Origin of the sequence: Paenibacillus oenotherae (assembly GCF_019443105.1) — a bacterium.
In the GTDB taxonomy this organism is placed as follows: domain Bacteria; phylum Bacillota; class Bacilli; order Paenibacillales; family Paenibacillaceae; genus Paenibacillus_Z; species Paenibacillus_Z oenotherae.
On the sequence record NZ_JAHZIJ010000016.1, the window covers coordinates 1 to 57,671 of the forward strand.

Genomic DNA, 57,671 nt, shown 5'->3' on the forward strand with positions numbered 1-57,671 from the left:
AGAAAAAATTGTATACTTGGACACCATCGCCTACAACGAACGTTTTGAGAACCGTGTCATCCCAGGTTTTGGCGATCCCGTTGTCAAACAAAAACTTAATGAGATGTTTGAAAAGCGCTATTCCTCGGATTCTGTTCAGTCGGATCCTCGGATCGAAAGTTAAAACAATGTGGTGGGGGGCGGAGTCCTCCGCCCCCCACCAACACTTACCCGATGGGTATATCTACAAGCTTACACAAACTTCTTGACGCTACCCCGTTAATAGGAAATGAAGGCAAAATACCTGCACTCTGGCAGGCATTTTGCCTTCATGGGGTCAGAAATGAGAAAAAAAACTGCCGTTTTGCATGTTTCGCCTAGCTCGCATTTCGCTTCTCGCTTTTCACATCTTGCATGTCTCGGCGTTTGAATGACGGACCGTCCTCTGGCGAGGAGTACGTCAACAGTCTGATGATCGAGTGGGAGCTGAGATTTCCAACAAGGACTCGCGGGGCAGCCCCTTTTTGACTATGGGTGGCGGTGCGATCCTCGGGGACTGTGCCGATTATAAAAAAACAAGCCGTCATTGCATGAGCTGCAAGACGGCACGGGAGCATTGCATCGGATTATATTGCTCGTTGCGCTTGGAGAGCAGGTCGCGTCTATGCTGGAAGGAGGTGTAAGGCTCTTGTATAAGCGAGAACCACTTGTCAATCGTTTCTGTAGAAACAAGCATCTCGCCAAAGCCGCTCTCCACAAAATATTCGCAGTTGACTTCCTCCTGGCCAGGAATCGGCTCGTAGAAGAGCATCGGAATTCCTTTGCTAAGCCCTTCTGTACAGGTCATACCGCCAGGCTTGGTGATCAGCAGGTCGGAGACGTCCATCAGCTTGCTGACCTCACGGGTGAATCCCAGCACTTTAATGTTGGGATGCTGGTACTGCGGGTCGGACAGCATCTTCTCTCTTGCCTTGTCGTTGCTTCCAACACAGTAGATCAGCTGTATGGAGTCCCGCCACTTCGTCATATATTTAAGCAGGTTGTCACTGTACATAATTCCCCAGCCGCCGCCCATGATAAGGACGGTCGGAAGAGGCTTCAGATCAAATTGGAGGCGAATTTCCGTCTTCTCATTGATGCGCCAGAAGTTTGGATGAACGGGAATTCCGGTTACCTCAATCCGGCTGGAAGGAATGCCGCGCTCCATCAGCTTCTTCTGAACGAGAGGAGTCGAGACCAGGTATTTGGTCACCTCAGGACTAGTCCAGGTGCCATGCGCATCGTAATCAGTAATGAGGGTATATAAGGGCACGTCAAGACCAAGCCGCTTTAACCTGGACACTACCGCATTCGGTACGGGATGTGTGCATACGATGAGATCGGGCTTAAGCTGGGAAATGACTTGTGCCGTATGGGTGTAGAATATTCGATGAAGAGCAAGTTGAGTGAATCGATTCAACGATTTCTTGTACTGTCTCCTGTAGACGATTCCGACGAGCTTAGGCTGTTTGCTGACAGTCTTCTTATAGGCGGAGACAATCAATGGACCGATAACTGGATTGAGGAAATTACCCAGTTCAATAACCCGCGTAACAATATTAGGATTCAGTTCTCTAAGTCCGACGGCAAGCGCATACGCAGCTTGGGTATGTCCGGAACCGAAACCTTCAGAGAGCAGAAGCACTCTTTTTTTACGCATCTTCTCACCTACTTTTTCTAATTACCATTTTACGATGCAACCAGACCTGAATACAAGAGATGAAATTAGGTTTGCTTGCTATTGGAGCATTAATTTATGTTAAAATTTAATGAGCAGATGAATTCTTATCGGTAAGCAGTTGGCGAGCCACTTGAGAAGCCAGCTATCCATATATGACGATTGGGGACGTGAAAAAGATGCAAAGAGACGAAAAATTTGTGCCTGAAGCCGGAGCTATTGTGGTCATTGGGGTCAAATCAGGCGAATACATAGGCGAGGTGGTGGAAGCCGGAATACCCCGGTCACTCGTAAAGGTGCTTGCGGTATTGAAGCATCCTGAGCAAGGAGACCTGCACAATCCGTATAATCCCGATGTGCCGATGTTTCATGAGCGGCGGGCGCTGAGCTATACAGAGAAGACGAATGTGCTGCGGGATGATATGCGGCCCTATTATGGCAATGTGCCGGAATACAAGGAATCGCTGCAGCGAGCGGTCGCTGCGGAATTGGAATCGCTGGACCGCTTGAAGCGCTGGGCGGAGCGTGGTCTGCAGCAGCTGGAAGGGCTTGCTCAAGAATACGGCAAGTAGGAGAGGCGGCTATACGGATGAATAGAATAAGCTTGACGATGGCCAGAGATATTTATAAAGCTGCACATATCGGGGGGACGTCCGGCGCTTCTGCGAAGGAAGCAGCTGGCGGACATTTTGACAAATATTTATTAATGGCGAATCCCCGGCTGCTTGGCAGTATCTCGGCAGAGCTTGCGACACGCATTCCGGTTGGAAGCGAGGTGCTCGCCGGTATTGAACTTGGCGGAATCCCGATCGTAACGGTGCTGTCGATGGAGACGAATATTCCGGCTGCTTTCATACGCAAGAAGGCAAGCGGCATTAATAAGCTGACGGAAGGCACAGCCATTCATGGCAAACGTGTATGCGTCGTTCATGATGTGGTTGTAACGGGCAGCCACATTGTACGCAGCGTGAATGATTTGCGGGAGGCTGGTGCAGTCGTCAATGATGTGATCTGTATTATTGAGAGCAATCCGGAGGCGCGTGCCAATCTTCAGGCTGCGGGGCTGCGGTTCCATGCACTGTTCACGCTGGAGCAGCTTGTGCTGGCAGGAGAATCCGAATAGGGGGAGAGACTGAGCGTGGTGGAGCAATCGAAAAAAACGGTTGATCGCAAAAGCCTGATCGTTGAGGCGGCTGCGCAGTCGTTCGCGATGTTTGGCTATAAGGCGACAACGATGGATCTTGTTTCCAGAATCGCTACAGTCGGCAAGGGAACGATTTACACTTTTTTTGATACAAAGGAGGAGTTGTTCGGCGCAATAATGGACCAGCTCGTAGCGGAGCTGAGAGCTCTGGCTGAGCGGACACTTGACCGCAGCAAGCCTTTCTTCGACAATCTGGCATCCATTCTGCACGAACTGCTTCAGTTCCGCGAGAAGCATGAGCTGATCGTCAAGCTGTCCCAGGAGGTGCGGGATATCGGCACACCAATGGCGAAGGAAGGGATGGAAAGGCTGGAAGGGGCAATTATCGGATTTATTCAGCAGGAAGTCGAGCATGCTATTGAAAAGGGCGAGTTAAGAGCGGTTGACCCTGCTCTGACCGCATTTCTTATGCTGCGGATGTATGTGGCGCTGGCTGCCGAATGGAGCCAGCGTCATGAGCCGTTAAGCAGAGAGGAAATCGCCGATTATTTCGTCAAGGTGATGAAGTCGGGCGTGGGGTGACTTGTGGCGCTGGGGGAATGGATACAGAGACCGTAAACGGTAAACCATAAACCGTAAACGTCGAACATGCCTGCAAAACAGCAGCCTTTCTCACGTCCCGGACTGTTCGAAGTTGAAATGCCTGCCAAAGTGAAGGCATTTCGTCGTATATGATCTCAATCGACCAATTCTATCTCATATTCCTGCATTATCGCAGGGATTGTATCACCTACAGCTTCTTTTAATCGGAATTCCTGCGCTTACGCAGGCTTCGCTCTCACCTTCTCATACTGCCTGGGCCATGCAGCCCAATCTGCTGACTTTCTTATGGGGCCTATTCTACAAGTTGAGTACACCACTGCAAATATACATAGCCAGAAAAAAAGTCCGGCGGGCCTTCTCAACCGCCGGACTTTCTTCCTGACTTACGCAGGTTCCTTCGCCCCTGCCGAGATGAAGCCATCGCTGGCTGTATGTTACTTGTTAATGAATACCGTTGTAATGGTTTTGCGGTACTCGACTTGGTAGCCCAGACCTTTGGACAATGCCGCAAGCGGCAGATAGGTGACGGAGGTCTGTCCTGACTTCTCAAGATAAGCCGGCATCGCAAGCGGAAGCTCCTGGCCATTGACCTTCATGGACTTGGCGCCGATACGGAAGGCGACTTCCTTATTGCCCGCTTTAATCGTAGCCGTCTGCGTCTTGCCGTCCCATTGCAAGGATGCATTCATTGCATTGGCAATATCACGCATCGGCAGGAAGGTGGTGTTGTTCTTCAGCACCGGCTTGTTGCCGCCGGAGAGCTGCTTGCCATTGATGATGACGCGAAGCGGTTCGCCTGCGGCCAGCACGGCAGGTTCGCGGTATTCGCCCCAGATCGTCTCGGCGAATGCGCGGCCCATGACCTGATAACCGGCTTGCTTGGGATGGATATCGCCCTTGATGATGTCCGTATATTGCAGCTCCTTGCCGGCGAAGGGCTCCGAGATATTCACGGTGTCAATTGCGACGCCCTCATTCCGGAGCGTGGCTGCGAGTGTTTCGACCGCATTCCTCAGCTTGGCTACTCCGCCAAGCAGCACCGCATACTGCTCCTCTGTCACCGCTTTGTTGACTGCCGATGGCTTGGGAACAGGGAGATACTGATCCGAGATGACAATGCGGGCCTTGGGATTAATGGCGATGATCGAGCGCAGCGAGGCTTGGAGCGATGTCTCGTAAGCGGCAAGAACATCGTCGAAGCGGGCTGCAAGCTGTTCGGTTGTCAGCGGATTCTGCCTGACCTCTTCAATAATAGGCGTAAAATCATTGCCGCCGATTGTCATAATGACAAGATTGGCTCCCTCGATTGCTGTCTTCAGCGCAGCGGTTTTGGCAATTGTCGCAGACGCGCGGGGGTAGCTGGAGAGATTGTTCTGCGCTTCCTCGGCGGTTATTGCATTACCCTGCGCCGCCGCATTCAGCCAAGCGCTAAGCCCTACAGATTTCAAGCCAAGCATCCCGAAATTCTGGATCGATACTCTGCCGTGGTACAGCGCCTGCTCATAGACCCGGTCTACATAACCGTAAGGCACAGCGCTCTCCGTCATGCCATGCTCATAGCCCGCAGTCAGAGAATCGCCTACGGCGACAATATTAAGCGCGCTGGCCGCCTCCGCTACAGCGGCTGCTGCTGCGTAGGGGCTCGCGTTCTGTTGTGATGCTGCATGAATGATGGCATTATTCCAGTTGACTGTTCCGACAAGCAGCGCGGCTGTAAGAACAGCGGCTGCAGCTCTTTTTTTCCTTAACTTTCTATACAACGAGCACACATCCTTTTGATATAGTTATAAGGCAAGTATGACAAAATCCGTTAAAGAACTCTTATCACAACCATAAAAATATTAAATTGATATCGTTATGGGGTGATGTTAAAATAATATAATAACGAAAGTGCGACTGTATGCAGTTTTACCACTGGATGCTGAAGATAATGGCATGCTGCTGTGCCGTGAACAGCGTCTTTTTGTCAGTGGACACTTGTTCATTATTCGACGGTTTGTTATATTGTAACCTTCTGTTGCTTTCTATTTTAAGCGATAATGCGTCGAAAATGAAGCCGGATCTTATGAATGTTATTTATTCAAAAATTTATGGATAGAAGGGTGTACGCAATGAAAGTAAATCGTTTGGGTTTGCCGCCGAAGCAAGGCCTCTACGATCCGCAGTTTGAGAAAGACGCTTGCGGTATGGGCTTTGTAGCTAACATCAAAGGAATCAGATCACACACCATCATTCAGCAAGCACTGACGGTTCTTGAGAACATGGAGCACCGCGGTGGCCAGGGAAGCGAGCCGAATACAGGCGACGGCGCAGGCATCATGCTGCAAATTCCGCACGGCTTCTTCGTTCGTGAGTTGAAGGGTCTTGGCATCGACTTGCCGGCAAATGGAGAATATGCGGTAGGCATGTTGTTCTTGTCGCAAGATGAGGAGATTCGCGCGAGCCATGAGCGTCAATTGGAGGACATCATTCGTGAGGAAGGCCAGACACTGCTTGGCTGGCGCACGGTTCCGACGAATGATGCGAAGCTGGGCGATTCCGCCAAAGCAGTTAAGCCATATGTTCGCCAAGTGTTCATTGGCAAGAATGCAGGTCTGAAGGACGAACTGTCATTCGAGCGCAAAATTTATGTGATCCGCAAACGCGCAGAGCAAGCGATCCGCTACTCTGGCAAAGAAGGCGCGGACACCTTCTATTTCTCCAGCATGTCCAGCAAGAAGATCGTTTACAAAGGCATGCTTACGACAGAGCAGGTTCGTTCTTTCTATGTGGATATGAACGACGAAGCGATGGAGACGGCAATTGCACTTGTGCACTCGCGGTTCTCGACGAACACATTCCCGAGCTGGGAACGCGCGCATCCTTACCGCTATCTGATTCATAACGGCGAGATCAATACGCTTCGCGGCAATGTCAACTGGATGCATGCCCGCCAAACGATGTGCGAGAGCGAATTGTTCGGTGCAGACATGGACAAAATCAAGCCGATCATCAATCCGGACGGCTCCGATACAGCTATGTTCGACAACACGCTTGAATTTCTGTACCTGTCAGGACGCTCCCTGCCTTATGTGGCCATGATGATGGTTCCTGAGCCATGGTCCAACCATGAGAGCATGAATGATGACAGAAAAGCATTCTACGAATACCATAGCTGCCTGATGGAGCCATGGGATGGACCTGCCGCTATGGCATTCTCCGATGGCACGCAGATTGGCGCCATTCTCGACCGCAACGGTCTTCGTCCAGCGCGTTACTATGTCACGAAGGACGATGTGATCATACTGGGATCGGAGGCAGGCACAGTTCCTGTCGATCCGGAGAACATTCTATACAAGGACCGTCTTCGCCCAGGCCGCATGCTGCTTGTGGATACGAAGGAAGGCCGGATTGTATCCGACGAAGAGGTCAAAGCTGCAATTGCGGCGGAGAACCCTTACCGCGAGTGGCTTGACGAGCATCTTGTCGGGTTGGATGATCTGCCTGAAGCTCCCGAGCTTCCGGAGCCGGATCATAGTACGGTTCAGCAGCGCCAGCAAGCCTTCGGCTATACGTTCGAGGAATTGCGCAAGGTGCTTGAGCCGATGGCTGGAAGCGGCGTAGAACCAATCGCTTCGATGGGCTACGATGCTCCGCTTGCTATTCTGTCCGAGCGTCCGCAGCGTCTGTTCAATTATTTCAAGCAAATGTTCGCGCAAGTAACGAATCCGCCTATTGATGCGATTCGTGAAGAGATTATTACAGCGACAGGCACAACAATCGGACCTGAGCGCAATCTGCTCAATCCGGAGCCTGAGAGCTGCCGCCATATCCGCCTGGCTTCGCCAGTGCTCTCCAACGAGGAGTTCGCCAAGCTGCGCCATGTGCGCCGTCCGGGCTTCAAGTCGATTACAATTCCAACGATCTTCACCGCGTCTGAAGGCGAGAGCGGCATTCGTGCGGCAATTGCCCAAATGTGTGAAGCGGCAGATCGTGTTATAAGCAAAGGCCATAACATTCTGATTCTCTCCGACCGCGGCATTGACCGTGAGAATGCAGCAATTCCGTCTCTTCTGGCGGTATCGTCGCTTCATCACCATCTGATTCGCGAAGGTACACGCACGAAGGTCAGCATTCTGCTGGAGTCCGGCGAACCGCGCGAGGTGCATCACTTTGCACTGCTGCTCGGTTACGGAGTGAGCGCAGTTAATCCATACCTGGCGTTCGAGACGCTTGATGATATGATTCGCCAAGGCATGCTTAGAGGCGTTACGCACGAGAAGGCAGTTAAGAACTTTATTAAAGCAGCGACCAAGGGCATCGTGAAGATTCTGTCCAAGATGGGCATCTCGACGATTCAATCGTATCGCGGCGCACAAATTTTCGAAGCGGTAGGCCTTCATGAAGCACTTGTAGACGAGTACTTCACTTGGACGCCATCCCGCATCGGCGGTATTGGTCTGGATGTCATTGCATCGGAAGCGCTCTTCTATCACAACCGTGCCTTCACAGAGCAGGAGGGCGGAGAGAAGGAGCTTGATTCCGGCGGTGAATACCAATGGCGCAAAGACGGCGAAGACCACCTGTTCAGTCCGCAAACGATTCACACGCTGCAGATGGCTTCCCGCAATAATGATTACAAGCTGTACAAGAAGTTCTCTGAGCTCGTACAGGGTGAAGATAAGAAATTCCTGACGCTTCGTTCACTGCTTGACTTCAATTACGATGCCGAGCCGGTACCGTTGGATGAAGTTGAATCTGTAGAGTCGATCGTCAAACGGTTCAAGACTGGCGCGATGTCATACGGCTCTATAAGCAAGGAAGCGCATGAAGCGCTGGCAATTGCAATGAACCGCATTGGCGGCAAATCCAATACGGGCGAGGGCGGAGAGGATCCGGCGCGCTTCATTCCGGATGAGAACGGCGACTCCCGCCGCAGTGCGATCAAGCAGGTTGCCTCTGGCCGTTTCGGTGTAACGAGCAACTATCTGGTTAACGCTGACGAGATTCAGATCAAGATGGCGCAGGGCGCTAAGCCGGGCGAAGGCGGCCAGCTGCCAGGACGCAAAGTATATCCTTGGGTTGCTGAGGTTCGCGGATCAACGCCGGGTGTCGGACTGATCTCGCCTCCGCCGCATCATGATATTTATTCCATCGAGGACTTGGCTGAGCTGATCCACGATCTGAAGAATGCGAACCCGCGCGCACGTATTAATGTTAAGCTCGTGTCTGAGGTCGGCGTCGGCACAATTGCTGCCGGTGTTGCCAAAGGCCGCGCGGATATTATCCTCGTGAGCGGTTATGACGGGGGAACAGGAGCATCGCCGCTGGCGTCTATACGTCACGCAGGTATGCCTTGGGAGCTTGGATTGGCTGAGACGCACCAGACCCTCATGCTGAACAATCTTCGTGACCGCGTTGTAGTAGAGACTGATGGCAAAATCATGAACGGACGCGACTTGGCTATTGCAGCCCTGCTCGGTGCCGAGGAATATGGCTTCTCCACAGCTCCACTAATTGTTCTTGGCTGTATTATGATGCGTGTATGTCATTTGGATACCTGTCCGGTTGGTGTCGCCACCCAGAATCCGGAGCTTCGCCAGAAATTCATGGGTGATCCAAGCCATGTAGCGAATTATATGCTGTTCATCGCACGCGAGCTTCGCGAAATTATGGCACAGCTCGGTTTCCGTACCATTACAGAGATGGTGGGACGTGTAGACCGTCTGGAAACGAAGACGCTGATTAATCATTATAAATTGAAGGGTCTCGATCTGACTCCTCTGCTGCACCTTCCCGAGCTGCCGCAAGACGCAGCCCGCTATTGTGTGCAGGAGCAGAACCACCTGCTGGAAGAATCGCTTGATATGCAGAAGCTGCTTCCGCTTGCAGCCCCTGCGCTTGAGAGCGGGGAGCAGGTTCGTGCAACATTGCCGATCTGCAATACGAACCGGGTAGTCGGTACGATTGTCGGCAGCGAGGTTACTCGGAAGTATGGCGCTCAAGGGCTGCCGGATGATACGATCTCGTTCCATTTCGTTGGATCGGCCGGACAGAGCTTTGGTGCATTCGTACCGAAGGGGATTACATTGTCGTTGGAAGGCGATTCTAATGACTACGTGGGCAAAGGGCTCTCGGGCGGCAAGGTTATTGTAGCGCCATCGCCTAAAGCGACCTTTATTGCGGAAGAGAACGTTATTATCGGGAATACAGCGTTCTATGGCGCGACTAACGGTGAAGCTTATGTTCGCGGTATCGCAGGCGAGCGCTTCGCAGTTCGTAACTCCGGTGTGAAGGTCGTTGTAGAAGGTGTCGGCGATCATGGCTGTGAGTATATGACAGGCGGGCGAGTCGTTGTCCTTGGCGGCACGGGACGCAACTTCGCGGCAGGTATGTCCGGCGGTGTGGCCTATGTGCTTGACGAGAAGGGCGATTTCTTCAAACAGTGCAATCTGGAGATGGTACTGCTGGAGCGCCTGGAGAATCCGAAGGAAGTAGAAGAGCTTCGCGACATGATTAGCCGTCATGTTCAATATACGGGCAGTGCGGTCGGCGATCGCGTTCTGTCGGATTGGGATGCGGCATTGCCGAAGTTTATCAAGGTTATTCCTAAGGATTACAAGCGGATGCTGGAGCAGATCGAGAAGGTAGAGCAGACCGGTCTGACTGGCGATGCAGCGCTTCTCGCGGCATTCGAAGCGAATATGAAAGAATTGGCGCGTGCAGGCGGCAACTAATATTACGTATGAAACAAGCCGGTCAAGAGATCTTTCTCTTGGCCGGCTTTTTGTCGTGGTTTATAGGGATCTATGAGGTAGTTCCAGCAATTATTAAAAAATTCTCATGTCCTATAATGTAAAGCCTTACATTCTAATCTATCGGTTATTTCGACAAAAGGAGCTAAAAAATATCGCGATTCGACATCCATATACCGACACCTTCTTTTGGACACGTTAGCTATAATTACATTGTTCTTAATAAGAAGGGAGAGGGAAATCGTCAATGATGCTGACTGTTGAGAAAACAGAAAGTAAGCCATTAATGGAGATAGATATTCGCATATTGCTGGAGCAGATGTGTATTCCTAAGGAAAGATGGCCACAAGAATGGACCTCGCCAGAGCAAGTGGAATCCACGTAACGAGCGGAGGAAGCAAGTGCTCCAACAAGATGCCTGCAAACGCAATGAATGCTTTCATTAGACCGACAGATTCTTTAAAGCTTCTTGACTATAATAGCGAAACCATGCTGTTCTAGAAAAACAAGAGAGATTAGGAGTCGGAGTGTTTATGAAATCAAATAATCCCAATAAGAAAGAAGAGTCAACGATGCCTTCACGTGAATCTATTCCTGTAGAGCTGGAAGTTACTGTAATTCTGAATCAGCTAGGCATTGAACGTTCAGATTGGTCACAGAAGATTCTTCATTTAAATAATAGGACACAAAATAAAACAAAACCATAGCATGCCAATAAGGCGTACTATGGTTTTGTTCTATAGGTAGAGTTATAACTAGTTCATCATTCTCTCCGCCCGGACGAATGCGATGAATCGACGGGCTTCATCTACGGATAACTTGCGGCCATCTATAGTAAGTGCGAACTTCTGCAGCAATTCCTCGTCCGCCAACTCCAATTGATCTACAAATTCGCGGATAGGATCGTCCAGCGTTGCGTGAGGAGTGTTTGTTCGCCCAACAAGGTAGTCGACAGATACATGGAACAAATCGGCAAATTTCGATAACGTATCGGTGTCCGGTTCTCTGCGGTTCTTCTCATAATGAGACAGAGCAGCGCGCGAAATCCCAAGAAACCCAGCTGTCTGTTCTTGAGTCCACCCCCGATCCTCCCTCAATTTAGCAATACGGTTACCAATATTCATAATACTCCTCCTTACTAACTATACCAACATATTAATACGAAACGCTTACAAATGCATGTTATGAAACAAAATGTCGCAATCTTGAAAAAACCATGAAAAAGGTATTGACATGTTACGTTCTGTATCGTAAAGTTAACGGTGTAATAGATACAAATTGTATCATATTCAATGAATAATAGTTTTCCCAATCTATCTTGTTCCTATACAACATTCATACAAATTATTACACATTATGAGGAATGAATCATTAGAGCGATGCAAAAATTGAGCGGATTCAATTATTTTCTTCAATTATTCCGCTGCATTAAAGCAATAAATCACAACTGCTGATGATATGCATGGTGTTGAGTGATGAATAAGCACACTGCTGCTGCAAAAATTCTGAGTTATCTTGAGCAATGCTGATGAATCATTTGTGAGAGCCAAGAGCCGCCCGCTGACAAGCAAGTACTGGGGAACGAGCGGCATTGATTCGGAAATCATGGTAATGGAGGATACAACATGGAACTCAAGCAGTATTGGGCAATTGTAAGAAAACGAATATGGCTGATCGTATTGCTTATGGTCGTGAGCGGTATGTTAACCGGCTATTACTCTTATCAGTCGAATGTGAAGCTGTACACGGCCTCTGCGAAGCTGATGGTGAACCAGAATGCCAGTGAAGAAACGAAGACCAGTCTCGATGTCTCTTCCATTAATATGAATCTTCAATTGATTAAAACCTACGTAGAAATTATTCGAACACCACGGATTATGAGCAAAGTCATTCAGGAGTTTCCTGAATTAGATATGACGGTGAATGAACTGGTCAGAAAGGTTAATGTTACGACAGTCAATGGCACACAGGTCATGTCATTGACTGTAACGGATCTGAAGTACAGCAGAGCAGCCCATGTCGTAAATGCGGTAGCTAAGGTCTTCCAGGCAGAGATCCCCAAGCTGATGAAATTGGACAACATTATTATTCTGAATGAAGCTGATCCGTTCAATACACCTGCACCAATGACCTCAAGACCGAACTTGAATATTGCCATCAGTCTCCTGTTATCGTTCATGATCGGCTTAGGCCTGGTATTCCTGCTGGAGTATCTGGACGATTCGATCAAGACAGAGGAAGATGTCAAAGCATTGTTCGGAGTGCCACCCCTGTCTCTTATTCCTCGTACGAGAGTCTCTGCAAGAACAAGCGGTAAAGAGAAGCAAGCGACAATGAATGTGAAAAGAGGTGAGAGCAATGTCACGCTCGACACATAGAAATCAGCTGATTACGATGATCAGTCCGACATCGCCGGCTTCTGAGGCTTATAAAATTCTCCGAACGAATATCGAAATCTCCAATATTGAGCAAGACCTGCAAACCATTATGGTCACCTCTACCAAGAAGAGTGAGGGGAAAAGCAGTGTAGCGGCGAACCTCGCTGTCGCCTATGCCCAGTCCAATAAGAAGGTGCTGCTGATCGACGCGGATATGCGCAATCCTGCGCAGCATCATATCTTCAACCTTTCTAACCGGATTGGTCTAAGCTCGCTGCTGAATCAGAAGTTCGAATGGAGCGATGCGGCCATTGCCTCGCCCGTTGAGAACCTCACTATCATTACAGCCGGATCGGCACCTCATAATCCGTCAGAGATGCTCGCATCGAAGTTTATGATTCACATGCTGGAGGAATTGAAGGAGCGGTTTGAAGTCATTATTATCGATACGCCGCCATTCTTGTCTGTCGCCGATGCGCAGATTGTTGCCTCGAAGTGCGATGGCGTCATTCTGGTGATCGATTCGGGAGAGGTCAATAAGGATGTGGCCCAGAAGGCGAAGGAGAATCTGGAGTTTGTGAAGGCGAAGCTCATTGGTGTCGTCTTGAACAATGTCAATCGCAGAGATGCCAGCGGCTACTATTAATTGAACATCAATCATAAAGATACAGGTAATGTCTCCTGCACCTATATCACTGGAGGCACTCGGTCACGCTGTGGGTCTTGGTGCCTTAGACGTCAATCGTCAAGGGTGTGATGTGAGGAAGGGTTGAATGCCCGTTCATCTAAAAGTCCAAGCTATGCGCCCTTACTATTCCCGACTACTAAGAGTGCGTAGCTTGTACTTTTGCTTCCAAGAATGGCATCTAAAAATATAAAGAGGGATAGGTGAGTGAGATGACTAAGGTGAGGAAAGCAATTATACCGGCTGCCGGTCTTGGCACAAGGTTTTTGCCTGCTACTAAAGCTATGCCGAAGGAAATGCTTCCTATTGTTGACAAGCCGACCATTCAATACATTGTAGAGGAAGCGATCCAATCGGGTATCGAAGACATCATAATCGTCACGGGGAAGGGCAAGCGTGCAATTGAAGATCATTTCGACAGCGCCTTCGAACTGGAACATTCGCTGCTGGAGAAGGGGAAATTTGATCTGCTGGAGGAAGTGAGACGATCCGCCAATGTTGATATTCACTATATTCGCCAGAAGGAGGCCAAGGGTCTCGGTCACGCTGTATGGTGCGCGAGGAACTTCATTGGCGATGAACCGTTCGCTGTGCTGCTTGGCGACGATATCGTGTGGGGGGAAACGCCGTGCACGAAGCAGCTAATCCAGCAATATGAGCGGACAGGCAAATCGGTCATTGGCGTTCAGCCGGTCGCAGTGGATTTGACATCCCGATACGGCATTGTTGATCCGCGTCTCTCTGAGGGACGGCTAGTAGAAGTAGAGAGCTTCGTCGAGAAGCCGCCTCAAGGACAAGCTCCTTCCAATCTCGCTATTATGGGACGTTATGTGCTGACACCGGAAATATTCGATTTTCTCGATCGTCAGGAGATCGGTGCAGGAGGAGAAATACAGTTGACGGATGCGATTCAGGCGCTGAATGTAGCGCAGGGGGTATATGCTTATAATTTCGAAGGCATCCGCTATGATGTCGGAGAGAAGCTCGGCTTTATTCTGACTACACTTGATTTTGCACTCCAGAGGAATGAGCTGAGGCATCAGCTCTTGACATCACTCGAGGAAATTGTGGAGCGAGAACGATCAACCTATTTGCTAGCAAGAGGTGAATAACTATGGCGCCTCTGAACAGGAATGAACCTGAGATAGCGACGATTAATTCGGCTGGGTATTATGCGAAGGTCAGGCCAAAAACCGGACGAAGAAGGTTTGTCTATTTGGCGAGCAAACGGTTTATCGACATTACGGCTTCTGCTATAGGCTTGCTGCTGCTGTCACCGCTTTTTGTCATCCTTGCTATCGTCATTAAGCTGGAGGATCCGAAAGGCTCTGTTTTCTTCAGTCAAGTAAGGGTCGGGAGAAATGAGCGGCCGTTCCGGATGTATAAATTCCGCACGATGGTCTCGAATGCCGAGGATCTGCTTCATGAACTGCTGGACAAGAACGAAATATCCGGCGCGATGTTCAAGATGAAGGAAGACCCCCGGATTACTAGAATCGGCAAGTTTATTCGGAAAACAAGCATTGACGAATTGCCGCAGCTGGTCAATGTGTTCCGGGGCGAAATGTCCCTGGTAGGCCCCCGGCCGCCGCTGCCAAGAGAAGTATCGGAGTATTCGGAGTATGACAAGCTGAGGCTCATCGTAACACCAGGCTGCACAGGCTTATGGCAGGTCAGCGGCCGCAATGAGCTGAGCTTTGCCGAGATGGTGGATCTGGATCTGGAATATATTAACCGCAGAAGCCTGTGGCTTGATATTAGCATTATGCTGCGGACGGTCAGAGTGATGTTGGGGTCGAAGGATGCTTTCTAATTATGTGATGCAGGGGTGCTGTGATGGATCTTAATGCAAAAATATATGTCGCTGGCCATAGAGGACTTGTCGGCTCGGCTATTCTCCGGGCGCTTGAGGAGAAGGGATATCGCAATCTGGTTCTCCGGACCAGCTCGGAGCTGGATTTAAGGGACCGGGAGCAGGTGCAGCAATTGTTCGCAGAAGAGGGCATCGACTACGTATTTCTGGCTGCAGCCAAGGTCGGCGGCATCGTGGCCAATAATGATTACCCTGCTGATTTCATCCGGGATAATCTGATGATTCAAGCCAATGTAATTGATGCGGCTCACCGTTATGAGGTCAAGAAGCTTCTATTCCTGGGCTCGACTTGCATCTATCCCAAGCTTGCTCCTCAGCCGCTCAAGGAGGAATATCTGCTTACGGGCGAGCTGGAGCCGACGAATATCGCTTATGCGGTCGCCAAGATCGCCGGCATTACGATGTGCCAGTCGTATAACCGCCAGTTCGGAACACGCTTCATCTCGGCGATGCCGACAAATATGTACGGGCCCAATGACAACTTCGATCCTGTCACCTCGCATGTGCTGCCAGCTCTTGTTCGCAAGTTCCATGAGGCGAAGGCCAGCGGAGCGGCTGAGGTGAAAATATGGGGAACAGGCACGCCGCGCAGAGAGTTTCTGCACTCGGATGATCTGGCAGAGGCATGTATTTTCTTAATGAAGTTCTATGAGGGTAATGACATTGTCAATGTAGGTGTCGGAGAGGATATTACGATCAAAGAACTGGCAGGGCTGATCCAATCCATAGTCGGCTATGAAGGCAGCCTCGTGTTCGACTCATCTGTTCCAGATGGAACGCCGCGCAAGCTGGTGGATGTGAGCAAAATTCACGCGCTGGGCTGGCAGGCCAAAATAAAGCTTGAGGACGGCCTGCACGCCGTGTATGAATCATTCCGGGAGTCTACGCTGGTAAACAACTAATAGGTGGAGGAACAATATGAAAAGAGCGCTAATTACAGGTGTTACAGGTCAAGACGGTTCCTATTTGGCAGAGTTTCTGCTCGGCAAGGGTTATGAGGTATTCGGTTTAAGACGCCGTACAAGCACGCCGAATTATGAGAATGTGCAGCATATTAAGGATAAAATTCACTGGATTTCGGGTGATCTGACCGACCTGGCCTCATTGATTGAAGCTGTGCGGATCTCCGATCCTGATGAGGTATACAATCTGGCGGCCCAGTCCTTCGTTGCCGCTTCATGGCCGCAGCCGATCACAACAGGGCATATTACGGCGCTTTCTGTAACGAACATGCTGGAAGCTGTCCGCCTGATCAAGCCTGAGGCCAGATTCTATCAGGCATCCAGCAGTGAGATGTTCGGCAAGGTTGTCGAAACTCCGCAGAAGGAAACGACGCCATTCTACCCGCGCAGCCCTTATGGTGTTGCGAAGGTGTACGGCCACTGGATAACGGTCAACTATCGGGAAAGCTTCAATATGTTCGCTTGTTCGGGCATTCTGTTCAACCACGAATCGCCGCGCCGCGGGCTTGAGTTCGTAACGCGCAAGGTGACGGATGCGGCGGCGAGAATTAAGCTGGGGCTGCAGAGCAAGCTGCATATGGGCAATCTGGATGCACTGCGCGACTGGGGCTTTGCCGGTGATTATGTCAAAGCGATGTGGCTGATGCTGCAGCAGGATGAGCCGCAGGATTATGTAATTTCAACAGGAGAGATGCATACGGTCCGCGAGCTGCTGGAAATCGCATTCTCTTATGTCGGACTTGATTACAAGGATTATGTCGTTATTGATCCGGAGTTTGTGCGGCCGGCAGAGGTGGACCTGCTGCTGGGCGATTGCACCAGAGCGAAGGAAGAGCTCGGCTGGAAGCTTGAGGTCGGCTTCAAACAATTAATTCATATGATGGTTGAAAGCGATCTGAAGAAGGCGGAAGTGGAAGCCAAGCTGATTGCGATCTCTTGAGCTTGAGGTGATCCGATAATGAAGAAGCGTGTATTGTATGTCCATCATGCCGGAAGTTTAGGCGGGGCGCCCAAGAGCTTGACTTACTTGATCAGCCATCTGGACAGAGAGCTGTATGAAGCCGAGGTCATCAGCATCAATGACGGCCCTGCGGTTGAGCTGCTCAGAACGGTCGGGCTTCCGGTCAAGGTTGTCCGAAGGATGTATGCCTTCCACGGGACAACTGTATCAGGAATGAGTGCGCGGCTTTTCGTGCGCAATATACTTGGATCGCTGCCGACTTATATCATGGCGAAGAGGTATATTAAAGCGTTCAAGCCTGATATTATCCACCTCAACAGCACCTGCCTCTTTATGGTAGCAAAAGCGGCCAAGGATATTTCCAAGGAGATCAGGGTGGTCTGCCATGTGCGCGAGCCGCTGCTGGCCTCCTTTCCCGGGAAAATATTGCGCATCATGAATCACCGCTATGTAGACGGGTTCATCTCCATTGACCATTATGATGCGGCGACGATCAACAGCAAGGAGCGGGAGCTTGAGGTCATCAACAACTTTGTTGACTTTCACAAATACAACCCTGCCGTATCGGGGACTCATGTACGGGAAGAGCTGGGTTTGAAGGATGAGGATGTTGCCTTCCTGTATCTCGGGAGAGTGGTTGAAGGCAACGGCGTTTCGCCCATGCTTCAGGCTTTTCTGAACGTGGTTCGCGACAATCCCCGCTTTCATCTCATCGTGGCAGGCTTCTACTTCGATAATACGAATCCGTACGAGGATAGAATAGTGACGGAGGCGGAAGGGGAGCGGAATGTCCATCTGCTCAAGTTCAGGGAGGATGTGCCTTCATTGCTAGCGGCATCGGATGTTATGGTCTGTCCGTTCATCGAGCCTCACTTCTCACGGAGCATCATAGAAGCGGCAGCGATGAGGAAGACGTCGATCGCCTCTAATATAGGAGGACCTAACGAGCTTGTTCTGCATGGGCAAACCGGGTTCTTGTTCGGGGAAGGCGATTGGGCGGAGCTGGAGGCATATATGATCAGGCTGGGCAACGATGATGAGCTGCGGGCGTCTCTCGGAGAGAAGGCGCTGGCCTTCGCCAGAGAACACTTCGATGCGACGAAGAATGCAAAACGCACCTTTGAATTCTACAATCGTCTATATGTGAGGGAAGCGTATGGTTATTCTGTTCATTAGGATCAAGAGAAAGCTGGTCAGAATGGCTGCCACCGCAATAACGAAGCTGCTGTTGAAGGAATATGGCATTCCATGCGGCAAGGAGCTGATTGCGGTGGGGATGCCTGTCATTGAGAAGCATGCGGGAAGCTCCATCACGATTGGCGACAATGCGGTCTTATGCTCGGCCGATTACAGCAATCCCCTCGGAATCAATCATAGATGTGTCATACGGACATTGGCGCCATCAGCAGCAATCGAAATTGGCAATGATGTCGGGATGAGCGGAGCAAGCATATGCGCCGCCTTCCATGTGAAGATCGGCAATGATGTGATGCTGGGCGTGAATGTCCATATCTGCGATACCGACTTCCATCCGTTGAAGCCGGAGAACCGCAGGTACAACGATTCGGCGGAGGATGTGGGCGTGGCCCGGACAGTCATTGAAGACAACGTATGGATCGGGGCGAATGTTATGGTTCTTAAAGGGGTTACTATCGGCAAGAACAGCGTCATTGGCGCAGGCAGCATCGTCACCGGCAATATACCGGCCAATGTGATTGCGGCAGGCATACCGGCAAGGACAATCAAACCGCTAGTCCGGGATGGTTCCTATGAACAGATTAGTTAAAATACTGCTGGTGCTGTTCATTGTGTTCACGGTTATTCCATACTTGCCAGAGGCGATTACCGATCTCATAAACAACAAGGTGTCCTATGCGAAGTTCCGGATTAATCAGCCGATATTCGGACTTAATATCCGGTATGTGAAGGATGGGCTTCTCTTCATGCTCATGTGTCTGTTCGTCATTATGGATGCAAGGGAGAAGAAAAGAAACCATCTCTTCCTCACGTATTACCCGTTTCTGCTCCTGGTTATTTATGGTGCCAGCGTACTCGGCTTCTTCTATCAGAGAGTGGATCTCTTTCTTATTGCGGCCGGGACGAGATCTGTCCTGCTGTTCTTATTCTGCCTGAAGGCTGCGAAGTTTCTGAAATCGATTCATGCTTTCGGATTAATGAAGCGAACGGTTACGATACTGCTCCTTGTGGAGTTCATTGTGCTGCTGCTTCAATATTACGTTTATACCAATAACTATGGTTATGCGAATCCCGTCTCGCTTCGGCTAATCGGAACATTCGGGGGCATATCGGTTGCTGGTTATTTTGCGCTGGGCTGCTCTATTTTCTACTATTTGCTGGGCGTGAAGCTGAATATCGGGGTGAAGAGCATGATCGCTCTTCAGACACTATGTCTCCTGACGGCTGCATTCTCCGGCACACGTTCGGCGCTCATGGGTGTGATGCTCGTCATCTTCTTCTCGGCGGGGAGGCGTCTGATACATGGCCGGACGGACAGAAGACAAAGTCTGCTGCTTATTTCGCTTAGCATTGTGATCGGGATCGGGCTTATCGGCATCAGCAAATTGGTGAATGTGCTGGCTGACCGGGGCGATCTGTTGGAGACTCAATTGGAGAGCGGACGCATCGAGCTGTTCAAAAGTCTCTTCAATCAGAATCTGGAGAACATTCTGTTCGGCAATGGCATCGGCTACGGCACGAATGCCGCGGTTAATCTCAACCGGCAATTCGAGGCCGGCGTGAACGCGATTATTCTTGATGGAACCATTAACAGTATTCTCGCCCAGTATGGACTTCTTGTGCTTCTCGTTGCGGGCTTGATCTATCTTCACTTTCTGTTCCAGTTTGTTAGAACCGGAAGAATCTATGGCTTTGATCTGTTTGCTGTCACTCTGGTTAACGGGATTCTGATGTTTTCCACCAATATTTTTGAACAAGGCACTTATTTGCTGATGCTGACAATATCGACTTCGCTAGCTCTTGCGCCTTTGCATGATAACGATAAGGCTGCCGCCAAGGGGACTGCCAGTCCGGAATCCTCCTCTGAGCGGCTTATGCTGGCTGCTGCAAGCTAAAGTCCGGAAGAAAGGAGTGGAGGCCGTGAACATTCTGTTCCTCTGCAATTACATGCTGGAAGATGTTATGACCGAGAGGCATAATCGGAACACCTTCGCTCAATCCGCTAATAACAAAATCAATCAGATTGTAAGCGCGCTGACCTCGAATGACCATCAAGTAACGCTGCTGTCCAGCGGGCTGGTCAACAACCGCTCGGGCCGGTTTTACAAGAGATTCAAGAGCCGCGAGTGCGGTCATCTGCATTATGCATCGATTATTGACCTGCCGATTCTGAATACAGTGAGCTCGCTGCTGTCGATGGTTGCTTTGGTTGCCTCTATTAGAAAAACAATGAAAGTCGATTATATCATTTTCTGGAATTACAAGCCTGAAGTCGCGGTTGCCGCATATCTGTGCAAGAAGCTGTTCGGTATCAAAATCATTGTAGATTACGAGGACGGCTATTTCTCATTGAACCAGCTCGGCTTCAAATCCAAAATATTCAATCTGGCAGAGAAGCTTGTCTCCAGACATGTTGACGGCGCTATTCTGATCTCCAAAAGCTTGATATCCCGGATCCACAACAAGCCTTATATGATTCTCAATGGGCTGACGAACAAGAAAGTGATGGATTACAGCTATCACGGGGTCAAATCAGAGAAAATTACGCTTATGTATGCAGGCGGGCTGGACTATGAGAGAGGCATAGACGTGCTGCTTGAAGCTCTGAAATATACGAAGCAGGAGTTCACGCTGTACATTACGGGCCAAGGTCCATTGGCGGACACGCTGAGTGGAGACTGTGATCCAAGAGTCGAATACCTGGGCTATCTGGAATATGAAGAAACGATCAGGCGGATGCATGAGGCGGACATTCTTATCAACCCTCAGCGGGAAACGATTGCTTTCGCCAATGCCTCCTTTCCTTCCAAAATATTCGATTATTTGGCGACGGGCAATCTGATCATCTCGTCCAATGTCGCGGATATGAAGGCTTTTGCCAAGCAGGCCTTCTACATCTATGAGAACGATAATCCGCAGCAGCTGTCGGCCTGTATTGACCAGTCGATCAGGGACATTCAACACAACAGCAATGACGATAAATTGACCAGAATCAGGCAGCTGAAGCAGGAGTTTCTGCCGGAGAATGTAGGGATGAAAATATCGGCTACATTATTGAACTGAAGAGGTTGGGAGAGGCTGAGACATAATGAGAAATCTAGTCCGGATCGATCAATACAATCAGGATGGCTATTCCAGAGGGAGAAGCGGACTGGTCGTTCTGCTGTGGTGGTTTGTACAGGGGAGCCTGTTCCGGTATTCAATCCATACGATGGACGGCTGGCGAAGGTGGCTGCTGCTGCTGTTCGGAGCGAAGGTCGGCAAGGGCGTCAAGATCAGATCAACCGCCAGATTCACCTACCCCTGGAAGGTGGCGATTGGCGATCATACATGGATCGGCGATCACGTGGAGTTCTATAGTCTCGATATGATTGCGGTCGGCAGCCACTGCGTTATCTCGCAGCAGTCTTATCTGTGTACAGGCAGCCATCAGATGAATGATCCGGCCTTCGGCCTTCTTACAAAGCCGATTGTTATTCGGGACGGTGCCTGGGTTGCGAGCGGGGCATTCGTCTATCCTGGTGTTACGATTCATGAGATGGCGGTAGCAGGCGCAAGAAGTACAGTTATCAGGGATATTCCGGCGAATGAAGTCCATGTCGGCAGTCCGGCTAACTTTCTCAAATACAGGTTTCAACAAAAGGAAGAGAGCTATGGCTATAGTGAAAAAGAAAAAGAAGCTCTTGTTTATTAATGACTACTTCTACCCGGATGTCGCTTCAACCGGGCAGCTGCTTACGGAATTATGTCTGGAGCTTCAGCATGAATTCGATGTGACGGTCATCGCCTCAAGCGGCTATGCGGACTCTGATGAGGGGAGCGTGCGGAAGCGGCGGCGGATCGTGCAGGAGAAGCTGGAGGGCATCCACATTCACCGCATCGGGCTGAGCAAGCCCGACAAGAAGAGCAAGCTGAGCAGACTGATTCATATATCGGTCTTTTTTGCGCTGGCGTTCCGGGTCATTCTGAAGGAGAAGCGGGTAGCCGCGATCTACACGACCTCTCAGCCGCCGATTCTTGCCGGACTGCTCGGCAGTATGGCCAAGCTGCTGAAGCGATGCAAGTTTGTATATAACATTCAGGACTTTAATCCGGAGCAGGCGGAGGCAGTCAACTTTGTGTCCAGGCGGTGGGTGACGGAGCTCGCGCGCAAGGTGGATAAGTTCAGCTGCAGAAGAGCCGATCATATCGTGCTGGTGGGCAGGGATATGGGCGAGACCTTGAAGAAACGCTTCAAGGGCAAGCCTGTGCCGGAATATACCGTCATCAACAACTGGATTGACGAGCAGTCGGTTACTCCGCTGGCCAAGAGCGATCCCGGAGTCAGCATGTTTCTGCGGGAATATAAGCTGGAGAATAAATTTGTTGTCATGTATTCCGGCAACATTGGCCTCTATTACGATCTTGAGAATCTGATCAAGGTAGCGTCCATGCTGGAAGGGCTGCCGGACGTTAGGTTTGCTTTCGTGGGAGAGGGCGCGGTGAAAGAGGATATGGAGCGGTATGTGCAGACCCATGGCCTCTGCAATGTCGTGTTCATTCCTTATCAGCCGAGAGAGCGTCTTCTCTATTCTCTGAACGCGGCGGATATCCATCTGGTCGTGAATCAGAAGGGGATCAAGGGAGTCAGCGTGCCGAGCAAGGTGTACGGCGTGCTGGCGACAGGCAAGCCGGTGCTGGGCGTGCTGGAGGAGGGCAGCGAGGCGGCGACCTTGATCCAGGAGAGCCGTTCAGGCCTTGTCGTCGAGCCGGGCCAGTATGAGGGCGCGGCCCAGGCGATCCGCACAATCGCGGCTATGTCCGATGAGATGCGGGAGCTTATGGGCATGAGGGGCCGAACCTACCTGGAGGAATATCTGCGCAAGGATGTCTCGCTCATGAAATACAAGCAGCTGTTCGCCAGTCTTGTTGCCGATGGCTTCATCGATGTCGGCAGACCCGCCCGTATGGGGGCGACAGAATCGAAATGACGGTCATTGCCTACTACGTCTCGGACTATGGATATGGCCATGCGAGCAGAGCTGTCGCGATCACCCGGGAGCTGCTGAAGCTGCAGCCCGGCTGTACGGTCATATTCTGCAGCTCGTTTCCGCTGGGGCTGCTGAGAGATTCCTTCGCAGGGGAGCGGCAGGGAGATATCCGGTTCAGGTACGTCGTTAATGATATTGGCTACGTACTGAAGGAGGACTCCACCGAGCCGGATCCCGAGCGGCTTGCCGATTGCTGCCGGAGCTACGTGAGCGGCATGGGGCAAAGGGTTGAGGATGAATGCCGCTTTCTGAGCGATGAGAGTGTGGCGCTCATTCTGTCGGATATCTCTCCGGTCGCCTTTGTTGCCGGGAGCAGGCTCGGCATTACGAGCATCGGCATCTCGAATTTCACTTGGTATACCGCATATGAGGAATGGCTGGGCAAAGAGGAACTGAGCTGGCTGTATGACGCCTACCGGCAAATGGATTATTATTTTGCGCTGTCAGGCGCATCGGAGGAGCCGCAGTGGGGAAGGCGCGGCAGCCTCAGCTTCGACTTCTTCTGCCGGGAGCCTGATGAGCATAAGACGGAGCAGATTGTACGGCAGGTCAACCCCTGTGGAGAGCGCTCTGTTGTATTTTTCGGGCTTGGCATGACGATGAACCGGGAGCAGCTGCAGAGCTGGCGCTTCTGGGAACAGGACAATATCGTATTCCTCGTCTCGCACAACATGCCTGTGAAGAGAAGCAATATCGTTCATATTCCTGCCTGTGAGACGGAATCTCAGCATTATATAGCAGCCTCCGATCTCATCATCACCAAAGCGGGATGGGGGACGGTTGGAGAAGCGGTTTGCCTCGGCAAGCCGCTTCTCTTGCTGTACAGGAGGCAGTTCAAGGAAGACCGCGCCACCGTTCGGGCCGCCAGCGGCAGGGTGAGGATGAGCTTCGTGCTGGAAGAGCGGCTGAAGGCGATGACCACCGAGCTGGAGGATTACCTGGTTCCCAGCCCCGGCGGGGGAAAGCCTGGCGGGAAGGCGGGCAGCGGTGCTGCCGAGGAAATTGCGTCAGCCATCTGTACCATTCAATGGGGAAGGGAGTGAAGCCGGATGTTCCAGGATATTAACTGCACGGTCAAGGAGAACTTCCCGCTTAAAGGGATTACGACGATGGGTGTTGGCGGCAATGCGAGCTATTACGTGGTTCCGAATCGGCTGGAGGATGTGCCGGAGATCAAGCGCAGATGCGATGAAGCGGGAATACCGCTGCTTGTCGTCGGCAAAGGCTCGAATCTCATCGTTAGTGATGAGGGCTACAGGGGCGTTGTCCTTCATGTCGGCAATGGATTGAAGCGGCTGGAGCTGAGAGAAGAGGGGCTATACGGAGAGGCGGGCGTTCCGCTGCCGCTCATCGCGCTGACAATGGCGAAGCAGGGCATTGAAGGGTTCGAGTTCATGGCGGGCATTCCCGGCTCGGTGGGCGGCGCGGTCGTTATGAATGCGGGCTGCCTGGGCAGAGAAACATCCACTGTCCTGCGTTCGGTCACCTGTCTCACTGATACGGGAGAGATGATCGTGAAGCATAAGGATGAGCTGGAGCTGTCGTTCAGATCCAGCTTCTTCCTGGGCCGGAACGATATCATTCTGAGCGCATTGTTCGATGTCCAGTACTCTGACAATCCCGAGGGCGTACGGGAGAAGACGAGGGAGGCGGCGGATATCCGGAAGGGCAAATTCCCGATTAATGTTGCTACGGCGGGGAGCACGTTCAAGAGTCCGCCGGAGGGTCCTCATCCAGGCAAGCTGATTCAGGAGGTTGGCCTCAAGGGCCACCGGATCGGCGGCGCACAGATCAGCGAGGTGCATGGCAACTGGATCATCAATACCGATAATGCGACCTGCGAGGATGTGAAGCGGCTGATTGATTTGATGCAGGAGACTGTTGCCCGGAAGCTGAGCGTTCTGATGGAGCCTGAGGTTTTGTTTGTGTAGGCAGCGGATTGGATTGTGAGCGAGCCATAAATAGAAGAAGGGATGGAGAAGAACATGCTTAATGAAGCTACACGAAAGTTAGGAAACCCGACCATTACGGAGCCTTACCTGCAAATTGAAGGAGGGGTGCCGCTGCGGGGCGAGGTATCGCTCCCCGGCGCCAAAAATTCGGCGCTGCCCGCCATCGTTGCGGCCTGCCTGTCCGACGAAGAGGTGACGCTCCTCAATGTGCCGCTCGATCTTAATGATGTGAAGCAGCTCATCCAGCTCCTTCGCACAGCGGGCGCGCAAGTGCGCATTGAAGGAGACAGCCTGATCTGCAGGGGGGACGGCTGGAAGGGCGGCACGCTCGACGCGCAGCTTGCGGGCAAGATCAGGCATTCGCTGCTGCTGATCGGAGCATCCGCCAATTGGCGTGCGCCGCTGTTCCTTCCGCTTCCCGGCGGCTGCAATATCGGGAACCGCAAGCATGACCTTCATCTGCTGGGGCTTCAGAAGCTTGGCTATGAGATGCAGGAGAGCGATCTCGGCCTGCACTTGATGGAGAGCGGCCCCGACCGGGAATCGGTCATCGAGTTTCATTATCCGACCTTTGGCGGCACTTTGAATGTACTGTTCGCCTCCATACGCTCGGAATCGGTCGTCCTGCTCAAGAATGCGGCGAAAAATCCGGAAATATTGGATGTGATCGAGCTGCTGAGCGGCATGGGTGCCGACATCGCCTGGACCGATGAATCCACGATCCGGATTCGCGGCGTCAGCAAGCTGCATGCGGCGCAGCATACTGTCATGAGCGACCGCATCATTGCCGCGACAGTTATATCCGCAGTCGGCGTGACGAAGGGCGAGGTCATCATCCGCAATTCAACGACCCACATTCTGGAGTCTGAGGTGAAGGTATGGCGGGAGGCCGGGCTTCACATCGAGGAGCTGGACAACGCCATCGCGGTCAAATGGACGGGTACGCTGCAGGGGGTAGACGTTGTAACAGAGGCCTATCCCGGATTCCATACGGACATCCAGCCGCTGCACACCGTCCTCATGACGACAGCTGCGGGAAGCGCCACACTCAAGGAAACGATTCTGGACGGAAGGTTCGAGTATTGCAATGAGCTGAACAAGATGGGAGCGAATATTCGGGTCGTGGACGGCGGATTCCGCTGTGTGAACGGGGCGGAGGGACAGATTGCCGACATCAGGGGCGTAGAGTCTCTCTACGGCACGGATGTTGTCGCAACCGACATTAGAGGCGGCGCCGCAGTAGCTGTTGCCGCGCTTGGCGCAGAGGGAACGACGCGCATTACGAACCTGTACCAGCTGGAACGCGGCTATGGCAATATCGTTGAGCTGTTCAATTCATTGGGCGCCCGGATGAAACGGGTAGAACCGGCCAAGCATTGACGGCAGAGGGCTGCAGCAAAGGAAAAACGACTATGAAAATGGATAAAGCAAGCTTTATATATCAAATATTCTCGACCTTCCTCACCCGGATCATTCTGCTGCTGGGCGGCTTTATCGCATCGGTTCTGACAGCAAGAATTCTCGGTCCGGAAGGCAAGGGAATATTGACGGCGGTGTTCGTTATTCCGACCTTGGTCGTAACGCTCGCTGATCTCGGCATCCGGCAGGCCAGCGCCTATTACATCGGCAAGAAGGAGCACAGCACGGAGGATGTGGCCTCTACGCTGTATCTGCTATGGCTCGTAACATCATGCCTAAGCCTGCTCATTGTAGGTCTTATCTATTGGCTGCAGTTCGGGGACAAATACGGCTGGGCAATCTTTATTATTGTGATGCTCACGATCCCGCTTAATCTGGCTGTCCAGTATACGAAGGGCATTATGCAGGGCAAGACGAGAATCGGCAGCATTAATACTTCAGAGCTGATCAAGGTCGGCCTGAACATTGCTTTTATGGTGCTGCTGGTGCTCGTCTTCAGGATGAACGTGATTGGCGCCGCATTGACGCAGCTGCTGCTGGCTCTTTTTGCCTGGGCGTATTCCATGCGGGTCGTAAGGAAGGATACCGCCGTCAGGCTGAAATATGTGCCTGGCCTGCCGATGCTGTTGATCCGCAAAGGGATTGCTTATGCGGTGGCGCTGTTCGTGCTGCAGCTTAATTACCGGATCGCAGTCGTATTCCTGGAGCATTACACGACAGCGAGCGAGGTCGGCATATTCTCCGTGGGCACAAATTTGGCGGAGCTGATCTGGCAAGTTCCGGCGGCGGTCGGCATGGTCATCTTCGCCAGAAGCGCGAACAGCAAGACCGATGCAGAGGCCGTTCAGCGATCGGTTGCGTTTCTGAAATATTTGATGCCCTTGCTGCTTGCGGGGGGAGTTGTATTCTGGCTCGTATGCCCGTGGATGGTCTCTCTGCTGTACGGCGCAGAATTCGCCTCATCCGCTCTCATCATCCGCTATCTGCTGCCAGGCATATTGATGATGGTCATCTTCAAAGTATTGAATGCCGATATGGCCGGGCGCGGGTTTCCTCTCTATGCGCTATGGGTCGCCACCGCTCCACTGGTACTGAATGTCGTATTGAACTTCCTGCTGATTCCGCAGTACGGAGGCAGCGGCGCGGCAGCCGCCTCGTCCATCTCCTATACGCTGTCGGGCATCCTGTATCTGATTGTCTACTGCCGCAAGGAGAACGTGCAGCTCAAGGTTTTCTTCTCTTATCAATTATCGGATATGAAAGCTATTACGGGTCGTCTGAGCCGCAAACGGCAAACAGCTGCCGCGGGCAAATAGCGATCATACTGCAGCTGGGGTGAATGAAATGTTGGTTTCTATTATTACGGCTTATTACAATCGTGAAGCTCATGTGCTGGAGTCGGTGCAGAGCTTGCTGAATCAGACTTACCGCGATATCGAAATTGTTATCGTGGATGACGGCTCGACGGACAATACGCTTGCGGTGCTGCAGACGATTGACGACCCCAGAGTGCGGATCATCTCTCACACCAACCGCGGGCTTGTCCGCTCGTTTATTGAAGCGGTGGGGCAGGCCAGGGGAGAGATTATCGCGATTCACGGGTCTGGCGATCTCTCCTTGCCGGAGCGGATTGAGCAGCAGGCCGAGGTGCTGCGGAACAATCCGGATATCGGCGTCGTCGGCTGCTATTTTGAGAATTACAATACCGTTCTGAACGAGCGTGTCGTCATTAAGCCGGTGTTGAATGAAGAGCTTGGGATTACGAGGCAGCTTATGAAAGGGAATTTGTTCAGCCACGGCGAGATGATGTTCCGCAAGGAGCTGTATGAGCGGGCTGGAGGCTATCGCGAGTTCTTCATGTATACACAGGATTACGATCTATGGTTAAGAATGAGCCTGCTAACAAGATTCTACGTTGTGCCGGAGATCCTTTACAGGCGGTATGTGCTTGCAGACGGGGTCAGCGGCTCCGTTCACCGGATTATTATGCAGAAGCATTTTGGCGAGATTGCCAGACAGTCGCTTCAGCAGAGGATGAACAATGAGGTGGATATTGTCGGGCAGTATAAGGCTTACTGTCCCTTCTTCAGGCAGCGGACGAAGCGCCTGTCCCACGTGCTGTGCGGGTTGTCGCTCGATTATCTCACCAGAGGAGATGTGGAGAAGGCGCTTATGATCAACCGCAGGAGCGTGTCGGAGTGGCGGACGTTCCGCAATTCGGTCTTTCTTGTCATCATGCTCATTCTTAACCGCTATCAACGGCTAGTCCCGATGTTCATACCGTTAATTCCGAGAATTTATCAGCTCAAGCGGAATATGAAGGGCGCAGTGCGAGCAGTGAAGAGCCTCATATTGAAACCTGCTGTCAAATAGAGCGGCGCTATAGAAAAAGAATAGGAGTGAACCCTATGAATATTGCGGTTATTGGAACCGGATACGTTGGATTAGTATCCGGTGTTTGTTATGCCGAGCTTGGACATGACGTTTACTGTGTGGATAAAGATCCAGCCAAGGTGGAGCTGCTGCAGGGCGGGGAAGTGCCGATCTATGAGCCGGGACTTCAGCCGCTTATGCGCAGCAATGCGGATGCGGGAAGGCTGAAGTTCACGACGGATACAGCCACGGCGATTGCCGGAGCAGAGGTTGTCATCATTGCCGTCGGCACTCCGCCGCTGCCTAACGGGGAAGCGGATATGCAATACATTGAAGTGGCGGCGAAGGAAATCGGGGAAGCGATGAATGGCTACAAGGTCATCTGTGTGAAGAGCACCGTTCCGGTTGGCACGAATGAGCGGGTGCGTGCGATTATTGCGGATTATTACAAGGGAAGCTTCGATAATGCTTCAGTGCCTGAATTTCTCCGTGAAGGAACGGCGGTTCAGGATACGATGAACCCTGATCGTGTCGTCTTCGGCACAGAGAGCAAGCATGCCGCCAGTCTGCTTACCGAATTGCATGCGCCATTGACGAAGGAAATTGTGGTCACGGACATACGCAGCGCGGAGATGATTAAATACGCCTCCAATGCATTCCTGGCAACGAAAATATCGTTCATCAACGAGATTGCCAACATCTGCGAGAAGGTCGGCGCCGATGTATCCGAGGTGGCCAAAGGAATGGGCTATGACCGGCGTATCGGCGCATCCTTCCTGCGGGCCGGAATCGGCTACGGCGGCTCCTGTTTCCCCAAGGATACGAAGGCGCTGATACAGATTGCCGGCAATGTCGCTTATGACTTCAAGCTGCTCAAGGCTGTAGTCGAGGTCAACCAGCATCAGCGCTATGGCGTGCTTGACAAGCTCTTCAACGCGCTTGGCACGTTGAAGGGGAAGACGATTGCGGTATGGGGACTGGCGTTCAAGCCGGAGACGGATGATGTGAGGGAATCGCCAGCGCTGGAGATCGTTGACCGGCTGATTGCACTTGGCGCTGTGCCCAAGGTGTACGATCCTGTCGCGCTTGAGAGCTTCCGCAAAGTATATGATGATCCGGCCATGATGTGGTGTCAATCCGCACAGGAGGCCATACAAGGCAGCGATGCGCTTTGCTTGCTGACGGAATGGAAGGAATTCGTGGAATTCGATCTGGCGGCGATCGAAGCAGCGCTTGCCAATCCGATTCTGATCGACGGCCGGAATGTATACAGCTATGAAGCGGTCAAGGGAACGGGCTTGTCCTACTATCCGGTAGGCAGACCCGTTCATCATATCGAGAGAGAATATGTCCATGGATAGTAGAGGGACGCGCAACAATACGATAGGGACAGTAAGGAGAGAGCCGGAATGAAAATACTGCATGTTACGGTCAATCTCGCCCCCCGCTATGGCGGTGTCGTGCAAGCTGTACTGGACATGGCCGGGGCGCTCGCTGCGAGAGGGCATGAGGTGACGATTTATACGACGAATCAGGATGGGCCGGAGCAGCTCGATGTGCCGCTCAACGAGCCGGTTATGAGGGATGGCGTAGAGGTGCGCTATTTTCCGATTCAGAATCCCCGCTTCTGGGGCACATCGCTGCCGCTTGCCGAGGCATTAAAAGCAGACATCCCCAAATTCGATGTTGTTCATACCCACGGGCTGTACTTATTCCACGATCTGTGTACCGGACACTATTGCCGCAAGCATGGGGTTCCCTATATTATGCAGCCGCACGGAACGCTTGATCCTTACATGTATCAGAGACACCGGTATAGAAAAAGTATCATGGAGACGCTGTTTGGGAACAGAAACATCAAGCGGGCTTCGGGGCTGATCTATACGACAGAGGAAGAGAAAATTCTGGCCAAGCCGTACACGTTCGGGGCGGAAGGATATATCGTGCCTAACGGGCTGGATATGTCGGACTATGAGACCCTGCCCGAGAAGGGACGGTTCCGCAGCCAGTATCCGCAATTGCAGGATCAGAAGATGGTCTTGTTCTTCAGCCGGTTGAATTTCAAGAAGGGGCTCGATATTTTAATCCGGGCCTTCAGCATCGTTCAAGCGCAGCATCCTGACTCCATGCTGGTTATTACGGGGCCTGATAATGAGAATTTCGGAGCCAGAGCAAGAGAGTGGATTCAGGAGGAAGGAATTGAATCGAAGGTGATCTTCACCGGCATGCTGACAGGCCAGGAGAAGCTGGCCGTTCTGCGCGATGCCGATCTGTTCGTGCTTCCTTCCTATTCGGAAAATTTCGGCATTGCAGTTATCGAGGCCATGGTATGCGGAACACCTGTCATGATCTCGGACAAGGTAAATATATGGCGAGAGCTGGAAGCGAATAGAGCGGGAAGAGTGGCGCCATGCAGTCCGGAGCTGTTCGCCGAAGGGATGAATGAGCTGCTGGCTGACAAGGAGCTCTCCACTGCGATGGGACAGAGAGGGCGAGAGCTGGTTCAGAACCTGTATCAATGGGAACGTGTCGGAGAATCTCTGGAGAAGGTATATATGGCTGTCCACCGTGATGCGGGCCAGTCCAGGCCCCGCTTGCAGAAAGTCGTGGCGAATGAAACAAGAAGAATGTGAGTGAAGAGGGGGAACCGGAATGAAGCTGGTCTTATTGTCAGGCGGCTCGGGCAAACGGTTGTGGCCGTTATCCAATGAATCCAGGTCGAAGCAATTTCTGAAGGTGCTTGAGAATGAGGAGAGCGAGCTGGTCTCCATGGTTCAGCGTGTGTGGAGCCAGCTTGTTACCTGCGGGCTTGAAGGATCCAGCTATATTGCGACCAGCAAGTCGCAGGTAGAAATGATGCACAGCCAGATCGGATCGAGGGTGCCGTTAATTATAGAGCCGGAGCGCAGAGATACTTTCGCCGCCATTGCACTGGCAGCAACGTATCTCTATTCTTTTGTCGAGATCGGACTGGATGAAGTGGTGGCTATTCTGCCGGTTGACCCTTATGTGGAGAATCATTTCTTCGAAGCGGTTAAAGAGCTGGAGGAGGTGCTGCGCACTTCCGGCGCGGAGCTGGCGCTTATCGGTGTGAAGCCGACCTATCCATCAACCAAGTACGGGTATATCATCCCCTCTGAAGTGCAGTCGGGGGGACCTGATCAACACTATTACACAGTCAGCCATTTCCGCGAGAAGCCGACAGAGGCGGGGGCTGAGGAACTGATCCGGCAGGACGCCTTGTGGAACTGCGGCGTATTCGCCTTCAAGCTGGGAACGATTATCGGCATGCTGGAGCAGAGAGGTTATCCCATTCAATATGAGGAGCTGGTCAAGAAATACAATACTCTCCCGCAAATCAGCTTCGATTATGAGGTTGTAGAGAAGGCGGCAAGCCTGGTCGTGCTGCCCTATGAGGGGTATTGGAAGGATCTCGGCACCTGGAACACGCTTACAGAAGAGATGAAAAATAAGCAGATCGGCAGAGGGACGATTAGTGAAGACTGCCGCAATACGCATCTCGTCAATGAATTGGATATTCCTGTATCGATCATTGGTGTGTCCAACATTGTCGTTGCCGTCAGTCCAGACGGCATTCTCGTAACAGATAAGGGCGCGAGTCCGCGAATCAAGGATTATACCCAGTATGATCAAGGCCCGATGTATGAGGAGAAGCAGTGGGGCTGGGTTCGTATTCTGGATGATTCGAAGTATGATGACGGGCGAAGCGTGCTGACGAAGCGGGTTGCGATCAAGGAGGGGAGCAATCTGGGCTACCAGATGAACTCCAATCTTGAAGAGGTGTGGACTATTGTGAAGGGTGAAGGGGACTTCATTCAGAACGGCAATTTCATGAAGGTGCAGGCGGGCAATGTGCTCCATATTCCGATGAAGACGCTGCATAGCATTAAGGCGCTCTCGGATCTGGAGGTTATTATTGTGCAAAGCGGCATGGGGCATGCCGGCAATCAGATCGTCCAGCTGTACAGCACATGGGATGAGGTAGCAGAGCATTGCATGAAGCTGTCGGAGAGCTGAATGGGGGATGATGAGGAGGACTATAGGTTCCCGACAAGGAAAAAGGGATATATGTAAACTTTATGTCAGATCCTGACAAGAAAAATTGAAAAATATTTGAAATAAATAGATACAAAACGGATACTATATGTTATAATTGCTACAGTTAGTATCATACAGCAGCATTAATGGATAAGGGCGGAGCCACAATGATCGATTCGAACGGAAATAATCTCATATTTTTGCTCAGCACTCCACGGAGCGGCAGCTCGCTCGCAACCGTAATGCTGCAAAATCATAGCAAACTGTTTGCCACCCAGGAAATGTGGTTTCTGATGAGCTTGTACGATCTGCAGTTTCCTTCACATCGCGCTTACGGGGGCGGGGGAATTATTAAGCAGTTCTTCAACGGCATTCTTCCCGAGGAAACGTTCAAGCAAGCCAGCAGATCATTCGCTCTCCAGGTGTACAACGGATTGCTGTCAAGCAGCGGTGCAGATATGGTCATCGACAAATCCCCGCGCTACTATTACTTGCTGGAATTTATAGATGCGCTGTTTCCGCAAGCGAAGCGAATCTGGCTTATCCGCAACCCTCTATCCGTTATCGCATCGTACAAGAAGGTTAACCAGCATGTGAATGACAGGTTTAACTTGAAGGAAGACTTGGCCCATCCTAATTTCAATATCAAGATGACAGATGTGACGGTTGGGCTGTTCCGCTACTTCTCCTACTTCTCCGGCGAAAGTCCTTATATCCATCGGCTTCATTATGAGGAGATGGTCGCGAAGCCCCGGGAAGAGATGCAGAGACTGTCGGCATTTCTCGGGATATCGTATGAAGAGGGAATGGAGAAATACGGCAATTATATGAACTCGCCCAAATCCGATTTGTATTTCAGCATGGGCGTTGGCGATCCCTTCGTCGGGCAGCATGAGGAGGCCCATCAGGAGTCTATCAACAGCTGGAAGGAAACCTTGGACAAGGAAGAGATTGAGCTGTACTGCCGGACTCTTGGAGCCCGAATCTTCCACGAGCTTGGTTACAGCGAGCAGCTGGCTGAGGCGGAGAGAATAACCGGCGCGCAATTCGGCCTGGAGCCGGATAAGGAGCTGCTGGAGCTGCGTACGAAGCAGCTTGCGGAGCTTACGGGCTGCAAGTGGACAGCGCAGTATCAGCTGCAAGCCGGGGAGGCTGCGGTCAGCGGTACGAGTCAGCCAGCGGCGGAGATGGAAGCTTGCAGAGGCGGAGCCACAACTGCCGAGGTGCTTCAGCTGCAGATTACACTGCGTGCTCTGGAGAACAGGCTGGATAAGAGCTATGCCGAGCAGAAGCGGCTGCGCTCCAGGCTGGAGGCCAAGACAGCGAAGATCAACCGGATCAAATCGCTGGTTCCTTTTGGCAACCGGTTATCCCAACTGGCTTCGGCCTACCTGACGGGAGGGAAGAAATAGTGAGTGCAATTGCCGGTGTTCTGCAATTAAACGAGGGGTACCCTGTTCGCGAAGACGGAGAAATTCTGATGCATGAGCTGAAGCAATTTCGTGCTGATTGCGCCCATAGCTGGCATGATGAGCAAGTCTATCTGGGCTGCCATGCCCAGTGGGTAACTGCAGAATCGGTCAATGAGCGCTTGCCCATCTATGATGCCGAGGGAGGGATCGTTCTTACAGCGGATGCGGTGATCGACAATCGCGATGAACTGTTCGACCGATTGGGGATTCATTCCTCCATCCGGGGTGAGATCAGAGACAGCGAGCTGATTCTGCTGGCTTACCGCAAGTGGAAAGAGAATGCCCCTCGATATCTGGTCGGCGACTTCGCCTTCGTCATCTGGGACCGCAAGCAAGAGATCCTGTTTGGGGCCAGAGATTTATTCGGCAATCGCACGCTCTATTATCACCATCACCAGCATCAAAGGTTCGCTTTCTGCACGACGATGGCACCGCTGCTTGCCCTGCCCCATACAACGAACACGCTTCATCAGCAGTGGCTTGCTGAATTTATGGCGATCCCTGTCATGTTCGAGTCATCGGATCTTACTTCAACGGTATACCGCAATATCGGGCAGCTGCCGCCTGCGCATACTTTTACACTAAGCAGGGGCAAGCTCTCGTTGACGCCCTATCAGTTGGAGAGGGCAACGGAAACGTTGAAGCTTGGGTCGAACGGAGAATATGAAGAGGCGTTCCGCGACCTGTTCGAGCGGGTTGTCCGCTCCAAGATGAGAACCTACCGAAAGGTTGGCGCTACATTAAGCGGAGGGCTTGATTCCGGGGCGGTCGTCAGCTTTGCGGCAAGAAATTTGCGGGAGAATGGCAAGCCTCTATACACCTACAGCTATATTCCGGAACAGGATTTTGCCGATTGGACAGCAAGCGGCAGAATCGCGAATGAAACTCCCTTCATCCAAGCGACGATCAATCATGTAGGGAACATTGCGGATCACTATCTTGACCTGCCGGGGAAAAGTCCGTTATCCGAGGTCGATGATTGGCTGAATGTGCTGGAGATGCCTTACAAGTATTTCGAGAATTCATTCTGGATCAAAGGCATTTTCGAGCGTGCGGAGGAGCAGGGGATCGGTGTACTGCTCACCGGGGCAAGAGGCAACCATACGATATCATGGGGGCCTGCTGTACACTACTACGCGCTGCTGCTCAAACAGCTGCGATGGATTAAGCTTTACCGGGAGATCGGGCTTTACAGCCAGCATCGCGGCATCAGAAGGAAGAAGTTGATTTCCATCATCGGGGGCCAGCTGCTTCATTTCTCGGCCAAAGGCTCATTGATCAATAGCGATCCAACGATGCCGCAGCTGATACATCCCGAATTCGCAAGAAAAACGAAGGTGTACGAGCGGCTTCAGGGGCATGACAGCAGTCTTGGCGGATTTATGAGCAGGGATGCCTCACAGGCGAGAAGAAGCCATCTGCACAACTTGGCGATCGCCAATATGGGAGGGACCAAAGGCACGAAGCTGTCTCTGCGGTATGGTGTGACCGAGCGTGATCCGACATGTGATCCGCGAATCGTGCAGTTCTGCCTGTCCGTACCTGTTGAGCAGTACGTTCAGGATGGGGTTGACCGGGCGCTCATTCGCAGGTCGACTGAGGGCTATCTGCCGGACAAGGTGCGGCTTAACCAGCGAATCAGGGGCGTTCAGGGCGCTGATTGGGTACATCGGATGCTGCCCTCGTGGCCGTCTTTCGTAGAGGAGCTTCAGGAGCTGTGCCGGGATGCGAGAGTTTCGGAGCTGCTCAATATAAGGGAGATCAAGGCTGCCCTATCCCAGATAGGGAAGACGCCAAGACCGGAGCAAGCTTTTCAGCCTGCTGTCAGGTTCTTGATGCGCAGCTTGATTATATATCGCTTCATGAAGAAGATTGTATGAACAGAGGCGCCAATGAAGGGAGGTGAAAAATATGGTTAAAAAGGAATGGCAACAACCAGCTCTGGAAGTGCTTGAAATCAACATGACAATGGCGGGCAAAGGTACGAAATACATCGATTTCGTAAGCCCAAGCGATCTTGACATCACGGACGAGTCCTAGGACTCGGGTACTTATTAAGCTTGTAACTCTCCGGCCCTTATACAATTGCAAAGTTGTATAGGGGCTCTTCTTTAAGAATGGCCTATCTACTTCATGTACGCAAAGGTGTGGGGACAATGATACCTTCCATAGAGACAACAAATTATGAAGCCTTCGGAATGCGGATTGCGAGCCAATTGGCATTGCCGGAGCTGCAGCGTGTTTATATCGATGACGCATACGCGGACATTGAGATTCAATATGGCGACCTGACCCGTGTATGGGCGGAAGCTGCGATTGCCAGGAACTCCTACAACCTGATCGACGGGGGAATTATCTTCACCATTCCGGATACAGCGATCTTCAGTGTGGAGGAAGGCAAAAGGATTACTGTCTCACCGATGGAGAACGGCGACAGCAGCCGCATTCGTCTATTCCTGCTGGGAACGTGCATGGGAATTCTGCTTATGCAGCGCGGCGTTCTTCCACTGCATGGCAGTGCGGTTATTATCGAAGGCAAGGCCTATGCGTTCGTAGGCGATTCCGGGGCAGGGAAATCGACGCTCGCCTCCGCTTTTCTGGGCAAGGGATATCCGCTTGTAAGCGATGATGTCATTGCAGTTTCACTGGATCCGGATGGCATTCCAATCGTTACGCCTTCCTATCCGCAGCAGAAATTATGGCAGGAGAGCATCGACCAGCTGGGATTGGCGGCGAATCAATATCAGCCGCTGTATGGAAGAGTCAATAAATACGCGATACCTGTAGCCTCCGCTTTCCACACACAGCCGGTTCCGCTGGGCGGAGTATTCGAGCTGTGCAAGGTTGAAGGCGAGGAGACAAAGCTGTGCGAGATTGAACGTCTGGGGCGGTTTCCGCTGCTGGTGCGGCATACGTACCGGAATGCGCTCATTTCACTGCTGCAGCTGGAGCAATGGCACTTCGCCACCTCGGCGGCAGTTATAAGCAAGATCGGGGTTTATCAGCTGCAACGGCCATCTGCCGGATTTACCGTCCAGCGTATGGCTGCGCAAATTTTGGAGCTTACACGAAAAGGAGTGTCGTGAATGATGGCAAATGGAACCCTGACCATGGGGCATATCATTGCCCAGACGAAAGGCAACCTCGTCAGCAATATGGATAATGACAAAGTATTGATGAGCATCAACAGCGGCAAATATTACAATCTCGGCGGGATTGGCGGGAAAATCTGGGAGCTGATTGAAACTCCGGTATCGGTAGAGGAGATCGTGGCTGCTCTTACGGTGGAATATGAGGTTGGCACAGCGGAGTGCAGCAGCCAGGTGCTTGCCTTTCTGCACAATCTGCTGCAGGAGCAGCTTATTGAAGCGAACGTCGGAGCCGGCATCCATTCGAAGTAAGAGAGGCGAATTGACATGATGGCTAAAGCGAAAGTATTTATGTCCATGCGCCCGCATATGAGACGTCTTGTTCTGGAGAGCTTCATTTACTTGGCATGGGCGAGAATACTGAAGGCGATGCCCTTCGCCAGAGTTGCTCCTTCCCTGGGCAAGCAGCTGGAAGAAACGACATACGCCCGCGACAAAACGAATGAACGGCTGCTGCATCAGGTTTCACGGGCAGTCCATCTCGCCAGCCGCCATACGTGGTGGGAGAGCAAATGTCTGGTCATGGCAATAGCGGCGATGAAGATGCTTGAACGCCGGCGCATCGGCAGCACCCTCTACTTGGGTACCGCCAAGGATGCCGTTACCGGGAGAATGGTGGCGCATGCCTGGCTTAGAAGCGGTGTGCTCTATTTGACCGGGGCGGATGAAATGTCCAAATATACGGTTGTAGCTACATTCGGGAAAACAATCCCGCACAAAGAGAACTGAAGGGGTACTGGATATGGAGATGGGTATCAGGCTTGACAGGAGCTGCTTTCCTAAGGAATTAGACTTGATGAATGCCATTCTGGGCATGGACAATGATTCGGCTGGCGGAGCTCGTGCCGGCAACCTGACGGACATTGACTGGAGTCGTTTTCTTGAGCTGGTGGGACATCATCGCGCATATCCGATTGTATACTCCAATTGCAAGAAGCTGGATGAGCCGCTGCTCCCTGCCGAGGTTGTGCAGGCGCTGTACGGTGATTACAGCAGGAATACGTTCCGTATGCTGCATTTGACCGGGCAGCTGGAGAAGGCTGCCGCTCTGTTCGCAGCGCATCAAATCCCTTCGCTGGTGCTGAAGGGCCCTGTTCTGGCGGATGTTCTGTATGGCGATCTTTCCATGCGCACCTCCAAGGATCTGGATATTCTCATTCCGGTCAGTGAGATCGAGAAGGTTCATGAGCTTATGCTGCAGCTCGGTTATGTAGCGGACAATGAGCATACACGCATCATCCATGATTGGAAGACCAAATATCATAATCTCTCTTATTATCATGCGGAGAACGGGATCGAAATCGAAATACACTGGCGGCTTAATCCTGAAGGAGGGGAACCTTCCTTCCAAGAATTGTGGGAACGAAAACAAATCAGTTCTCTCGCCAGCCAGCCTCTGTATACGCTGGGCCAGGAAGACTTGTTTATGTATCTTGCTTCGCATGGCGCGCGTCACGGCTGGTTTCGGCTGCGCTGGTTGACTGATATCGATAGATTGTTAGGCAAAGGACTTCAGTGGGAGCTGCTGCTGCCCATGCTGAGGCAATACGGGCTAGAGGCCATTGGAGGCCAGACCTTCATTCTCTTGCACAGCTTGCTTCGCACTCCGCTGAATGAAGAGATGAGGGCGCTGGCTTCTGATCCCTTCTCTGTCCGGTTGGCCGGAGCGGCGCTTGCCTTTATTAATGGAACGGAAAGTCCGAATTCCAGTCTGCGCTACAGACAGTATCTGCTATCCTTGCAGACCAAGCGGGGCCAATGGAGCTCAATCCTCCGGCTGCTGCACCCGACTATTAATGATACACGGACATTATCGCTGCCCAGACCTTTATATTTCTTATACTTCTTCTTGCGTCCGTTCCTCTGGTTCTGGCGGCAATTGAAGCATCAAGCTTCATCATAAGGTGGGATGGATTATGGAGCATATATGGTTCTACATCAAGAAGCTTCATACCTTCGCAGGAATGAAGCTGTATATCAATCTGCTCGGCATGATTGCCATCAGCTTCTTTGAAGGTTTCGGCATCTATTTGCTCGTACCGATGCTTAGCCTGATCGGCGTCATTGATCTGGCCATAGACAACATTCCATTTCTGTCCTGGCTGCCGAAGGTGCTGGGGGGCATCCCCGAGCGATTTCATCTGACCCTCGTTCTGGCGGCTTATATTGTGCTGATTATCGGTCAATCCCTGCTGGCCAGAAAGCAGAATATCATGAACAGCGAGATTCAGCAGAGCTTTATCCGCTACCTCAGAGTAAGCACATACAAGTCGCTGCTGCAGGCCGATTGGCTGTTCTATCTGCAGAAGCGCAGATCGGATATCAGCCACATTATGACCTCGGAACTGGCGCGCGTCAGCCAAGGCTCCACCCTTGCGCTGCGTCTGGCGACTACCTTCGTGTTCACGATGATTCAGGTTGCGTTCGCGCTGCTGGTCTCGGTTCAACTAACCGTGCTTGTTATGGCCAGCGGCCTGCTGCTGGCCGTGTTCTCGCGCAAATTTCTGAAAAATGCCAAAAAAATCGGCGATCAAACGACGGAGTTATCCCAGCATTATTACGCAGGAATTACCGACCACTTCAATGGCATTAAAGATATTAAGAGCAACCGGATGGAACAATCCCATCTGGACTGGTTCCGCAGTCTATGCCATAAGATGGAGCGGAACATTGTCAATTATACGAAGCTCCAGACGGCAACCCAGTTGATCTACAGCGCATCATCGGCTGTGCTGATCGTATTATTCATTTATTTGGCCTTTGAGGTGCTGCAGGTAAGGCCGGAGCAGCTTATGCTGATCGTGGTTATCTTCGCCCGTTTATGGCCGAAATTTGTGCTGCTGCAGAACAATATGGAGCAGATAATATCAACGGTTCCCGGATTCAAGAGTCTGATTGAGCTGCAGCAGGAATGCGATCATGCAAGCGAAATGAAGATAGGGGGGACGCATCTGCAGAGGCCTATTCCGGTCGAGCAGGGCATCCTCTGCAGCCATGTTCATTTTCGCTATGACCGCAGCAGTGAAGAGTATGCGCTTCAAGATATCAATGTGTTCATACCCGCCAACCGGATGACCGCTATTGTGGGCAAATCCGGCGCTGGCAAAAGCACACTCATCGATGTGCTGATTGGCCTGATTAAGCCGGAAGCCGGCGAGATCTTGATAGACGGCAGCCCTCTCGACAGTGAGCGGCTGCAAAGAATGAGAAGCTCGGTGAGCTATGTATCGCAGGATCCGTTCCTGTTCCATGCCACAATACGCGACAATTTGCTGATGGCGGAGCCGGATGCCTCGGAGGATGAGCTGTGGGAGGCGCTGAAATTCTCGGCTTCCGATGAGTTTGTCCGCAGACTTCCAGAAGGCATTGATACTATTGTTGGAGATCGGGGCGTCAGGCTGTCAGGCGGAGAGCGGCAGCGTATCGTGCTTGCACGGGCGATTCTGCGAAGACCGTACGTACTGGTCCTGGATGAAGCGACAAGCGCACTGGACAATGAGAACGAAGCCAAAATTCGCGCGGCGCTGGAGAATCTCAAGGGTTACATGACGATTATCGTTATCGCGCATCGACTGTCGACCATCCGATTTGCCGATCAGGTCATTGTGCTGGAGAGGGGCCGGATCGTACAGCAGGGCGGATTCCAGCAGCTGTCCGGGGAGTCCAAGGGCTCCTTCAGCCAGATGCTGGCGTATGGCGCAGAGCCGATTGCATAATGAACGGCTAAGGAGTCTTTAAATCGCCCGTGCAATAAAATGGTAGTTTGGCAGGCGCGGGAAGCGCTGTAGGCGGCAGTCTTCACTTAACACCCGTTAGCGGTTGCAAACATATAATGCTAATGTTCCGCAAGGAGGAGCTCTTCAAATTGATAGATTAGAGGAGGGCTTCGATTCCGGAATAGTCGATGCTAACGGAGGGAAAGCATGAGCATATATGTGAATGTAATCGACTACGGTGCTGCTGGTAACGGGACGACGGATGATACAAATGCTGTGCAGTCAGCAATTGAGTATTGCTATAGCAGGGGCGGAGGAACGGTATACTTTCCGTCAGGCAAGTATCTCATAGCGAAGATTAAGGGGACGGTAGCCATTCCGGCCAGTGATGACGGCTCGGTGATGGAGGGCTATGGTCTGCCGATGGAACCAGAGCCTGTCTATTCGCTTCCCTATTGTATTCGTATGCGTCCAAGGGTGAAGCTGGTCGGGGAGAGTGTTGGGTCGGTAACTCTCTTAAGCGATTACATTTATGGGCGGGCTGATCTGAATCAGAAAATTATGTTTACCTTCCTGGAAGAGGAGAACTTTTCTCTTGTGTATCATGGCATGGAGAATATAACGATCAATAAATCCTTTATTGCCTATGCGGCGCTGAACAATGTGTTCACCTTGTGCCAGTTCAACAGCGTGCATTTTCAACGCACTGCTATCGGGATCTATGCAAAGATTCTGGAGCGCTGCACCTTCGACGAGCTCGTGGCCTCGAACACCGGCTCTCTTCTTGTCGTAGGGGGACAATGGCGGTCCAGGAATGATGCCATAAATGAGCAGGGCGGTTTTGCTGACAAGTGCTACATCAACAAGATCACGTTTACGTTCTACAACACGATGGGAAACAACGAGAAGAATATTGACACTTTCTTTGACACGTACTTCTTCAAGACGGAGAACAATACGACACGGTTATCGGCCCCAATTGGAACGGTAAGTGTAGCCAAGAATCTCAAATATAGAGGGATCTGCGGTACTGCAATCAACATTTTGCCGCGTTACTGGAGACCGTCAAACAACAATGATTTCAACAATATCTTCTTTGGTGTTTCACCGCGATACGTTATCTATGGCGGCCAGCTGAAGGTGAGCAATTTCAGCAACATTAACATTGAGAGCTGTGGATATCAGGATAGTGCGAACCGGGTCAATCCAATCGGCGGCGGATGGGATGATCCGTATTTGGGCGCGAATGAGCGGATTCCGGCTTTTATTATGGGAGTCAGTGACAAGAGCAGCATAGATGAAGTACAGGCCCAGAAGGTATACGCCAAGCAGGTTCTTCCCTCCAATCTGAACTATTATGGTTTAGATGCGCCCAGTTCGAACAATAATTTACTAGTAAAGCAGCCTGCTCAAAGATCACAAGGGCTGGAGCTGGTAGAAGCAAGAGTTACGGATGCGAATCTCTTGACGAACGTCAAGTCCAACTACAATTTCGTCGGAGAGACGATGACACGATCCATTAATCCTGTTAATGGCTTCTGTACAACTACGTTCCAATTGCCGACAGGCAACTCCTATTTAGTGAGAGTGACGGCGAAAGCCAACGGTACCACTGCCAACAGCTTGCTGCAGCTCTGCATCATCAATGTGTACCGGGGCGAGCAAGGCTTCAATATTCTGAATGTCGTCAAGCTGGGAGAGCCTTTCTACGCTGCAGGAGGGCCGATTACGCCAACGGATCTGACAGTATCGGATCCGGATATAAGCGGTAATGTTACGCTGATCGCAAAGAGCAAATCAATGGTTTATTTTGAGATTTATGCTTCAACCATCTAATCTGCCAAAGTGAAAATAGATCGGTACTGCGCAAGCTGGATAACCTGACAGTAAGCTCTGTCAGGTTATCCCAATGTGTCGTGCAGCAGGGTCTACTGACAGGAGGGCTTGAAATGGAAGACAAGGACAAGGACAAGAAGCTGCGCATGAACAGAAGAGAATTGCTAGGGATTATGGGTTCATTGGGCGTTGGCCTGGCGGCTGGATCATCATTGCTCAGCGATACATTCGCATCAGCCGAGGCAAAGCTGGCGAAGGCGCTGCCGGCGGATGCCAAAAATATGGCTGCTGCTAAAGTGCAGGGCGACAATACGAATATCGTCAGTGTGACGGATATTGAATTCGGAGCAGTCGGGAATGGAAGAACGGATGATACAAGAGCGGTCCAGAAGGCGATCAATTATGTCAGCAACCGGGGAGGAGGAGTGGTATACTTCCCCCCCGGCACCTACAAGATTGCTTCAACAAGCAATGATGGCGGCAAAACGAACCGGCAAATGGAAATACCGGCTGGCGATAACGGCAAGGCGGATAATAGCGCTCCACTGCCGCTTGAGAAGAAGGTCAAGCTGCCATATTGTATTCAGATGATGCCCAACGTTGTTCTCGTTGGCGAGTCGGACATCTCTTCGAAATTGGTCGGCGACTATGTATACGGAGCTGCTGATTTGACGCAGAAGGTGATGTTCGCGCTGCTCGACAGCACGAATGAAACAGCCTATAATCACGGGATGGTCAACCTGTCGATATCGAACACATTCCTTGCCTATGCGGGGCTCGACAAGACGTTCGCACTTTGCCAGTTCAAGAATTTGAAGATCAGACATTGTGCAATCGGCATCTATGCCAAAATATTGGAGAGATGCATCTTCGAAAGTCTTAATATTGAATTTACAGGCGTGGGCATTCTGGTAGGCGGACAATGGCGAACGCGGAATGACATTCATTATGAAGAGGGCGGGTTCGCAGACAAATGCATCTTTAGAAGAATAACCTACAAATACAATAAGAAGCTGTCCGAGAGCGCAAAAATTGACAAGTTTTTTGATCAATATTTTTTCAAGGAAGCAAACAACACATCACGTCTGGTGAAGAAAAATCAAGGCGGCGTTGCGACTCTTATGAAATACCGGGGTATAGCAGGTGTGTGCATCGCCATTCTGCCCCGGCACTGGCGGCCGAGCAATTCCAATACGTTCGAAGATTTCTTCATTGCCAACACACCGCGTTACGGCTTCTATGGGGGCAATGTCAGCAGCAGTGTGTTCCAGACCTTCAACTTCGAGAACTGCGGCTTCGATGACGGCGTAGGAATCGGATCAGGCAAAGCTGTCGATACATATCTGGGCAAAGGCGTCAGAATTCCGGCCTTTATTATCGGGCTTGATGCGTCAAGCATGCTTAACCATATCCACTTCCAGGCATGCTTTGCGGACAAGTCGGTTGATCCTGTGCCGCAGCGTATCGGTTTGGACGAAGGAGCGGGGAATGATTTTCTAAGCAGGCAGAGCATTAATAAGATGAATACGCTGGTCGTCGAAGGCACTCTCTCGGCGAATCTGAAGTCCAATTACAATTTCATGGGCGAGATGATCTCAGAGGTGGTATCACCAACGAACGGGGTCTGTACGTTATCGATAGGGCTGCCTGTCGGCAAGTCTTACTTGGTGAAAGTGATGGCCAAGGTTAATGGCACGGTTGACAACAGCTGTCTGAAAATCTGCATCATCAATATTTATGTCGGGGACAGCGGATACAAAATTTTGAACGTCGTCGATGTCGGATCGCCGACCTACTCCTCGCAAGGGCCGATCTCTCCCAATGATCTCACGGTATCGGCGCCGGACTCCTCCGGCAATGTCAAAGTAAAGGTGAGCAGCACGAATAAAGTGAAGTTCGATATTACGGTGCAAGCGATGTAAAGAGGAATGAACGTTCAGGAGGCAGCATATACTCCCTCAATCTAGGGGGAGTATATGGCGTTCCCCTCCATGAAGTAATGGCGTGATTCCAATTGCTCCAGCAGCAGCGCAATGGATGCCTCAATCGTCAGATGCTCGGTATCGATGACAATATGGGGATGGGCCGGAACGTCATATTGTGCCGAAATGCCTGTGAAGTTCGGAATCTTGCCTTCCCTTGCCTTGCGATACAGCCCTTTGGGATCCCTTCTCTCACATTCCTCCAGTGAGCACTTGATATAAATTTCCAGAAAATCCTCCGGCTCGAACATCTCGCGCACCATCTCACGATCCTTCTCATTCGGCGAGATAAAAGCAGCGATCACGAACAGGCCTGCATCGACAAACAGCTTCGATACCTCTCCGATCCGGCGGATATTCTCCTTGCGGTCCTCCGGGGAGAATCCGAGATCCTGATTCAGTCCATGACGGATGTTGTCCCCATCCAGCACATAGGAGGAGACTTTCCTTGCGAACAACGCCTTCTCCAAGGCAAAGGCAAGTGTGGATTTGCCTGAGCCGGACAGACCGGTCAGCCACAATGCACAGCTTCTATGCTGATTGCTGATGCAGCGATCCTTCCGATTAATATTAGAGTCATGCCAGGTAATGTGATTGCTCTTAGGTTCCAATTGCTCATCGCCTCCATAGCGAATACTTTTTTTTAGTATCAATGCTACAATTTGTATCATTCATACTCTTAATGTAACCCATTTTACCTATTAATGCAATACCTGCAGCACCATAGCAAAAGACTTTTGTAGGATAGGGGATAGTAGAAATGAAGCGGAAATGGAAGAAGATTATGGTCTGGTCAGGCTGTATTGCTCTATGCATGCTATTAGTCGCAGGAGGCTATGTCTGGCATCTGTACAGCTCGGTCGAGAAGGTTGCTGCGCAAATCTACGAGGAAGCGGCCAAGCCGATCTATGTGAGCAAGGACCCTGGGGTCAAGCAGAGGATCGTGCCTGTCCAGTTCAAGAACCGGGAACCGTTCAATGTGCTTATATTGGGTGTGGACGAGCGCAAGAACGACCGGGGGCGGTCTGATACGATGATCGTGCTGTCCGTCAATCCTGCCAAAAATTCCATGGTGATGTTCAACATTCCCCGGGATACGCGAACCATAATTGCAGGGCGTGCAGCGGAGGATAAAATCAATCACGCATACGCATTCGGCGGAATTGAGATGTCCATTCATACGGTGGAGCAATTCCTCGATTACCCTATCGATCATTATATGAAGGTAAATATGGAGGGCTTCGCCAGATTGATCGATCTGATCGGCGGCGTAGAGGTCGATAATCCGCTGTCCTTCACCATCAACGGCCATCAGTTCAAGAGAGGCGGTCTGTCGCTGAATGGTTCCGATGCACTACTGTACTCGCGGATGCGCTACGATGATCCTAAAGGAGACATGGGCCGCAATGACAGACAGCGCGAGATTCTTCAACAAATAATGCGGAGCTCTATGAGCTTGTCCAATATAACCCGTGTGCAGGATTTGCTGAAGGAAGTGGGCGACAGTATTAAGACCAGCATCTCATTCGATGATATGAAGACGTTCATAGCCGAATACAGGCCGGCTGTGAATAGAGTCGAAACGGTCGAAATCCAGGGCAAAGGCCAGACCATCAACGGAATATGGTATTACATCGTTGGGGAGAAGGAGCGCGGCAGAATACACCGCCTGCTTAAGAATCATCTGGAAGCCAATTAACGCGGCCTGCTCTGGCAATGTCATAAACGGGAGCCTTGTCTCATAAAGTGAAGTAGCTTCATAATGAGGAGGTCCCGGTAAGGTATGCTGAGGAAGCAGCGGCGGATAGGCCCGTTTAGGTTGAAGCTGTTTATCGCTCTATTAATTGTTGCAATAGGCTGGATGACCTGGCATAACATAACCTCGATGTTCTCAGAGGGCGAGGATCCTGATGCGCTCAAGCTTGTGAAGTCGTTCTATACGTTCGAGCAGGCAGGAGATTTCGGAAGCTCGTGGGAGCTTTTTCATCCGCTTATGACAGCCTATTTCGACAAATCCACCTATATTCAGCGGCGCGCTCATATTATGATGCAGGATTTTGGCGTGAAGACGTTCGAGTTCTATGCGAGCGAGCCCAGGCTTGTGACCAACTGGCGGATGAGCAAGGAATCGGAGCCTTTCGCGGAGGCATACGAGATCAGAGTGACTCAAATCTACCGGAGTCCCTTCGGCAACTTCGAGCTGGTTCAGCCTTGTTATGCGGTGGCGGTGTCGGGAGAATGGAAAATGCTATGGTCGTATGAGGGAAATGAGGAAAATGATGAGAAAAATGAGAAATAACGCTTGACACGATACGTAATGTATCATAAATTAAAGAGGAAATGAATCAGCGGGCAGGCATTCATGTCTGCTCCCGTGGCAGATCAATGGGGAATTTACGGATAGCATGCCAATCGAGAGGGCTCTAACAGCCTAAGAGGAGGCGAAGCTGCGAGAAGAGGTACAGTCCAACTGCAAAGGAAGGGCGTTGATGGCATAATTCTGCTTATATCTAGGCGGCATTTTTTTTATTCTATTTGATACATTATGTATCTTATGCGGGATGACGGGAATAGTATCGAAATCATTAGGATTGAGGCTGAATAAGCATGAAAGTGAATTCGAATTTTGTGAAGAGATCCCGCATGCGCATTCGTATACATAGCGGGGTTGAAGCGACGATATCGATCATCGATGTTCTCGGCAAGCGTACAGAATCGGGAGCGACTCGGGTCATGCTTCATGATCTGGGCCCGTACGGGATGCAGTTTCTGACCCATCTTCGATTCCCTGTCAACAATGATTATGTGCTTCGAGCGGTGATCGCATTAGGGGACTGGCAGTTCAGTGTCATCGGGAATGTCAAGTGGCGGCGCAGGGAGGAGAATCAGTACAAGTATGGCTGTGAATTTATTCCGGACCGCACGCTCAGGCTGGCCATCGTCCGGGCATTAGGCGAGAAGCTTCGCGAGATGTCTCCCCGGGAGCAGCGCATCCATGATCTCTACAGACGAATGTCGGAGCAAATGGAGGGCGTCGGCTATCATCTGGACATGAGGCGTTGACGAGTCTGCTCCATCCAACAACCCTGAACAGCAGTAGTATGAAGGGTCACGATAAGTTTCAGGGGGGCGCTGGGCGTGGAGATGGCAGTGATTGGGGCGGGACATGCAGGGCTGGTGACGGGGATTTGCTTTGCCCGGCTTGGCCATCGCGTTGTATGCATTGATCGTGACGATGAGAAGATTAGTGAACTGTCAGCTGGGCGCTTGACCATATATGAAGAAGGACTTTGCGAGCTGCTCAGGCAGCAGGCAAGCGAGCATCGCCTGTTTTTTGCAAACTCAATGACGGCTGTCACATCAGCAGATGTGGTTATATTGGCAGTGGGGACACCACAATTGCCCCGAGGGGACAGTGATTTGAGCGATTTGGAGGCGGCTGTTCGTTCATTCTCCATATATTTGTCAGGCTACACTTATGTCATGACGAAGAGCACGGTTCCCGTCGGAACCCATGCACGGATTGAACAGTGGATCGCTGAGACGACGACTGAACCCTTCGATGTTGTAGCCGTACCCGAATTCATGCGGCAGGGCTCGGTTGTGCGAGATATGATGAAGCCGGAGCGTATCGTAATCGGAGCCAGCAACCCCAATGCTGCAGAGGTGGTAGCCGGATTGCATCGGCCATTGACAGAGCAGGTCGTGCTGACGGATTGGCGGGCTGCGGAGAAGACCAAGCAAGAGTCCAATTAAAGCTGCCAAACATTCATGAAGGCGCTTACGTGCGTATCAGCGATACCGAGGCCCTTTTAAACGATTGCTTGTAAGCGTATTCACGACAAAATAAGCTAATAAACGGCTGCTATCTATTGACATCCCTCGATATTTGTCATATTCTAAGAATAAATTGATACGATATGTAACATAATCAAATAATTTGATACATAAAGTAGAATATATGGGTGAAAAGGAGAGGACAGCGAATGCAAGTTAAGGATCGGTTTTGTTGTGTTAGCTGCGGCAGCATGTTTATGTGTAATGAAGCGGATATTTTATTTAGAACCGGATTTTTCCGGGGAATACATCCGCTGGGCTGTTGTAAATCCTGCAGTTCTACATTGTCGAGGGAAGATATGCTGGAGTGCGCTGAAACAATGGCTGGGCAAGGAAAGCCAAGTGTCCTGCATATCTCGAACAATACCCAATATAACGATTCTGCTGCGCCTGAGGTCATTTACTCAACAAATTATTTGGCCGCATACTTGTAATTCCGATACCTGTCCAATCAGTGGAAGTGCACTGACGGGGCAGGTATTATTTTCTCTAGAGGAACTTCCAATCGCTTTCTTCGTTCAGTATAATAGACAGGATGCATGCCCAGGCAAGCATTACCATCGCCTGAACAGGAGGAATTCCGGTGGAGTTTAATGAAACGGGCAAGCCAGTCGTCCAATTAAAGAATGTGACCAAGATCATTGGGAAAAGGAAGATTATCGACGGGCTGTCGGTTGATCTGCAAGAGGCTGAAGTGTTCGGCTTTATTGGTCCCAATGGTGCAGGGAAGACGACCACGATACGAATGATGGTCGGATTAATTTCGATAACAGACGGTGACGTTATTATTCGCGGCCAGAGCATCAGGCACGACTTTGAGAAGGCCATCCGTCATGTGGGGGCTATCGTCGAGAATCCGGAGATGTACAAATATTTGACCGGTTATCAGAATTTGCTTCACTACTCAAGAATGGTTCCAGGCATTACACGACAGCGCATAGATGAAGTGGTGGAATTGATCGGACTGAAGGCGCGCATTCACGATAAGGTGAAAACCTATTCGCTTGGCATGCGGCAGCGGCTTGGCATCGCGCAGGCTATTCTGCACAAGCCCTCGCTGCTCATATTGGATGAGCCGACGAACGGACTTGATCCCCAGGGCATACGCGAGCTCCGTGATTACTTGCGCAAGCTGGCCAAGGATGAGGGCATTACCGTGTTCGTATCCAGCCATTTGCTCAGCGAGATGGAGCTGATGTGCGATCGGGTCGTGATTATCCAGAACGGGCAGCTCATTGACAACCGTTCCATCCGGCAGACTGCGATTCCGGATACGGAGGCGCAGCGTGTATTGTTTGAAGTTGACCGGGCTGAGGAAGCGCTTGAAGTGCTTCAAGGACAGACAGCGGGCCTTTATCAGGGATTGCTGTGGGTGAATGCCGATCGTGAAGAGGTGGCGGCGATCAATGCCAGGCTGATTACGGCAGGCTTCAAGGTGTATGCGATTCGTGTCCAGAACAAGTCGCTGGAAGATCAATTCCTCGAAATGACTGGAGGCGAACGAATTGTTTAATTTTTGGCAGCTGGTGCGCAATGAGAACCTGAAGATCTACAGCCGGATCCAGACATGGTTTATGATCGGTTTTATCGTCATTCTGCAGATCGGCTTGTCCGCTCTGTTGAAATTTATTCCTAGCGAGTTTGAGCCCATCAGCTGGGCGGCTATGTTCGAGCAGACCTATATCCTGTTCTTCTTTATCGCGATCTTTACCGTCGTTGTAGCGGCGAACAGCGTGGCGAACGAATTCAGCAGCGGGACGATCAAGCTGCTGCTCATTCGACCCTGGAGCAGATCCAAAATTCTGCTATCGAAATATGTAAGCATTCTATTGTTCGGATTGCTGCTCGGTGCGATCATGTTCGTGCTAACATTGGGGGTTAATCTGCTCCTGTTCCCCTTTGACAACAGCAATTCTGTTGTGCATGAATCCTTCGGATCCGTAAGGGACATGAGGCCTATCGAGTACATCCTCTTATATTACGGCAACAAATTTATTGAGCTGGTGATGCTCGTTACGATCTCGTTCATGATGTCAGCTGTATTCCGCAGCAGCGTGCTCGCTATTGTCCTATCCCTGCTTATTCTTACATCAGGCATGGGCATTGCCCGCATCTTGTTCGCTCTGGGCTATGAGTGGGTGGACTATGTCTTGTTCCTGCACATGAACTTCGTTCCATACCTGGACGGCGCGCCGCGCAAAGAGGAGTTCACCCTTCCCTTCTCCATGGCAGTTTACGGCGTATACTATGTGATTTTCATAGCTACTACATGGTTCATATTCAACAAAAGAGACGTGTCGTCATAGAAACTGGGCCGCACCTCTTCTCCATGTGTTTGGAAAGCAGAGTGACGGAGTAAGAAGCCTGCGAATGTGCATGAATTTTGGTTGCAAGACGCCTTAATGATGAAATTCCTGCGATCGTGCATGAATTTGAGACAAAATCGGGCGATAAGGAGAAACGAAGGTGAAATGCCTGCACGCTGGCAGGCATTTCACCTTCATGGGGTCAGAAACGAGCAAATACATGCCGTTTCGCAGTTTTCGCCTAGCTGGCATGTCTCGGCGTTTGAATGACGGATCGTCCTCTGGCGAGGAGTACGTCAACAGTCAGTCCCATGATCGAGTGGGAGCTGAGATTTCCCATCAGGACTTTCTGGACAGCTCCGCTGTATTATCCGGCCTGCAGCGCCTTCTCTTTATTCGCTCCATCCTTGCTCTGCTGGGACTCTGTCCCTGCTGATCCACGCGGCTTGGCATCCGCGGTCCGCTCCATCCGGCAGGTGCCGTTGAGCTGGCCGCCCTCCTGAATAAGCAGCATGCCTACGGTGGCATTGCCGTGAAGCTGTCCGGTTGCCGTAATGGTCAGGCGGCCCTTGGTTGCAATATCTCCGTAAATTTTCCCGGCAATCGTCACATCACTGGCAGTAATGCTGGACTTCGCAATTCCGCATTCCCCGACAATGACTTCACTTCTGCACTCGATGTCGCCCCAGTATTCGCCCTCGATGCGAATGCCGGCCTCGCTGATCATTTTCCCTTCCATATGTGTTCCTTGTCCGATCAAGGTATCGGTTTTTGCAGCGGGTCTCTTATTATCCTTGAACATTGGCATTAGTCCTCCTTCACCAGTCGCAAGTATTTGAGCGGATTGACAGGCTCATCATTCTGCATAATCTGAAAATGAAGATGGGGGGCGGTGCTTCTTCCCGTTGTGCCGAGAAGGCCGATCTTCTCGCCCCTTACTACGGTATCGTTTCGTTTGGCCTCCACGCGCTTTAAATGATAGTAAACCGTCTTGAGATTGTTGCGGTGAGTGATTACGATATAATTACCTTTACTGGCATTGGAGCCTGTCTCAGTTACAGTACCGTCAGCGGCTGCGAAGATCGTATCTCCTTCATCTCCGCTAATATCAACTCCCGCATGGAAGGTTGAGCGGCCGGTAAAAGGATCCTTGCGGTAGCCGAAGCCAGACGTTAGCTTATGCGATTGAGTGGGCCAGCCGGATGGGATTGCCGCGAGCTGGGCCCGGCGCAGCTGAGTTTTGCGGAGGGAATCCGCCATCGTAACGCCCATCGCGTCAACCAGGCTCGCAATCGCGCGAAAATCAAGATCGGATTGGGCAGCCAGTTTGGCCATAGTGCGGGCTGCATCATCGGCTGAGGCAGAGTAGCTGCTGGTCGATACCTCCTTCCTGGGGACATTCACCGCTTCTGTCGGACTGACAGTGCGGCCGTATGTTTCTGTGAATTTCTGCAGCTTGGTTTCGAGCTGCTTCAGGTCGGTGAGCTTCGTCTTCATCTCTGTGGACTGCTTCTTCAGACGTTCAATTTCGAGCTTGAGTGAGACTACGCTCTCGTCCTTCTCCTGAATCGTATGTGTGTAAGCATTCACTTGGGCTGTCATAGCCTCCTCCACATAGGCAAGCTCGTTAGCGGAGCGAAGCTGGAGCAGGGCGATGCAGCTTGATACCGCAAGCACAGCGGCGGCTGGTGCAGCGACGACCGATCGTTTCGACACACGGAATTGTTTGACGTTCTGATCCGCGTCGCGCAAGACCAACAGCGACCACTTTTTCTTCCGGGTTCGTTTCAATAGGCGTTCTCCTTCCGGCCGGCAATGAGTTTGAACGTTCTATAGCTATTTATTCTTAGAAGCCAAGAAACATGCCAAATAATCGGCGCATACGACAGCAGCTCGGAGTTAAAACTATACATATTTCAAGGCTGACAGGGGCGAAGCTATGATCTGGTTCACACTGGCATTTCTCATTTTTATCTTCCAAATTGCTACGATTCTTATATTGGAATTCCGCCATCCATCCAAGACCGTCGCATGGTTATTAATTTTATTTATTTTCCCGATTATCGGCTTTGTCATGTATTATTTTCTGGCCAAAGAATATCAGCGCCGCCGGACGGTTCGCAAAAGCCGTGTCGTGGCGGAGGAGATACGGCTGCAGGCGCTGCTGCGCTGCAAGCTTGTCAATCGCCCTACTGATATCAACAGCGGACAATTCGCCCACCAGGAACGATTGTACCGGATGCTGCAAAGCATGTCGCTCTCGCCGATTACGAGCTGCAATGAGACGCAGGTGCTTACGAACGGAGAGGAGACCTTCCCTGCCATATTGGCTGCGATAGAAGGCGCGAAGCATCATATTCACCTGGAATATTACACGATCAGAGATGACGGAATTGGCCGGAAGTTCAAGGAGGCTCTGATCAGGAAGGCGCATGAGGGGGTAGAAGTACGGGTTATATACGACGGAGTAGGGAGCCTGGAGCTCAGCAATCAATACTTGCGGGATTTGCACCAGGCGGGCATTGAAACGACCTGCTTCCTGACACCCCGGCTGGCTTTCTTCGACAAACGGATGAATTACCGCAATCATCGCAAGATCGTCGTCGTAGACGGTCTGATCGGTTTTGTCGGGGGGATCAATATCGGGGATGAATACTTGGGCGGCAATAAGAAGCTTGGCTTCTGGCGTGATACCCATCTGCAGGTGAAAGGGGACGCGGTTTATTTTTTGCAGGATATCTTCATGAGGGACTGGTGGTTCACCACGAAGAAACGGCTGAGTGATTCCGCTTATTTGCCGGAGCATGCATGCGTGTCAGAGGAGCAGGTGCAGATTGTATCGAGCGGTCCAAGCAGCATCGCGGACACCATATTGGAGGTCGTGTTCTCGGCGGTATCGGTGGCGAAGACGAGAATCTACATAACGACACCTTACTTTATCCCCGATGCCAGCGTGCTGATGGGGCTGAGAACAGCAGCGCTCAGCGGCGTCGATGTACGGCTGATCATCCCTTATGTGGCTGACTCCAATCTCGTCCTGTATGCGTCTCTGTCCTATGTGGAGGATATGCTTGCTGCAGGCGTGCGAATCTATCGCTATAAGAAGGGGTTTGTCCACTCCAAAGTGCTGATCGTAGATAACCTGATCGCTTCTGTAGGCACAGCTAATATGGATATGCGCAGCTTCTTCAGCAATTTCGAGCTCAATGCGCTGTTGTTCGACCAGTCCGCCATTGATAAGCTGGAGAAGGATTTCATTCAGGATATGGAGGACAGTGAAGAAATCCATCTGCATTCCTTCAAGCAGCGGCCTCGCTGGCAGCGGGCCAGCGAAGTCATCGCGAGAATGCTGTCGCCGCTTTTGTGAATTATGATTCAAGGAAAGCTTGAGCAAGGCCAGCCGCTGGAGCAACAACAAAACCCCATCGCTTGCACAGAGGCAAGGGACGGGGTTTTGCTGTTGTGCCCGGGAGGGGCTATATGCGTTTCAGTATGGACGGTCTGTCGAGTCTGACAATGGAGGCAATGGGATGATCCTCCCCGCGTATGAGGCTGCGAAGTATAGTTGCGGCAATCATGCTGTAGACGGAGCCGTTGCCGCCGTAGCCCAGACAATAATAGACTCCCCGACAAGCGGGATCCATGCCGATGAAGGGGAGGTTGTCCCGCGACTCGCCGAATGTTGCTGTCCAGTCATAAGCGACGGGCGCATCCAGTGTCGGGAACAGTTGCATAACCTGCTTGTGCAGCTTGTCCGTTCTCTTGTGCCGCGACTGCTCGCTGCTGGTAGGCTCAGGCTTCTTCTCATCCAGGCCCCCGGCAATAATTCTCCCGTCAGCTGTTGTCCGCATATATAAGTAAGGCCGTGCAGTTTCCCAGATGAGAAACCTTTCATGCCAGGTAGCAGCATTCTCTTGCGGCTCTGTGGCGATAGCATATGTACGATTAAGTTCAGCAGAGATCAGATGTCCGCGAAGCTCCTCCGGCTCGTAGCCGATGGCATAGATAACATGGTCTGCCTCCACTACAGCTCCAGCGCCTGTCTTCAGGCGGTGCACGCCATTATCGGTCGTATCATGGGCGATAATGTCCGTATGCTCATGAATGGCGAGACCGAGCTTCGATGATGCCCCGGCAAGCGCATGAACGAATTGGAACGGGTTAATCTCGGCGTCTCCATGCGTAACCATTGCCCCCGGCTTGCGAAATGGGAAGTGCTGCATAATTTGATCCGGTTCCCAGTATTCGACCGGAAATCCATTAGCCAGCAGCGCTTCATATTCACGCCGCAGCTTAGGCACATCCTGCTCTGTGCTTGCATAATACAAGCTGCTTCTCCGGCTGAATCCGGCTGCCGTCCCCAGTTCAGAAGCAATATGGCCGATTTGCTCTATAGCTCCTCTGCACGCTCGGTAGAATTGAACGGCATCATGCTCGCCGATCTGCTGAATTAACTCCGTGAGCATAATATCATTGCAGAATTGCAGCAAACCCGTATTCACCGAAGTGCTTCCTCCAGCTACTTCTCCACGCTCCAGTATAACAGCATTGATGCCGGCCTGGGCCAGAATGTATCCGCATAGAACGCCGGATATGCCTCCGCCTATAATTGCAACACGGTAACGCACGTCGGATTGCAGAGGCGGGTAAGAATGGAAATCCGGCAGAGTCGTTGGCCAGTAAGCTTCACCATAATAGAGATCTTTCATTGCGCTGTACCTCCCGTTGCTTATTATGCCCAATAAGCCTAATATGTTGAGTAGTAATGAGAATATACGAGATGAGGACAGAAAAAAGAGGGGTTTCCCCCTCGTTATTCATGGATGATTATTCTTGAATCGGATCAGGAATCCAACCGTCCTCCTGCAGCTGTGAGTTGGTCTTCATGCCTTTCATATCGTTGCCAAGGCGCCTCATATCCTGCTCATCTTGAACCATGGAGCCGTTCTTGGCTTGCTCGATGGGTGCGGATTTGCGTCCCGCTTGACCTGAGGCAGGCTGTGAATCAGGATTGAGACCTTTCAATTGCCGCTCCGTTCGATGATCCATTGGGACTCACTCCTTCTTCATTTCGTTTCATATTCTGGAAGACATGTGCCGTTTGTTCAGCGGCAGCAGCCACTTTATTTGCCGCAGCTTTACCGATTTCATTAACCCGGGTGCTGACATCACTGGCTTTATCCTTCGCTTGAGTGGCTAATGTACCTGCATGCTCGCGAGCCGCTGAGGAGAGCTCGGTTGATTTGCGGCGAATGGTCTCCCTCATATCCTTGCCTGATTTGGGTGTCATCAGCAATGCAGCTGTAGCGCCTACCGCACCGCCAATAATGAGACCTTTCCACAATTTATTACCGCCTGCTTGTCGATTATTCACGTTTTCCATGATCGTCAGCTCCTTTATTTGAATGGTAAGAGTATGGCATAGAAGCAGTGGCTTCCGCCTGGTTGTATTCCTTCATGTCTCTTTTATACCCGCACCCTATGGCGTTTGAAACGAACGGCTGCTGCAACGAATAGGTTAAATGGGATTGAGGAAACGTAGAGATTGAGCTGATAGATAGATGGAATGGCATTGGAATGGGGGCGGTAATGATGCCGGATGAGGAGCCTGGGGATGGCGGCGAGCGGTTGGACGTAGAGTTGAATGGGGATGAGAGTTTAAGCGATGAGGAGCAGGAAGGATACGGGAGCATGAGTGGGGATCAGAACAGATACGGGAGCATGAATGGGGATCAGGACGGATACGGGAGCATGAATGGGGATCAGGACGGATACGGGAGTTTAAAGGAGGAACGGAAAGAGGACGTGGGCTTGAAGGGGGAGCAGGGGGGATACGAGAGTTTGAATGAGGAGCGGAATGAGAACGAGAGTATTGGGGAGGAGCAGAGTGAGGATGAGAGTATGAAGGAGGAGCAGAGTGAGGATGTGAGCATGAAGGTGTTCGGCGAGGCTGGTTCAATGAGGGTAGAGGAACGGTGGAATGAAGTGGATGAAATTGGCGGGCTGCCTCTTGTGGTTGCGACAAGGGGCGGCATGGCAGAGAACGTCCATCGCGGGCATGTGGCTGTCGTGCGGGCAGACGGCAAGCTCGTTGCTGCGGCAGGGAATGCGGATGTGTGGACGTTTATGCGGTCAACAGCCAAGCCGATTCAGGCGATTGCCGCTATATTGGCCGGAGCTGTGGAGAAGGCCGGGCTGGATGATGCGGCTTTGGCGCTGATGTCTGCGTCCCACCAAGGCGAGGCGGAGCATATGGCGGTACTGGAACGGATGCTAGTGCAGACCGGTGTGGCAGAAGAGGAACTGA

Annotated in this window: 52 protein-coding genes (1 of these 52 running past the window's edge); 43 read left to right on the plus strand and 9 right to left on the minus strand. The window is 51.4% G+C overall.

Annotated elements, in window-relative coordinates; all coding sequences use genetic code 11:
* Positions 1-562: 562 nt before the first annotated feature.
* On the minus strand, positions 563-1,678 hold the full coding sequence (locus tag K0T92_RS18470; protein WP_219873960.1) for an MGDG synthase family glycosyltransferase: 1,116 nt from the start codon (positions 1,676-1,678) through the stop codon (positions 563-565).
* Positions 1,679-1,875: 197 nt separating this feature from the next.
* Between K0T92_RS18470 and kapB the strand changes: the two genes are divergently transcribed.
* The 3 genes from kapB to K0T92_RS18485 are packed head-to-tail and all read left to right on the plus strand — an operon-like array spanning position 1,876 to position 3,422.
* Positions 1,876-2,268 carry a kinase-associated lipoprotein B gene (gene kapB / locus K0T92_RS18475; RefSeq protein WP_219873961.1) on the plus strand — a complete coding sequence of 131 codons (393 nt, stop codon included), beginning with the start codon at positions 1,876-1,878 and terminating at the stop codon, positions 2,266-2,268.
* 17 nt (positions 2,269-2,285) lie between these two features.
* On the plus strand, positions 2,286-2,819 hold the full coding sequence (locus tag K0T92_RS18480) for an orotate phosphoribosyltransferase (protein ID WP_219873962.1): 534 nt from the start codon (positions 2,286-2,288) through the stop codon (positions 2,817-2,819).
* A 15-nt stretch (positions 2,820-2,834) separates the two neighbouring features.
* Entirely contained in the window at positions 2,835-3,422 is a 588-nt protein-coding gene (locus K0T92_RS18485) for a TetR/AcrR family transcriptional regulator (RefSeq protein ID WP_343223741.1), read from the plus strand.
* 455 nt (positions 3,423-3,877) lie between these two features.
* On the opposite strand, the gene K0T92_RS18490 is transcribed toward K0T92_RS18485, so the two are convergent.
* Entirely contained in the window at positions 3,878-5,203 is a 1,326-nt protein-coding gene (locus tag K0T92_RS18490) for an SGNH/GDSL hydrolase family protein (RefSeq protein ID WP_219873963.1), read from the minus strand.
* Between the two features lie 351 nt (positions 5,204-5,554).
* Here K0T92_RS18490 and gltB point away from each other — a divergent pair, with 351 nt between their 5' ends.
* Positions 5,555-10,159, plus strand: a complete 4,605-nt coding sequence (gene gltB, locus K0T92_RS18495) for a glutamate synthase large subunit (RefSeq protein ID WP_219873964.1) — start codon at positions 5,555-5,557, stop codon at positions 10,157-10,159.
* Positions 10,160-10,710: 551 nt separating this feature from the next.
* Positions 10,711-10,884: a hypothetical protein gene (locus K0T92_RS18500; RefSeq protein ID WP_219873965.1), complete on the plus strand. Its 174-nt coding sequence runs from the start codon at positions 10,711-10,713 to the stop codon at positions 10,882-10,884.
* Positions 10,885-10,932: 48 nt separating this feature from the next.
* Here the strand turns inward: K0T92_RS18500 and K0T92_RS18505 are convergent, their stop codons facing one another.
* The gene (locus K0T92_RS18505) at positions 10,933-11,301 is read right to left on the minus strand and encodes a helix-turn-helix domain-containing protein (RefSeq protein ID WP_219873966.1); all 369 of its coding nucleotides are present in this window, start codon (positions 11,299-11,301) and stop codon (positions 10,933-10,935) included.
* Positions 11,302-11,802: 501 nt separating this feature from the next.
* Between K0T92_RS18505 and K0T92_RS18510 the strand changes: the two genes are divergently transcribed.
* The 30 genes from K0T92_RS18510 (at position 11,803) to K0T92_RS18655 (ending at position 45,161) form a co-directional block, all read left to right on the plus strand.
* Complete coding sequence (locus K0T92_RS18510) at positions 11,803-12,555, plus strand: YveK family protein (RefSeq protein ID WP_219873967.1); 753 nt, start codon at positions 11,803-11,805, stop codon at positions 12,553-12,555.
* Complete coding sequence (locus K0T92_RS18515) at positions 12,536-13,201, plus strand: CpsD/CapB family tyrosine-protein kinase (RefSeq protein WP_219873968.1); 666 nt, start codon at positions 12,536-12,538, stop codon at positions 13,199-13,201. The genes K0T92_RS18510 and K0T92_RS18515 overlap by 20 nt, the downstream gene beginning before the upstream one ends.
* A gap of 251 nt (positions 13,202-13,452) precedes the next feature.
* Entirely contained in the window at positions 13,453-14,352 is a 900-nt protein-coding gene (gene galU, locus K0T92_RS18520) for a UTP--glucose-1-phosphate uridylyltransferase GalU (protein WP_219874056.1), read from the plus strand.
* A gap of 2 nt (positions 14,353-14,354) precedes the next feature.
* Positions 14,355-15,053, plus strand: a complete 699-nt coding sequence (locus tag K0T92_RS18525; protein WP_219873969.1) for a sugar transferase — start codon at positions 14,355-14,357, stop codon at positions 15,051-15,053.
* A 23-nt stretch (positions 15,054-15,076) separates the two neighbouring features.
* On the plus strand, positions 15,077-16,015 hold the full coding sequence (locus K0T92_RS18530) for a GDP-L-fucose synthase family protein (protein WP_219873970.1): 939 nt from the start codon (positions 15,077-15,079) through the stop codon (positions 16,013-16,015).
* Positions 16,016-16,031: 16 nt separating this feature from the next.
* Positions 16,032-17,015, plus strand: a complete 984-nt coding sequence (gmd, locus tag K0T92_RS18535) for a GDP-mannose 4,6-dehydratase (RefSeq protein WP_219873971.1) — start codon at positions 16,032-16,034, stop codon at positions 17,013-17,015.
* An 18-nt stretch (positions 17,016-17,033) separates the two neighbouring features.
* Positions 17,034-18,212: a glycosyltransferase family 4 protein gene (locus tag K0T92_RS18540; protein WP_219873972.1), complete on the plus strand. Its 1,179-nt coding sequence runs from the start codon at positions 17,034-17,036 to the stop codon at positions 18,210-18,212.
* Complete coding sequence (locus K0T92_RS18545; protein ID WP_219873973.1) at positions 18,193-18,822, plus strand: acyltransferase; 630 nt, start codon at positions 18,193-18,195, stop codon at positions 18,820-18,822. Before K0T92_RS18540 ends, K0T92_RS18545 begins: the two co-directional genes overlap by 20 nt.
* The gene (locus K0T92_RS18550) at positions 18,806-20,128 is read left to right on the plus strand and encodes a hypothetical protein (protein WP_219873974.1); all 1,323 of its coding nucleotides are present in this window, start codon (positions 18,806-18,808) and stop codon (positions 20,126-20,128) included. The genes K0T92_RS18545 and K0T92_RS18550 overlap by 17 nt, the downstream gene beginning before the upstream one ends.
* 25 nt (positions 20,129-20,153) lie before the next feature.
* Positions 20,154-21,296, plus strand: a complete 1,143-nt coding sequence (locus tag K0T92_RS18555; RefSeq protein WP_219873975.1) for a glycosyltransferase — start codon at positions 20,154-20,156, stop codon at positions 21,294-21,296.
* A 25-nt stretch (positions 21,297-21,321) separates the two neighbouring features.
* Positions 21,322-21,927 (plus strand): WcaF family extracellular polysaccharide biosynthesis acetyltransferase, encoded by a 606-nt coding sequence (locus tag K0T92_RS18560; RefSeq protein WP_219873976.1) that lies wholly within the window; start codon positions 21,322-21,324, stop codon positions 21,925-21,927.
* Positions 21,887-23,203 (plus strand): glycosyltransferase family 4 protein, encoded by a 1,317-nt coding sequence (locus K0T92_RS18565; RefSeq protein ID WP_219873977.1) that lies wholly within the window; start codon positions 21,887-21,889, stop codon positions 23,201-23,203. Before K0T92_RS18560 ends, K0T92_RS18565 begins: the two co-directional genes overlap by 41 nt.
* Positions 23,200-24,306 carry a glycosyltransferase gene (locus tag K0T92_RS18570; protein ID WP_219873978.1) on the plus strand — a complete coding sequence of 369 codons (1,107 nt, stop codon included), beginning with the start codon at positions 23,200-23,202 and terminating at the stop codon, positions 24,304-24,306. Before K0T92_RS18565 ends, K0T92_RS18570 begins: the two co-directional genes overlap by 4 nt.
* Before the next feature lie 6 nt (positions 24,307-24,312).
* Positions 24,313-25,194, plus strand: a complete 882-nt coding sequence (gene murB, locus K0T92_RS18575) for a UDP-N-acetylmuramate dehydrogenase (protein WP_219873979.1) — start codon at positions 24,313-24,315, stop codon at positions 25,192-25,194.
* 42 nt (positions 25,195-25,236) lie between these two features.
* The gene (locus tag K0T92_RS18580; protein ID WP_246628261.1) at positions 25,237-26,595 is read left to right on the plus strand and encodes a UDP-N-acetylglucosamine 1-carboxyvinyltransferase; all 1,359 of its coding nucleotides are present in this window, start codon (positions 25,237-25,239) and stop codon (positions 26,593-26,595) included.
* Between the two features lie 32 nt (positions 26,596-26,627).
* Positions 26,628-27,950, plus strand: a complete 1,323-nt coding sequence (locus K0T92_RS18585; RefSeq protein WP_219873980.1) for an oligosaccharide flippase family protein — start codon at positions 26,628-26,630, stop codon at positions 27,948-27,950.
* Positions 27,951-27,978: 28 nt separating this feature from the next.
* Entirely contained in the window at positions 27,979-29,007 is a 1,029-nt protein-coding gene (locus tag K0T92_RS18590) for a glycosyltransferase family 2 protein (RefSeq protein ID WP_219873981.1), read from the plus strand.
* A gap of 35 nt (positions 29,008-29,042) precedes the next feature.
* Entirely contained in the window at positions 29,043-30,368 is a 1,326-nt protein-coding gene (locus K0T92_RS18595; RefSeq protein WP_219873982.1) for a UDP-glucose dehydrogenase family protein, read from the plus strand.
* Positions 30,369-30,416: 48 nt separating this feature from the next.
* Positions 30,417-31,640 (plus strand): glycosyltransferase, encoded by a 1,224-nt coding sequence (locus K0T92_RS18600; RefSeq protein ID WP_219873983.1) that lies wholly within the window; start codon positions 30,417-30,419, stop codon positions 31,638-31,640.
* Between the two features lie 19 nt (positions 31,641-31,659).
* A complete protein-coding gene (locus K0T92_RS18605) occupies positions 31,660-33,045 on the plus strand; it encodes a sugar phosphate nucleotidyltransferase (protein ID WP_219873984.1) in 1,386 nt (461 codons plus the stop codon).
* 188 nt (positions 33,046-33,233) lie between these two features.
* Positions 33,234-34,478, plus strand: a complete 1,245-nt coding sequence (locus tag K0T92_RS18610) for a sulfotransferase family protein (protein ID WP_219873985.1) — start codon at positions 33,234-33,236, stop codon at positions 34,476-34,478.
* Positions 34,478-36,418: an asparagine synthase-related protein gene (locus tag K0T92_RS18615; RefSeq protein WP_219873986.1), complete on the plus strand. Its 1,941-nt coding sequence runs from the start codon at positions 34,478-34,480 to the stop codon at positions 36,416-36,418. The genes K0T92_RS18610 and K0T92_RS18615 overlap by 1 nt, the downstream gene beginning before the upstream one ends.
* 31 nt (positions 36,419-36,449) lie before the next feature.
* Positions 36,450-36,578, plus strand: a complete 129-nt coding sequence (locus K0T92_RS18620; protein ID WP_219873987.1) for a paeninodin family lasso peptide — start codon at positions 36,450-36,452, stop codon at positions 36,576-36,578.
* 116 nt (positions 36,579-36,694) lie between these two features.
* Entirely contained in the window at positions 36,695-37,624 is a 930-nt protein-coding gene (locus K0T92_RS18625) for a phosphoenolpyruvate carboxykinase (ATP) (RefSeq protein ID WP_219873988.1), read from the plus strand.
* Positions 37,625-37,939 (plus strand): lasso peptide biosynthesis PqqD family chaperone, encoded by a 315-nt coding sequence (locus K0T92_RS18630; protein WP_219873989.1) that lies wholly within the window; start codon positions 37,625-37,627, stop codon positions 37,937-37,939.
* A 9-nt stretch (positions 37,940-37,948) separates the two neighbouring features.
* Entirely contained in the window at positions 37,949-38,416 is a 468-nt protein-coding gene (locus K0T92_RS18635; protein ID WP_219874058.1) for a lasso peptide biosynthesis B2 protein, read from the plus strand.
* 13 nt (positions 38,417-38,429) lie between these two features.
* Entirely contained in the window at positions 38,430-39,590 is a 1,161-nt protein-coding gene (locus tag K0T92_RS18640) for a nucleotidyltransferase domain-containing protein (protein ID WP_219873990.1), read from the plus strand.
* 13 nt (positions 39,591-39,603) lie between these two features.
* Positions 39,604-41,403, plus strand: a complete 1,800-nt coding sequence (locus tag K0T92_RS18645) for an ABC transporter ATP-binding protein (protein WP_219873991.1) — start codon at positions 39,604-39,606, stop codon at positions 41,401-41,403.
* 207 nt (positions 41,404-41,610) lie between these two features.
* Positions 41,611-43,239 carry a glycoside hydrolase family 55 protein gene (locus tag K0T92_RS18650; protein WP_219873992.1) on the plus strand — a complete coding sequence of 543 codons (1,629 nt, stop codon included), beginning with the start codon at positions 41,611-41,613 and terminating at the stop codon, positions 43,237-43,239.
* Positions 43,240-43,352: 113 nt separating this feature from the next.
* The gene (locus K0T92_RS18655) at positions 43,353-45,161 is read left to right on the plus strand and encodes a glycosyl hydrolase family 28-related protein (RefSeq protein ID WP_219873993.1); all 1,809 of its coding nucleotides are present in this window, start codon (positions 43,353-43,355) and stop codon (positions 45,159-45,161) included.
* A 41-nt stretch (positions 45,162-45,202) separates the two neighbouring features.
* Here the strand turns inward: K0T92_RS18655 and cysC are convergent, their stop codons facing one another.
* A complete protein-coding gene (gene cysC, locus K0T92_RS18660) occupies positions 45,203-45,832 on the minus strand; it encodes an adenylyl-sulfate kinase (RefSeq protein ID WP_246628263.1) in 630 nt (209 codons plus the stop codon).
* A gap of 149 nt (positions 45,833-45,981) precedes the next feature.
* Between cysC and K0T92_RS18665 the strand changes: the two genes are divergently transcribed.
* The 6 genes from K0T92_RS18665 to K0T92_RS18690 all read left to right on the plus strand — a co-directional run bounded on the left by K0T92_RS18665 (position 45,982) and on the right by K0T92_RS18690 (position 51,364).
* Complete coding sequence (locus K0T92_RS18665; protein WP_219873995.1) at positions 45,982-46,920, plus strand: LCP family glycopolymer transferase; 939 nt, start codon at positions 45,982-45,984, stop codon at positions 46,918-46,920.
* 84 nt (positions 46,921-47,004) lie between these two features.
* Positions 47,005-47,520: a hypothetical protein gene (locus K0T92_RS18670; RefSeq protein ID WP_219873996.1), complete on the plus strand. Its 516-nt coding sequence runs from the start codon at positions 47,005-47,007 to the stop codon at positions 47,518-47,520.
* Between the two features lie 344 nt (positions 47,521-47,864).
* Positions 47,865-48,284: a PilZ domain-containing protein gene (locus K0T92_RS18675; RefSeq protein ID WP_219873997.1), complete on the plus strand. Its 420-nt coding sequence runs from the start codon at positions 47,865-47,867 to the stop codon at positions 48,282-48,284.
* Between the two features lie 81 nt (positions 48,285-48,365).
* Entirely contained in the window at positions 48,366-48,977 is a 612-nt protein-coding gene (locus tag K0T92_RS18680) for an FAD-dependent monooxygenase (protein ID WP_246628273.1), read from the plus strand.
* 664 nt (positions 48,978-49,641) lie between these two features.
* Positions 49,642-50,571 (plus strand): ABC transporter ATP-binding protein, encoded by a 930-nt coding sequence (locus tag K0T92_RS18685; RefSeq protein ID WP_219873999.1) that lies wholly within the window; start codon positions 49,642-49,644, stop codon positions 50,569-50,571.
* Positions 50,564-51,364, plus strand: a complete 801-nt coding sequence (locus K0T92_RS18690; protein ID WP_219874000.1) for an ABC transporter permease — start codon at positions 50,564-50,566, stop codon at positions 51,362-51,364. Before K0T92_RS18685 ends, K0T92_RS18690 begins: the two co-directional genes overlap by 8 nt.
* 367 nt (positions 51,365-51,731) lie before the next feature.
* Here the strand turns inward: K0T92_RS18690 and K0T92_RS18695 are convergent, their stop codons facing one another.
* On the minus strand, positions 51,732-52,166 hold the full coding sequence (locus K0T92_RS18695) for a bactofilin family protein (protein WP_219874001.1): 435 nt from the start codon (positions 52,164-52,166) through the stop codon (positions 51,732-51,734).
* Between the two features lie 5 nt (positions 52,167-52,171).
* Positions 52,172-53,155, minus strand: a complete 984-nt coding sequence (locus K0T92_RS18700; RefSeq protein ID WP_219874002.1) for a M23 family metallopeptidase — start codon at positions 53,153-53,155, stop codon at positions 52,172-52,174.
* Positions 53,156-53,303: 148 nt separating this feature from the next.
* Here K0T92_RS18700 and cls point away from each other — a divergent pair, with 148 nt between their 5' ends.
* Positions 53,304-54,731, plus strand: a complete 1,428-nt coding sequence (gene cls / locus K0T92_RS18705; RefSeq protein ID WP_219874003.1) for a cardiolipin synthase — start codon at positions 53,304-53,306, stop codon at positions 54,729-54,731.
* Between the two features lie 109 nt (positions 54,732-54,840).
* On the opposite strand, the gene K0T92_RS18710 is transcribed toward cls, so the two are convergent.
* The 3 genes from K0T92_RS18710 to K0T92_RS18720 form a co-directional block, all read right to left on the minus strand.
* On the minus strand, positions 54,841-56,073 hold the full coding sequence (locus K0T92_RS18710) for an NAD(P)/FAD-dependent oxidoreductase (RefSeq protein WP_219874004.1): 1,233 nt from the start codon (positions 56,071-56,073) through the stop codon (positions 54,841-54,843).
* A 118-nt stretch (positions 56,074-56,191) separates the two neighbouring features.
* Entirely contained in the window at positions 56,192-56,413 is a 222-nt protein-coding gene (locus K0T92_RS18715) for a hypothetical protein (protein WP_219874005.1), read from the minus strand.
* On the minus strand, positions 56,370-56,747 hold the full coding sequence (locus K0T92_RS18720; RefSeq protein WP_219874006.1) for a YtxH domain-containing protein: 378 nt from the start codon (positions 56,745-56,747) through the stop codon (positions 56,370-56,372). Before K0T92_RS18720 ends, K0T92_RS18715 begins: the two co-directional genes overlap by 44 nt.
* A gap of 206 nt (positions 56,748-56,953) precedes the next feature.
* Between K0T92_RS18720 and K0T92_RS18725 the strand changes: the two genes are divergently transcribed.
* Positions 56,954-57,671 carry the 5' portion of an asparaginase gene (locus tag K0T92_RS18725; RefSeq protein WP_219874007.1) on the plus strand. It continues 695 nt past the right edge of the window, so only the first 718 of its 1,413 coding nucleotides appear in the window; its start codon is at positions 56,954-56,956; its stop codon lies off the right edge, out of view.

What these genes read in the sequence shown, in the direction of transcription:
- K0T92_RS18640 (WP_219873990.1), top strand. Translation starts at nt 38,430, where the DNA reads ATGGAGATGGGTATCAGGCTTGACAGGAGCTGCTTTCCTAAGGAATTA.
- K0T92_RS18515 (WP_219873968.1), top strand. Translation starts at nt 12,536, where the DNA reads ATGTCACGCTCGACACATAGAAATCAGCTGATTACGATGATCAGTCCG.
- K0T92_RS18595 (WP_219873982.1), top strand. Translation starts at nt 29,043, where the DNA reads ATGAATATTGCGGTTATTGGAACCGGATACGTTGGATTAGTATCCGGT.
- K0T92_RS18720 (WP_219874006.1), bottom strand. Translation starts at nt 56,747, where the DNA reads ATGGAAAACGTGAATAATCGACAAGCAGGCGGTAATAAATTGTGGAAA.
- K0T92_RS18505 (WP_219873966.1), bottom strand. Translation starts at nt 11,301, where the DNA reads ATGAATATTGGTAACCGTATTGCTAAATTGAGGGAGGATCGGGGGTGG.
- K0T92_RS18625 (WP_219873988.1), top strand. Translation starts at nt 36,695, where the DNA reads ATGATACCTTCCATAGAGACAACAAATTATGAAGCCTTCGGAATGCGG.
- K0T92_RS18710 (WP_219874004.1), bottom strand. Translation starts at nt 56,073, where the DNA reads ATGAAAGATCTCTATTATGGTGAAGCTTACTGGCCAACGACTCTGCCG.
- K0T92_RS18570 (WP_219873978.1), top strand. Translation starts at nt 23,200, where the DNA reads ATGACGGTCATTGCCTACTACGTCTCGGACTATGGATATGGCCATGCG.
- kapB (WP_219873961.1), top strand. Translation starts at nt 1,876, where the DNA reads ATGCAAAGAGACGAAAAATTTGTGCCTGAAGCCGGAGCTATTGTGGTC.
- K0T92_RS18665 (WP_219873995.1), top strand. Translation starts at nt 45,982, where the DNA reads ATGAAGCGGAAATGGAAGAAGATTATGGTCTGGTCAGGCTGTATTGCT.
- K0T92_RS18540 (WP_219873972.1), top strand. Translation starts at nt 17,034, where the DNA reads ATGAAGAAGCGTGTATTGTATGTCCATCATGCCGGAAGTTTAGGCGGG.
- K0T92_RS18645 (WP_219873991.1), top strand. Translation starts at nt 39,604, where the DNA reads ATGGAGCATATATGGTTCTACATCAAGAAGCTTCATACCTTCGCAGGA.
- K0T92_RS18650 (WP_219873992.1), top strand. Translation starts at nt 41,611, where the DNA reads ATGAGCATATATGTGAATGTAATCGACTACGGTGCTGCTGGTAACGGG.
- K0T92_RS18630 (WP_219873989.1), top strand. Translation starts at nt 37,625, where the DNA reads ATGATGGCAAATGGAACCCTGACCATGGGGCATATCATTGCCCAGACG.
- K0T92_RS18655 (WP_219873993.1), top strand. Translation starts at nt 43,353, where the DNA reads ATGGAAGACAAGGACAAGGACAAGAAGCTGCGCATGAACAGAAGAGAA.
- K0T92_RS18560 (WP_219873976.1), top strand. Translation starts at nt 21,322, where the DNA reads ATGAGAAATCTAGTCCGGATCGATCAATACAATCAGGATGGCTATTCC.
- K0T92_RS18715 (WP_219874005.1), bottom strand. Translation starts at nt 56,413, where the DNA reads ATGGATCATCGAACGGAGCGGCAATTGAAAGGTCTCAATCCTGATTCA.
- K0T92_RS18605 (WP_219873984.1), top strand. Translation starts at nt 31,660, where the DNA reads ATGAAGCTGGTCTTATTGTCAGGCGGCTCGGGCAAACGGTTGTGGCCG.
- murB (WP_219873979.1), top strand. Translation starts at nt 24,313, where the DNA reads ATGTTCCAGGATATTAACTGCACGGTCAAGGAGAACTTCCCGCTTAAA.
- K0T92_RS18480 (WP_219873962.1), top strand. Translation starts at nt 2,286, where the DNA reads ATGAATAGAATAAGCTTGACGATGGCCAGAGATATTTATAAAGCTGCA.
- K0T92_RS18585 (WP_219873980.1), top strand. Translation starts at nt 26,628, where the DNA reads ATGAAAATGGATAAAGCAAGCTTTATATATCAAATATTCTCGACCTTC.
- K0T92_RS18580 (WP_246628261.1), top strand. Translation starts at nt 25,237, where the DNA reads ATGGAGAAGAACATGCTTAATGAAGCTACACGAAAGTTAGGAAACCCG.
- K0T92_RS18675 (WP_219873997.1), top strand. Translation starts at nt 47,865, where the DNA reads ATGCGCATTCGTATACATAGCGGGGTTGAAGCGACGATATCGATCATC.
- galU (WP_219874056.1), top strand. Translation starts at nt 13,453, where the DNA reads ATGACTAAGGTGAGGAAAGCAATTATACCGGCTGCCGGTCTTGGCACA.
- K0T92_RS18470 (WP_219873960.1), bottom strand. Translation starts at nt 1,678, where the DNA reads ATGCGTAAAAAAAGAGTGCTTCTGCTCTCTGAAGGTTTCGGTTCCGGA.
- K0T92_RS18545 (WP_219873973.1), top strand. Translation starts at nt 18,193, where the DNA reads ATGGTTATTCTGTTCATTAGGATCAAGAGAAAGCTGGTCAGAATGGCT.
- K0T92_RS18600 (WP_219873983.1), top strand. Translation starts at nt 30,417, where the DNA reads ATGAAAATACTGCATGTTACGGTCAATCTCGCCCCCCGCTATGGCGGT.
- K0T92_RS18670 (WP_219873996.1), top strand. Translation starts at nt 47,005, where the DNA reads ATGCTGAGGAAGCAGCGGCGGATAGGCCCGTTTAGGTTGAAGCTGTTT.
- gltB (WP_219873964.1), top strand. Translation starts at nt 5,555, where the DNA reads ATGAAAGTAAATCGTTTGGGTTTGCCGCCGAAGCAAGGCCTCTACGAT.
- K0T92_RS18550 (WP_219873974.1), top strand. Translation starts at nt 18,806, where the DNA reads ATGAACAGATTAGTTAAAATACTGCTGGTGCTGTTCATTGTGTTCACG.
- K0T92_RS18525 (WP_219873969.1), top strand. Translation starts at nt 14,355, where the DNA reads ATGGCGCCTCTGAACAGGAATGAACCTGAGATAGCGACGATTAATTCG.
- gmd (WP_219873971.1), top strand. Translation starts at nt 16,032, where the DNA reads ATGAAAAGAGCGCTAATTACAGGTGTTACAGGTCAAGACGGTTCCTAT.
- K0T92_RS18610 (WP_219873985.1), top strand. Translation starts at nt 33,234, where the DNA reads ATGATCGATTCGAACGGAAATAATCTCATATTTTTGCTCAGCACTCCA.
- K0T92_RS18510 (WP_219873967.1), top strand. Translation starts at nt 11,803, where the DNA reads ATGGAACTCAAGCAGTATTGGGCAATTGTAAGAAAACGAATATGGCTG.
- K0T92_RS18530 (WP_219873970.1), top strand. Translation starts at nt 15,077, where the DNA reads ATGGATCTTAATGCAAAAATATATGTCGCTGGCCATAGAGGACTTGTC.
- K0T92_RS18590 (WP_219873981.1), top strand. Translation starts at nt 27,979, where the DNA reads ATGTTGGTTTCTATTATTACGGCTTATTACAATCGTGAAGCTCATGTG.
- K0T92_RS18500 (WP_219873965.1), top strand. Translation starts at nt 10,711, where the DNA reads ATGAAATCAAATAATCCCAATAAGAAAGAAGAGTCAACGATGCCTTCA.
- K0T92_RS18695 (WP_219874001.1), bottom strand. Translation starts at nt 52,166, where the DNA reads ATGTTCAAGGATAATAAGAGACCCGCTGCAAAAACCGATACCTTGATC.
- K0T92_RS18680 (WP_246628273.1), top strand. Translation starts at nt 48,366, where the DNA reads ATGGCAGTGATTGGGGCGGGACATGCAGGGCTGGTGACGGGGATTTGC.
- K0T92_RS18620 (WP_219873987.1), top strand. Translation starts at nt 36,450, where the DNA reads ATGGTTAAAAAGGAATGGCAACAACCAGCTCTGGAAGTGCTTGAAATC.
- cls (WP_219874003.1), top strand. Translation starts at nt 53,304, where the DNA reads ATGATCTGGTTCACACTGGCATTTCTCATTTTTATCTTCCAAATTGCT.
- K0T92_RS18565 (WP_219873977.1), top strand. Translation starts at nt 21,887, where the DNA reads ATGGCTATAGTGAAAAAGAAAAAGAAGCTCTTGTTTATTAATGACTAC.